50 protein-coding genes, 1 tRNA gene and 1 pseudogene (1 of these 52 running past the window's edge) are annotated in these 57,671 nt (G+C 66.1%); 21 read left to right on the plus strand and 31 right to left on the minus strand.

Annotated features, from left to right (window positions below):
* Positions 1–91: IS3 family transposase (locus tag CAL18_RS16910; protein WP_141217736.1), on the plus strand; the 91-nt coding region annotated here is incomplete at its 5' end.
* 446 nt (positions 92–537) lie between these two features.
* On the opposite strand, the gene CAL18_RS16915 is transcribed toward CAL18_RS16910, so the two are convergent.
* Both CAL18_RS16915 and CAL18_RS16920 read right to left on the minus strand, forming a co-directional pair.
* Complete coding sequence (locus CAL18_RS16915) at positions 538–1,308, minus strand: class II aldolase/adducin family protein (RefSeq protein WP_038852138.1); 771 nt, start codon at positions 1,306–1,308, stop codon at positions 538–540.
* 225 nt (positions 1,309–1,533) lie between these two features.
* Complete coding sequence (locus CAL18_RS16920) at positions 1,534–2,430, minus strand: IclR family transcriptional regulator (RefSeq protein ID WP_081745662.1); 897 nt, start codon at positions 2,428–2,430, stop codon at positions 1,534–1,536.
* 216 nt (positions 2,431–2,646) lie between these two features.
* Here CAL18_RS16920 and CAL18_RS16925 point away from each other — a divergent pair, with 216 nt between their 5' ends.
* Positions 2,647–3,420, plus strand: coding sequence for an SDR family NAD(P)-dependent oxidoreductase (locus CAL18_RS16925; RefSeq protein WP_026638961.1), 774 nt, complete (start codon positions 2,647–2,649; stop codon positions 3,418–3,420).
* Between the two features lie 118 nt (positions 3,421–3,538).
* Here the strand turns inward: CAL18_RS16925 and CAL18_RS16930 are convergent.
* The 3 genes from CAL18_RS16930 to CAL18_RS16940 all read right to left on the minus strand — a co-directional run bounded on the left by CAL18_RS16930 (position 3,539) and on the right by CAL18_RS16940 (position 5,904).
* Positions 3,539–3,615, minus strand: a tRNA-Pro gene (locus tag CAL18_RS16930).
* A 42-nt stretch (positions 3,616–3,657) separates the two neighbouring features.
* On the minus strand, positions 3,658–4,623 hold the full coding sequence (ispB, locus tag CAL18_RS16935) for an octaprenyl diphosphate synthase (protein ID WP_026638962.1): 966 nt from the start codon (positions 4,621–4,623) through the stop codon (positions 3,658–3,660).
* Between the two features lie 126 nt (positions 4,624–4,749).
* Complete coding sequence (locus tag CAL18_RS16940; protein ID WP_094797507.1) at positions 4,750–5,904, minus strand: fumarylacetoacetate hydrolase family protein; 1,155 nt, start codon at positions 5,902–5,904, stop codon at positions 4,750–4,752.
* 114 nt (positions 5,905–6,018) lie between these two features.
* Here CAL18_RS16940 and CAL18_RS16945 point away from each other — a divergent pair, with 114 nt between their 5' ends.
* The 6 genes from CAL18_RS16945 (at position 6,019) to CAL18_RS16975 (ending at position 11,303) form a co-directional block, all read left to right on the plus strand.
* Positions 6,019–6,789, plus strand: a complete 771-nt coding sequence (locus CAL18_RS16945) for an IclR family transcriptional regulator (RefSeq protein ID WP_094818384.1) — start codon at positions 6,019–6,021, stop codon at positions 6,787–6,789.
* 274 nt (positions 6,790–7,063) lie between these two features.
* Complete coding sequence (gene rplU, locus CAL18_RS16950) at positions 7,064–7,375, plus strand: 50S ribosomal protein L21 (RefSeq protein ID WP_012251502.1); 312 nt, start codon at positions 7,064–7,066, stop codon at positions 7,373–7,375.
* Positions 7,376–7,411: 36 nt separating this feature from the next.
* The gene (rpmA, locus tag CAL18_RS16955) at positions 7,412–7,672 is read left to right on the plus strand and encodes a 50S ribosomal protein L27 (protein ID WP_026638965.1); all 261 of its coding nucleotides are present in this window, start codon (positions 7,412–7,414) and stop codon (positions 7,670–7,672) included.
* Between the two features lie 70 nt (positions 7,673–7,742).
* A complete protein-coding gene (gene obgE, locus CAL18_RS16960; protein WP_094797508.1) occupies positions 7,743–8,867 on the plus strand; it encodes a GTPase ObgE in 1,125 nt (374 codons plus the stop codon).
* 69 nt (positions 8,868–8,936) lie between these two features.
* Positions 8,937–10,073 carry a glutamate 5-kinase gene (proB, locus tag CAL18_RS16965; protein ID WP_026638967.1) on the plus strand — a complete coding sequence of 379 codons (1,137 nt, stop codon included), beginning with the start codon at positions 8,937–8,939 and terminating at the stop codon, positions 10,071–10,073.
* Between the two features lie 786 nt (positions 10,074–10,859).
* On the plus strand, positions 10,860–11,303 hold the full coding sequence (locus tag CAL18_RS16975) for a helix-turn-helix domain-containing protein (RefSeq protein WP_094818386.1): 444 nt from the start codon (positions 10,860–10,862) through the stop codon (positions 11,301–11,303).
* 493 nt (positions 11,304–11,796) lie between these two features.
* Here the strand turns inward: CAL18_RS16975 and CAL18_RS16980 are convergent, their stop codons facing one another.
* Positions 11,797–12,378, minus strand: a complete 582-nt coding sequence (locus CAL18_RS16980) for a SecDF P1 head subdomain-containing protein (RefSeq protein ID WP_026638969.1) — start codon at positions 12,376–12,378, stop codon at positions 11,797–11,799.
* 325 nt (positions 12,379–12,703) lie between these two features.
* Between CAL18_RS16980 and thiC the strand changes: the two genes are divergently transcribed.
* Positions 12,704–14,617: a phosphomethylpyrimidine synthase ThiC gene (gene thiC / locus CAL18_RS16985; protein ID WP_094797512.1), complete on the plus strand. Its 1,914-nt coding sequence runs from the start codon at positions 12,704–12,706 to the stop codon at positions 14,615–14,617.
* 455 nt (positions 14,618–15,072) lie between these two features.
* Here thiC and CAL18_RS16990 read toward each other — a convergent pair whose 3' ends face one another.
* The 3 genes from CAL18_RS16990 to CAL18_RS17000 form a co-directional block, all read right to left on the minus strand.
* Positions 15,073–16,503 carry an aldehyde dehydrogenase family protein gene (locus tag CAL18_RS16990; protein ID WP_094818387.1) on the minus strand — a complete coding sequence of 477 codons (1,431 nt, stop codon included), beginning with the start codon at positions 16,501–16,503 and terminating at the stop codon, positions 15,073–15,075.
* A gap of 61 nt (positions 16,504–16,564) precedes the next feature.
* Positions 16,565–17,977, minus strand: coding sequence for an FAD-binding oxidoreductase (locus tag CAL18_RS16995; RefSeq protein ID WP_094797514.1), 1,413 nt, complete (start codon positions 17,975–17,977; stop codon positions 16,565–16,567).
* Complete coding sequence (locus tag CAL18_RS17000; RefSeq protein ID WP_094797515.1) at positions 17,974–18,699, minus strand: FadR/GntR family transcriptional regulator; 726 nt, start codon at positions 18,697–18,699, stop codon at positions 17,974–17,976. Before CAL18_RS17000 ends, CAL18_RS16995 begins: the two co-directional genes overlap by 4 nt.
* Positions 18,700–18,870: 171 nt before the next feature.
* On the opposite strand from CAL18_RS17000, the gene CAL18_RS17005 reads away from it, so the two are divergent.
* From CAL18_RS17005 to CAL18_RS17015, 3 genes are all read left to right on the plus strand, one after another.
* A complete protein-coding gene (locus tag CAL18_RS17005) occupies positions 18,871–19,482 on the plus strand; it encodes a glutathione S-transferase family protein (RefSeq protein WP_026639873.1) in 612 nt (203 codons plus the stop codon).
* Between the two features lie 52 nt (positions 19,483–19,534).
* Positions 19,535–21,610: a pyridoxamine 5'-phosphate oxidase family protein gene (locus CAL18_RS17010; RefSeq protein ID WP_094818388.1), complete on the plus strand. Its 2,076-nt coding sequence runs from the start codon at positions 19,535–19,537 to the stop codon at positions 21,608–21,610.
* 80 nt (positions 21,611–21,690) lie between these two features.
* A complete protein-coding gene (locus CAL18_RS17015; RefSeq protein WP_094818389.1) occupies positions 21,691–22,569 on the plus strand; it encodes a LysR family transcriptional regulator in 879 nt (292 codons plus the stop codon).
* Positions 22,570–22,572: 3 nt separating this feature from the next.
* Here CAL18_RS17015 and CAL18_RS17020 read toward each other — a convergent pair whose 3' ends face one another.
* Genes CAL18_RS17020 through gpmA form a run of 4 tightly spaced genes read right to left on the minus strand, consistent with a single transcriptional unit; the run spans position 22,573 to position 27,154 of the window.
* A complete protein-coding gene (locus CAL18_RS17020; RefSeq protein WP_026639876.1) occupies positions 22,573–23,340 on the minus strand; it encodes a HesA/MoeB/ThiF family protein in 768 nt (255 codons plus the stop codon).
* Positions 23,337–24,779 carry a S41 family peptidase gene (locus tag CAL18_RS17025; RefSeq protein ID WP_094818390.1) on the minus strand — a complete coding sequence of 481 codons (1,443 nt, stop codon included), beginning with the start codon at positions 24,777–24,779 and terminating at the stop codon, positions 23,337–23,339. Before CAL18_RS17025 ends, CAL18_RS17020 begins: the two co-directional genes overlap by 4 nt.
* 26 nt (positions 24,780–24,805) lie before the next feature.
* On the minus strand, positions 24,806–26,398 hold the full coding sequence (locus tag CAL18_RS17030) for a murein hydrolase activator EnvC family protein (RefSeq protein ID WP_094818391.1): 1,593 nt from the start codon (positions 26,396–26,398) through the stop codon (positions 24,806–24,808).
* Positions 26,399–26,401: 3 nt separating this feature from the next.
* Entirely contained in the window at positions 26,402–27,154 is a 753-nt protein-coding gene (gpmA, locus tag CAL18_RS17035) for a 2,3-diphosphoglycerate-dependent phosphoglycerate mutase (RefSeq protein ID WP_094818557.1), read from the minus strand.
* 187 nt (positions 27,155–27,341) lie between these two features.
* Between gpmA and CAL18_RS17040 the strand changes: the two genes are divergently transcribed.
* From CAL18_RS17040 to CAL18_RS17065, 6 genes are all read left to right on the plus strand, one after another.
* Complete coding sequence (locus tag CAL18_RS17040; RefSeq protein ID WP_026639880.1) at positions 27,342–27,764, plus strand: rhodanese-like domain-containing protein; 423 nt, start codon at positions 27,342–27,344, stop codon at positions 27,762–27,764.
* A 13-nt stretch (positions 27,765–27,777) separates the two neighbouring features.
* On the plus strand, positions 27,778–28,035 hold the full coding sequence (grxC, locus tag CAL18_RS17045; RefSeq protein WP_026639881.1) for a glutaredoxin 3: 258 nt from the start codon (positions 27,778–27,780) through the stop codon (positions 28,033–28,035).
* Between the two features lie 60 nt (positions 28,036–28,095).
* Positions 28,096–28,620: a protein-export chaperone SecB gene (gene secB / locus CAL18_RS17050; protein WP_026639882.1), complete on the plus strand. Its 525-nt coding sequence runs from the start codon at positions 28,096–28,098 to the stop codon at positions 28,618–28,620.
* 15 nt (positions 28,621–28,635) lie between these two features.
* On the plus strand, positions 28,636–29,679 hold the full coding sequence (locus CAL18_RS17055; RefSeq protein ID WP_094818392.1) for an NAD(P)H-dependent glycerol-3-phosphate dehydrogenase: 1,044 nt from the start codon (positions 28,636–28,638) through the stop codon (positions 29,677–29,679).
* Positions 29,680–29,702: 23 nt separating this feature from the next.
* Positions 29,703–30,701: a Bug family tripartite tricarboxylate transporter substrate binding protein gene (locus tag CAL18_RS17060; RefSeq protein ID WP_026639884.1), complete on the plus strand. Its 999-nt coding sequence runs from the start codon at positions 29,703–29,705 to the stop codon at positions 30,699–30,701.
* 284 nt (positions 30,702–30,985) lie between these two features.
* On the plus strand, positions 30,986–32,473 hold the full coding sequence (locus CAL18_RS17065) for a M81 family metallopeptidase (RefSeq protein ID WP_094818393.1): 1,488 nt from the start codon (positions 30,986–30,988) through the stop codon (positions 32,471–32,473).
* A 7-nt stretch (positions 32,474–32,480) separates the two neighbouring features.
* On the opposite strand, the gene CAL18_RS17070 is transcribed toward CAL18_RS17065, so the two are convergent.
* Positions 32,481–32,945, minus strand: coding sequence for a tRNA (cytidine(34)-2'-O)-methyltransferase (locus CAL18_RS17070; RefSeq protein WP_094818558.1), 465 nt, complete (start codon positions 32,943–32,945; stop codon positions 32,481–32,483).
* Between the two features lie 229 nt (positions 32,946–33,174).
* Here CAL18_RS17070 and CAL18_RS17075 point away from each other — a divergent pair, with 229 nt between their 5' ends.
* Positions 33,175–34,653: an aldehyde dehydrogenase gene (locus CAL18_RS17075; RefSeq protein WP_026639887.1), complete on the plus strand. Its 1,479-nt coding sequence runs from the start codon at positions 33,175–33,177 to the stop codon at positions 34,651–34,653.
* A 589-nt stretch (positions 34,654–35,242) separates the two neighbouring features.
* On the opposite strand, the gene CAL18_RS17080 is transcribed toward CAL18_RS17075, so the two are convergent.
* Positions 35,243–36,067, minus strand: a complete 825-nt coding sequence (locus tag CAL18_RS17080; protein WP_141217785.1) for a ComF family protein — start codon at positions 36,065–36,067, stop codon at positions 35,243–35,245.
* A 74-nt stretch (positions 36,068–36,141) separates the two neighbouring features.
* On the opposite strand from CAL18_RS17080, the gene CAL18_RS17085 reads away from it, so the two are divergent.
* Entirely contained in the window at positions 36,142–37,074 is a 933-nt protein-coding gene (locus tag CAL18_RS17085; RefSeq protein ID WP_026639898.1) for a methyltransferase domain-containing protein, read from the plus strand.
* Positions 37,075–37,235: 161 nt separating this feature from the next.
* Here the strand turns inward: CAL18_RS17085 and CAL18_RS17090 are convergent, their stop codons facing one another.
* From CAL18_RS17090 to rsmB, 7 genes are all read right to left on the minus strand, one after another.
* Entirely contained in the window at positions 37,236–38,480 is a 1,245-nt protein-coding gene (locus CAL18_RS17090) for a YbdK family carboxylate-amine ligase (protein WP_094797520.1), read from the minus strand.
* 453 nt (positions 38,481–38,933) lie between these two features.
* Positions 38,934–40,403, minus strand: a complete 1,470-nt coding sequence (locus CAL18_RS17095) for a TrkH family potassium uptake protein (protein ID WP_026639896.1) — start codon at positions 40,401–40,403, stop codon at positions 38,934–38,936.
* A gap of 53 nt (positions 40,404–40,456) precedes the next feature.
* Positions 40,457–41,836, minus strand: a complete 1,380-nt coding sequence (gene trkA, locus CAL18_RS17100; protein ID WP_026639895.1) for a Trk system potassium transporter TrkA — start codon at positions 41,834–41,836, stop codon at positions 40,457–40,459.
* Positions 41,833–42,528 (minus strand): response regulator, encoded by a 696-nt coding sequence (locus tag CAL18_RS17105; protein ID WP_026639894.1) that lies wholly within the window; start codon positions 42,526–42,528, stop codon positions 41,833–41,835. The genes trkA and CAL18_RS17105 overlap by 4 nt, the downstream gene beginning before the upstream one ends.
* A gap of 11 nt (positions 42,529–42,539) precedes the next feature.
* Complete coding sequence (locus tag CAL18_RS17110; RefSeq protein WP_094818394.1) at positions 42,540–44,855, minus strand: sensor histidine kinase; 2,316 nt, start codon at positions 44,853–44,855, stop codon at positions 42,540–42,542.
* Positions 44,852–45,439: a DUF4390 domain-containing protein gene (locus CAL18_RS17115; RefSeq protein ID WP_026639892.1), complete on the minus strand. Its 588-nt coding sequence runs from the start codon at positions 45,437–45,439 to the stop codon at positions 44,852–44,854. The genes CAL18_RS17110 and CAL18_RS17115 overlap by 4 nt, the downstream gene beginning before the upstream one ends.
* Before the next feature lie 47 nt (positions 45,440–45,486).
* Positions 45,487–46,857 carry a 16S rRNA (cytosine(967)-C(5))-methyltransferase RsmB gene (gene rsmB, locus CAL18_RS17120; RefSeq protein WP_094818395.1) on the minus strand — a complete coding sequence of 457 codons (1,371 nt, stop codon included), beginning with the start codon at positions 46,855–46,857 and terminating at the stop codon, positions 45,487–45,489.
* Between the two features lie 117 nt (positions 46,858–46,974).
* Between rsmB and CAL18_RS17125 the strand changes: the two are divergent.
* A pseudogene (locus tag CAL18_RS17125) lies at positions 46,975–47,479 on the plus strand (LysE family translocator); the annotation flags it as partial.
* On the opposite strand, the gene CAL18_RS20060 reads toward CAL18_RS17125, so the two are convergent.
* The 9 genes from CAL18_RS20060 to CAL18_RS17170 all read right to left on the minus strand — a co-directional run.
* Positions 47,479–48,240, minus strand: coding sequence for a sensor histidine kinase (locus CAL18_RS20060; RefSeq protein ID WP_141217786.1), 762 nt, complete (start codon positions 48,238–48,240; stop codon positions 47,479–47,481). The pseudogene CAL18_RS17125 and the gene CAL18_RS20060 overlap by 1 nt on opposite strands.
* 130 nt (positions 48,241–48,370) lie before the next feature.
* Entirely contained in the window at positions 48,371–49,492 is a 1,122-nt protein-coding gene (locus CAL18_RS17135; RefSeq protein WP_094818397.1) for a C45 family autoproteolytic acyltransferase/hydolase, read from the minus strand.
* A gap of 32 nt (positions 49,493–49,524) precedes the next feature.
* Positions 49,525–50,559, minus strand: a complete 1,035-nt coding sequence (locus CAL18_RS17140; RefSeq protein WP_094818398.1) for a CapA family protein — start codon at positions 50,557–50,559, stop codon at positions 49,525–49,527.
* 7 nt (positions 50,560–50,566) lie between these two features.
* Complete coding sequence (locus CAL18_RS17145; RefSeq protein ID WP_094818399.1) at positions 50,567–52,114, minus strand: ABC transporter substrate-binding protein; 1,548 nt, start codon at positions 52,112–52,114, stop codon at positions 50,567–50,569.
* Between the two features lie 32 nt (positions 52,115–52,146).
* Positions 52,147–53,286: a C45 family autoproteolytic acyltransferase/hydolase gene (locus CAL18_RS17150; protein WP_094818400.1), complete on the minus strand. Its 1,140-nt coding sequence runs from the start codon at positions 53,284–53,286 to the stop codon at positions 52,147–52,149.
* A 31-nt stretch (positions 53,287–53,317) separates the two neighbouring features.
* Complete coding sequence (locus tag CAL18_RS17155; RefSeq protein WP_094818401.1) at positions 53,318–54,895, minus strand: ABC transporter substrate-binding protein; 1,578 nt, start codon at positions 54,893–54,895, stop codon at positions 53,318–53,320.
* A gap of 108 nt (positions 54,896–55,003) precedes the next feature.
* Positions 55,004–56,689 (minus strand): ABC transporter ATP-binding protein, encoded by a 1,686-nt coding sequence (locus tag CAL18_RS17160; RefSeq protein ID WP_051423768.1) that lies wholly within the window; start codon positions 56,687–56,689, stop codon positions 55,004–55,006.
* Positions 56,690–56,720: 31 nt separating this feature from the next.
* Entirely contained in the window at positions 56,721–57,596 is an 876-nt protein-coding gene (locus CAL18_RS17165) for an ABC transporter permease (RefSeq protein ID WP_094818402.1), read from the minus strand.
* Between the two features lie 2 nt (positions 57,597–57,598).
* Positions 57,599–57,671: the 3' end of an ABC transporter permease gene (locus tag CAL18_RS17170; protein ID WP_026639742.1), read on the minus strand. It continues 872 nt past the right edge of the window; 73 of the gene's 945 nt are visible here — the last part of the coding sequence; the start codon falls outside the window, past its right edge; it ends in the stop codon at positions 57,599–57,601.

Consider the following 57,671-nt stretch of genomic DNA (forward strand, 5'->3'; position numbering starts at 1 on the left):
ATATATCCATTACTACAATCACGAGCGCATCAAGCTTAAACTCAACGGGCTGAGCCCCGTGCAATACAGAACTCAGCTCCTGGCCACATAACGGTCAAAACCGTCCAACTTTGTGGGGTCACTTCACCTTCGGGAGTCAGACACCTACACCAAAAAGCACCAACCTCCGCTCCGGGCCTACCCTGCTAGGTGTCTGACTCCCAACGGGTGTCAGACACCCACGCCAAGAAACACCACCCTCCACTCCTGGCCTACCCCGCCCCGGTGTCTGACTCCCAACGGGTGTCAGACACCCACGCCAAGAAACACCACCCTCCACTCTTGGCCTACCCCGCCCAGGTGTCTGACTCCCAACGGGTGTCAGACACCCACGCCAAGAAACACCACCCTCCGCTCCTGGCCCCCCCCGCCCAGGTGTCTGACTCCCAACGGGTGTCAGACACCCACGCCAAGAAACACCACATCCACTCCTGGCCTACCCCGCCCCGGTGTCTGACTCCCAACGGGTGTCAGACACCTATGCAGCGTACCGATGCATCAGGTGCGATACGACGGATCGCGCCGGTTGAGCATGCGCAGCATGGCGGGCCATTCGAGAATGCCGTGCGGGCGTCGCACCTCGGGCTTGTACAGATGCTCGGTCTTGGCGACGACATCGGGATCGGGGATATTCAGCTCGGTGTTGCATGCCATGGCATCGACCTGCGCGCGGCAGGCCATTTCCAGCCAGTAGATGGTGTTGAACGCCTGCGGGATGTCGGCGCCCGTGACCAGCAGTCCATGGTTGCGCAGGATCATCGAATCGCGGCTGCCCAGGTCGCGCACCAGGCGTTCGCGTTCCTCGGTGTCGATGGCCGGACCTTCAAAGTCATGGTAGGCAATGCTGGCGAAGCGCATGGCGGTTTGTGTCAGGGGCAGCAACCCGCACTTGAGCGCCGATACCGCCATGCCGGCGCGGCTGTGCGTATGGATGACACAGTGCGCGTCGCGCCGCGCGCCGTGCACGGCGCTGTGGATGACGTACCCGGCCGGATTCACGCCGTAGTCCTTGTGCGGATTGAGCAGAACGTCGCCAGCCAGGTTGATGGTGATCAGGCTGGATGCGGTGATCTCTTCGTACAGGTACCCATAGGGGTTGATGAGCAGGCGATCGGCCTCGCCGGGAATGCGCGCCGTAATGTGGTTATAAATCAGGTCGCTCATGCCATACAGCGGCATCAGCCGGTATGCGGCCGCAAGCTCGACGCGGGTTTCCCATTCCTGGGCCGAAACGGCGGACTTCACGTCCATGGTCAGATCTTCATTCATGCGATGTCTCCTTCGCAACGAAAGGCGGGACTGTTCGCGGCGCGACATGCGCTGCTCTCTGACTACCGATGCTAGGGTGACGCGCAACCCGCCACAAGGCCGTCCGAGGCCGGCGCGGCCGCTTTTTTTCACGGCGCGAAATTTATACCGGCCGCGGCCGTGAACGATGCACATCCGACGCCTGGCAAAGCCTTAATGCACGCCGGCCGATCGGCGCCGCCCGGATCAGTATCCGCCCACATGTGCCGGAGGGCGCAACGACTGCCGCGCGTCGGCTTCGATGGCTGCCACGGCGTCGAGCATCTGTTCGTGATGGCCGGCAATGGCATTCTCGTGCAGCGTCGCATTGCTGCCGGTCAGCGTCAGGCCGGCAAACGGGCGGCCATGGGCGTCGCGTATCGCGACCCCCATGGCGGTGATCCCTGGCGCCAGGTCGCTGACGGTATAGCCGAACCCGGCCGCCGCGCTGCGCTCACGCATGCGCGCCAGATCTTTCAGGCGCGAAGATCCGCGTGAGCGAACCTCGCGCTGCGTGTTCTCTTCGATGATGCGCGAGCGCTCGTCGGGCGCCAACAATTGCAAAATGGCCAGGCCCGCCACGGCGGCGAACAACGGACGACGCGATCCCACACGGATAAGCATGCCGGCCAGATCGGCGCGAGAGCGATTCTGTGCAATGCAAACGGTGTCGTTGCCGCTGCGCAGGCTGAGACTGGCAATGCAGCCTGTACTGGCGGCGACCTGCTCCAGGCGGGGCGCAGTCAGCTCGCGAAAATGCGCGTACTCGGGCAAGGCCAGCCCCATTTCGAACAACACCTGCCCCGGGTAGTACTTCACGTCCTGCGGAAATCGCTGGGCGTATCCTTCTTTGACCAGGCAGGTCAGCATGCGATGACAAGTCGCTCTGTCCAACCCCGCCTGTTCGGCAAGATCGGACAGGCGCCAGCCGAACTCGCCGCGCGTGCTCAATGTCTTGAGCAACCAGAGTGTGCGCTCGACACACCGTGTGCCCAGCACCGTACGCGACTTCGGTTCGTGCGCGGGGCCGTCTGACGGCAACGCCGCTGCATCGATCCCCATGGCTGTCGTCGCGATGGCCGCAGGGATATCTCGCCCACCCATGTTCCTCTCCTTTGCCGTTGCGCCGGCGTTTTTCTTGTGGGTGCGGGCGTCTGCCCTGATTCTCGCCGGCCCGGGTCATTCTAGAAGCTGGGCTTCATCGCGCGTGCCGCGCGCGCGGGAAATTTCATGATATGAACTTTTTTAGCCCACCTGGGTAACCGCAGATCGCCGGCTGGGCGATAGTGGCCCGCTACGACAGCTACCCCATTCAATGCCATGCCCGACCCCATCACGCCCGAGGCCTCTTTCGATCTGACCGGCAAAACTGCCCTGGTGACCGGCTCCTGCAGCGGCATCGGCCTGGAAATCGCGCGCGGCCTGCTGCGACACGGCGCCCGGGTGGCGATTCATGGGCGCAATGTCCGGCGGGCGCAAGAGCTCGCCGAGCAACTGGGGCCTCATGCCGTGGGCTGCGCCTTTGATCTTGCGAACGCGGCGCAGCGCGAGCAAGGCCTGGCAACGGTGCGCCAGGCGCTGGGCGAGATCGACATCCTGGTCAACAATGCCGGCGTTCGCAACCGGCAACCCTTATCGGGCCTGTCGCTCGACGACATCCGGCAGGTGTTCGAAGTGAATTTGTTCGGAGCGATCGAGCTCTGCCGCGCCGTATTGCCCGCGATGTGCCGCAACCGATACGGCCGCATTGTGAACGTGTCGTCGTTGAGCGGGCATCTGGCCCGCGACGATGATTTCGCCTATCCCATCAGCAAGCAGGCCCTGGAAGCCATGACGCGGGTGCTGGCGGTGGAACACGGCAAGCATGGCGTCACCTGCAACGCGGTGGCCCCGGCCACCATTGCCACCGACTTCAACCGCACCCTGTTGACCACCGAAGCCAACCTGGCCCGCATCCGGCAACGCAACCCCCAGCAACGCACCGGCGAGCCGTCGGAGGTGGTGGGCGCTGTGCTGTTTTTTGCCTCGCCCGCAGCGTCGTATGTCAACGGGCAGACCTTGCGGGTGGACGGCGGCTATAGCGTGCAGTTCTAGCGCCCGCCAAAACGGCCCGCCATGCCTCGGCCAGGCGGGCGGGCCAAAACCGGCTTGCCAATAGAAAAAGCCAGATCAGCTGAAAACTGATCTGGCCCTGGGAATTCGACCACATAAGTGGTCGGGGCGAGAGGATTCGAACCTCCGACTCCTGCGTCCCGAACGCAGTACTCTACCAGGCTGAGCTACGCCCCGATTTGCCTGCGGCTGTTGGTACTACCAGAGCCGCCGCGCTTTTCAGCGGTCTCGATTTACCGCGAAAGCGCAAAATTCTAGCAGGGATTCTTGATAAACGGAAATCGGGAAGCCGGACAGGGCCTGGCGGGCCGCGTCGGCCTCGGTTTCGGCTGCCAGCCGGGCGTGTTCCAGGGCGTCGGTGGACTGGATGGCCTGGGCCACGGCGGCAAAATCGGCGTCGCCCGTCTTGATGGCGTCGCGGATCAGCTCGCGCTGTTGCGGGGTGCCGGTTTCCATGACGCGGATGAGCGGCAGCGTGGGCTTGCCTTCGCGCAGGTCGTCGCCCACATTCTTGCCCAGCGCGTGGGCATCGCCGCTGTAGTCGAGTACGTCGTCAACCAGCTGGAAAGCCGTGCCGATGTGGCGCCCGTAGGCTGCGGCGGCGGCTTCCTGGTCGGGCGTGGCGCCGGCCAGCACCGCGCCCACCTGTGCAGCGGCCTCGAACAGCTTGGCGGTTTTATAGCGCACCACCTGCAAGTACCGCTCTTGCGAGACGTCCGGGTCATGCACGTTGAGCAACTGCAGCACTTCGCCTTCGGCGATGACGGTGGTGGCCTCGGACAGGATCTGCATGATGCGCATGGAGCCCGCCTCGACCATCATTTCGAATGAGCGCGAGTACAGGTAGTCGCCCACCAGTACGCTGGCGGCGTTGCCGAACATGGCATTGGCGGTTTCGCGGCCGCGGCGCAGGTCGGATTCATCGACCACGTCGTCGTGCAGGAGCGTGGCGGTATGGATGAATTCCACCACGGCGGCCAGCAGCCGATGCTGGTCGCCCTGGTAACCCAGCGCCCGCGCCATCATCAGCACCATGGCGGGCCGCATGCGTTTGCCGCCCGCGCCGACGATGTAGTCGGCGATCGTCCGGATGAGTACAACTTCCGAATCCAGGCGCGCGCGGATAACCGCGTCGACGGCCTTCATGTCATCGGCAATAGGGGCGATCAGCTCAGGGAGATTCAAGACGTATCCGGCACATGACAGGGCGAGCCGACCCGTGGCTCTTTGATTCGCCGGGGCGGCGAACCGCGCCGGAACCGGGGTCTGCCGAATTATACGGGTATGCGTCGCCGTGGCCCGCCGCGCCGATCACAGCCCCCGCTTGCGCAGGCTGGCGTACAGGGCGCGCACGCCGAACGTCCAGGGCGCAATCGCGTTGCACAGGCCCACCTTGTTGACCAGCGCACCCAGCCGGGGCGTCGAAATGCGCACGGTATCGCCCTGCCGGTGCGTAAACCCGCTGCCCTTGCCATCGCGGTCCTGGGTGGGCGAGAACATGGTGCCCAGGAACAGCATGAAACCGTCCGGATACTGGTGATACTCGCTGGCCTGCCGCACCAGGTCGAGCGGGTCGCGGCTGATTTCGCGCATGTGGCTGACGCCGTCCAGCACGAAGCCGTCGTCGCCCTCGATACGCAGCGACACGTCGTCCTGCCGCAGGTCGTCCAGCGTGTAGCGCTCGTCGAACAGGCGCACGAAGGGCCCGATGGCGCACGACCCGTTGTTGTCCTTGGCCTTGGTCAGCAGCAAGGCGCTGCGGCCCTCGATGTCGCGCAGGTTGACATCGTTGCCCAGGGCAGCGCCCACCGCCTGGTTGCGGCTATTGACGGCCAGCACCACCTCGGGCTCGGGATTGTTCCATTCAGACTGGGGCAGCAACCCCACCCATGCGCCGGTGCCCACCGAAGCCATGGGCGGCGCCTTGGAAAACACCTCGGCATCGGGTCCGATGCCCACTTCCAGGTACTGGGACCACTGCCCCCGCGCCTGCAGCTCGGCCTTCAGCGCCATGGCCTGGGGCGAGCCGGGCTGCAGTTGCGACAGGTCCGACCCGATCAGCGCATGGATGCGGGCGCGCACCTGTTCCGCCTGTGCGGGGTCGCCGCCGGCCTGTTCCTCGATCAGGCGTTCGAGCAGGCTGACGGCAAAGGTTACGCCCGCGGCCTTGACGGGCTGCAGGTCGCAGGGCGCCAGCAGCACGGGCCCAGAGCTGTCGCCGGCCAGGGTACGCGTCAGCAACTCGCCCACATTACCCAGGCTTTCGCCTTTGCCCTCGCGGGCGATGGCGACGCAGTCGGGGCTGTCGAGCAGGTCGGCCACCGTGGGCGCAAGCGCGGTCAGGTCCACGACCTGCCCCTGGCGCACCACCACCACGCAAGGGCCATCTATCGGCGCTGGGCGCCACACGCGGCCAACCAGCAAGGCATGGTCGAGGTCGACGGGCAAGTCATTGAGCGGGTTCATGCGTTGTCTCCGGTGTTGGGCTCGGCGCCCTGGTGGGGATGATCGGCAAAGTCTAGAAAGCGCCCGCGGCACTGTCCAATATAATGATTTTTTATCCAATATATTGGACAGCCCGTGTCGGTATCCGATTACGACGTGCCGGCGATACGCCGCACGCACGATCTTCTGCGTACGCTCGCCTGCCAACGCACGCCATTGCGGGCTGCCGACCTGGCCCGCGCCTGCGATATGCCCCGCAGCTCGCTGTACTTGCTGCTGGATACGCTGGTGCGCCGGCGCTGGATCGACCGGGCGGGCGATGGTTATGTCATCGGGCTGGAACTCATGGCCCTGGGCACGGCGTATCTGCGGCACGACGGCCTGCAGGCCGCTTTTCGCGCCGCGGCCAGCGAGTTCGTCGAGCGGCACAACGAAGTCATGCAGCTGGCGGTGCTGGATGGCGCCGAAGTGGTCTACCTGGCCCGCGAAGACGCCCGCCGGCCTGTGCGCCTGGTGTCCGAACTGGGGTCGCGGCTGCCGGCCCATGCCTGCGCGCTGGGCAAAGCCCTGCTGGCCAGCTTGCCCGATGCCCGGTTGCAGCAGCTGCTGCCCCCGGTGCTGGCGCCCGTCACCGAGCGCACCTGCGCCGACCGCGCGACACTGCTCGCCGACCTGGCCCGCGTGCGCACCGAAGGCCTGGCCCAAGAGCACGAAGAGGTGGCGCAGGGGCTGCATTGCTACGCCGCGTACGTGGGCGAAACGGCATTGGGCAAGCGCGTGGCGGTCAGTACGTCCATCCCCGGCGACCGCCTGGAAGACCACCACGCGCAGGCCGTGGCCCTGGGCGTGCAACGGGCGGCGCGTTCCATTGCCGCGCGGGTGGCCCTGGCCCCGGAACCACGCTAAGCGCCCGGCCCGCAACAGGTTTTTGACTTTTCCACAGGCGCACGCTAGAATTTATGGTTCGGCGCGCACCGATTTTGGCGCGTGTTACGTAACGGTGCCAACTTCTGTGCCAACCTCGCTGATTCAACCCGGCAGTGCCAACCCGCATTGCCAGCTTGTGTTGTGGCGGGTGTATGCCGATGCAGTAATTGCCGTGGGCTTGCCGCCCCGGCCAACCCAGGACTCACGTCCTAGCAGTAAATACCCATAGCGGTAAAACCTAAGGAACTATCCCATGTACGCGGTCGTAAAAACCGGTGGCAAGCAGTATCGCGTTGCCGCTGGCGAAAAACTCAAGGTAGAACAGATACCTGCTGACATTGGGCAAGAAATCACCCTGGACCAGGTCCTGTCGGTGGGCGAAGGCGACCAACTGAAAGTTGGCACCCCTCTCGTCGCTGGCGCCGTGGTCAAGGCGACGGTTCTTGCGCATGGCCGGCACGACAAGGTCAAGATCTTCAAGATGCGCCGTCGCAAGCACTATCAGAAGCATCAGGGCCACCGTCAGAACTACACCGAGATCCGCATCGAAGCCATCACGGCTTGATGACTCTCCGGTACTGATTAGCAGGAGCTATTTAACATGGCACAGAAGAAGGGCGGCGGCTCTACGCGGAACGGTCGCGATTCAGAAGCGAAACGATTGGGCGTCAAGGTTTTTGGCGGCCAGCAAATCCCGGCTGGTTCGATCATCGTGCGCCAGCGCGGCACTCGCTTCCATCCCGGCACCAACGTCGGCATCGGCAAGGATCACACCTTGTTCGCGCTGATCGACGGCAAGGTTCAATTCGGCTTCAAGGGCCCGTTGAACAAGCAGGTCGTGTCGGTGGTTGCGGCCGAGTAACGGTCTACCGTTAACTACACGGCAAAAGCCCTGTCGCATGCGGCAGGGCTTTTTTGCTTCAGGAATACATATGAAATTCGTAGACGAAGCCACCATCGAAGTCATCGCCGGTAAAGGCGGCAATGGCGTGGCGAGCTTTCGCCGCGAAAAATTCATCCCCAAGGGCGGGCCCGATGGCGGTGACGGCGGGCGCGGCGGCAGCATCTTTGCCGTGGCCGACCGCAACATCAACACGCTTATCGACTTCCGCTACGCGCGCCTGCATCGGGCCAAGAATGGCGAAAACGGCCGCGGCTCCGACCAATACGGCGCGGCAGCCCCTGACATCACCCTGCGCGTGCCGGTAGGCACCGTGGTGTACGACGCCGACACCGGCGAACAATTGTTCGACCTGAGCCACCACGACCAGAAGGTAACGCTGGCCGCCGGCGGCCAGGGCGGCATGGGCAACCTGCACTTCAAGTCCAGCGTCAACCGCGCGCCGCGCCAGTGGACGCCGGGCAAAGAAGGCGAGCAGCGCCGCCTGCGGCTCGAACTGAAGGTGCTGGCCGACGTAGGCCTGCTCGGCATGCCCAATGCCGGCAAGTCCACGCTGATCAGCCGCATTTCCAATGCGCGCCCCAAAGTGGCCGATTACCCGTTCACCACCCTGCATCCCAACCTGGGCGTCGTGCGCACCTCGCCGTCGCGCAGCTTTGTGGTGGCCGACATTCCCGGCCTGATCGAAGGCGCCTCTGAAGGCGCGGGCCTGGGTCACCTGTTTTTGCGGCACCTGGCGCGCACGCGGGTGCTGCTGCACCTGGTGGATATTTCGTCGGCCGACCCGGACGTCGACCCCATCGAACAGGCTGTGGCCGATGCGCGCGCCATTGTCGAAGAACTGCGCCGCTACGACCCCGAACTGGCCGCCAAGCCGCGCTGGCTGGTGCTGAACAAGCTGGACATGGTGCCCGCCCCCGAAGACGCCCGCAAGCGCTTCATCGAACTGTTCGAATGGCAAGGCCCGGCGTTCGGCATATCGGGGCTGAGCGGCGACGGCACGCAAGAGCTGGTCTGGGCCCTGCAAGACTACCTGGACGAACAACAGCGCAAAGACCACCTGGCTCAGGATCAGGCCGATGGCACCTATGTGGCCGAAGATCCGCGCTTTGATGAAACGCGCAGCGATGCGACGCCGCGCGGCGGTGACGAATAAGCCATAATCGCACTTTCGTCTGTCGCCGCCTGCGCGGCGGCCCACCGATCATCGCAACACCCGGCCATCATGACTGCCGACTCTACCGCCGTCTCTGTTGTCGCCTCTGCCACGCGCATCGTGGCAAAGGTCGGCTCATCCCTGGTTACCAATGAAGGGCGCGGCCTGGACCGCGCCGCGGTGGCACACTGGGCCGCCCAGATCGCGGCGCTGCGCCAGCAGGGCAAGCAGGTAGTGCTGGTTTCCAGCGGGGCCATCGCCGAAGGCATGGCGCGCCTGGGCTGGCGCAAGCGGCCCTCGGTAATGCATGAGCTGCAGGCCGCCGCCGCCGTGGGCCAGATGGGCCTGTGCCAGGCCTACGAGGCGGCCTTCGCCGAATACGGCCTGCGCACGGCGCAGATCCTGCTTACCCACGAAGACCTGGCCGACCGCCACCGCTACCTGAATGCGCGCAGCACCCTCTTTGCCCTGCTGCGCCTGGGCGTCGTGCCCATCGTCAATGAAAACGACACCGTGGTCACCGATGAAATCCGCCTGGGTGACAACGACACGCTCGGCGCGCTGGTCACCAATCTGATCGAGGCGGATACGCTGGTCATTCTGACCGACCAGCGCGGCCTGTACGATTCCGACCCACGCAAGAACCCCGATGCCCGGTTCGTGGCCCATGCGCAGGCCGGCGACCCCGCGCTGGAAGCCATGGCGGGCGGCGCCGGCACAGGCATAGGCACCGGGGGCATGCTGACCAAGATTCTGGCGGCCAAGCGGGCAGCCCACAGCGGCGCGGACACGGTGATTGCGTCCGGCCGCGAGCCCAACGTACTGACGCGGCTGGCCGGCGGCGAATGCATCGGAACCGAGCTTCAGGCCGTGTTGCCGGTGTGGTCGGCGCGCAAGCAATGGCTGGCCGACCATCTGCGCCTGCGCGGTCGGGTGATCCTGGACGACGGCGCCGTACGCGCCCTGCTGCACGAGGGCAAAAGCCTGCTGCCCATCGGCGTGGTGGAGGTGCAGGGCGAGTTCGGCCGCGGCGACGTGGTGGCGTGCGTGGACATGCACGGCAACGAATGCGCGCGCGGCCTGATCAATTATTCGTCGGCCGATACTCGGCGCATTCTGCGCCAACCGTCGTCACAGATTGCCCGCATTCTGGGCAGCATGACCGACCCCGAGCTGATGCATCGCGACAACCTGGTGGTGGTGTAGCCGCGTGAACGTCAGGCGCGGCGCCGCCATCGGCCAGCAGGATATAGCCCCACTGCCTGACCGCCAGCAGCGGCAGCTGCACGCCCAGCCGCTGGGCCTTGGCGCGCAGGCGCGACACCAGCACGTCTACGCTGCGCGACGATTGCCGCCGGGCTGATCGTCGGGGCGGCGCGCAAACCAGTTGTTCCCGCGGCAAGCGGTGTCCGGGCGCCCCCAGCAGGCGCAGGAAGAAAGCGCTTTCGGCGAAAGTCAGGGGCAGGCGTTGGCCGTGCGGCCCGGCCAGAACCCGCCCCCCTTCGGCCAGGCGCCAGGCCGGCGAGTTCGCCTCGGCAGGCGGCGCGACACCGTCGCGCAGGCGCAGCAGCGCGCGCCCCAGGCAGGCCAGTTCGCGTACGTCGATTTCCAGCGGGCAAGCCATGTCGGCGCCCGCCTGCAAGGCCAGGATGCGCGATTCGACTTCGCCATAGGGCGCAAGCACGATCAGAACCGCCTGCGGCGCGCCATTGCGCGCCGCGACGATCAGGTGGCGCAGGGACGCGGCAGGCGCATCCAGCAGGACGACCTGCGCCGGCCCGGTACGGGCCAGCTCGCCCAGGTTGCCGGGCGCACCGTCGCGCACCGACCAGCCCACAGAGGCCAATGACCGCACCAGCTGCGGTCGGCGAGGCGAAATGCCGCCCTGGATCACGATGGCTTCTATCGTCTGCATTGGCCGCCTGGGAGAAAAATTACAAACGTAATAATTTAGATCGCCAATGTAATTCCTTAGCACGGTTCAATCGGCCGGTGAAGACATTTTCGGACCGATTGAAGCACGCCCGGGTGCTGCGCCAACATACCCAGCAGTCGCTGGCGCGTGCTTGCGGGTTGTCGCAAAGCACGATTGCCAGCTATGAAAACGGCGAGCGGCGTTCAAGCCGCTCGTTACGCAAGATTGCCCAGGTATTGCGCGTGGAGTCCGAATGGCTGGAAACCGGCAACGGCCCGATAGACCGGCGCACGGTCTATACCGCCCCGGATACGCCCACACCGGCGGGCAGCAAGGTGATGGAAGGCGACGCGCCAGGCAGCCCGCCGCCCTTGACGCCCTGGCCGTTTCCCAGCGTGGCGCCGTCGCAGGTCAACGCCCTGCCCGCCTCGGCCCGGCGGGAATTGGACAAGTGGTTGCGGATGATGGTGGATGGCTATCTGCAATCGTATGGCGAGGCCAGGCGACGCAAGGGCCGATGAGCCGGGCGACTGTTTCCCGGCGTGCGAGCCCGGAATTTTGTTTCTGTTTATGTAGCGCGCCCACCATTAACCACCGCGTTCTAGCGGGAAGGTGTCTGACACCCTTCGGGAGTCAGACACCGTATGCGATAAGGTCCGGACGTAGCGACGCGGTGTCTGACTCCCGAAGGGTGTCAGACACCATCGTGAGCACCGGCTCGACAGCAGACAAGTCCGGTTTCGGCAGGAACGGTCGGACGCCCGGACTGTGGATGGCCCTGTTCCGTCGCATACGGTGTCTGACTCCCGAAAGGTGTCAGACACCATGGTGAGCACCGGTTTGGCAGCAGACAAGTCCGGTTTCGGCGGGAACAGCCGGACGCCCCGATCGTGCGCATACGGTGTCTGACTCCCGAAGGGTGTCAGACACCATGGTGAGCACCGGCCCGACAGCAGACAAGTCCGGTTTCGGCGGGAACAGCCGTGCGCCCGGACCTTGGATGGCCCTGTTCCGTCAAGGCGCCTTGGAGGCCGGCGCGGTGGGGGCGGCCGGCGAGGGCGGGGTGGCGCTGGCGCCGTTGGCCGGGGCGCCCTGGTCGCCGCGGATCTTGGCGGCGATTTCGGAAGCGGCCTGCGCCGACGACACGCTGAAAGCCAGCACGCCGCGGTTCAGCGGCTCGGCGATGCGGGGCGCGGCGACCAGTTCACGGTCGATGACCAGTGCCAGCATATTGCCGATGTTCTGGCTGCTGACGTCATTGAGCTTGCGCGCGCCTTCTTCGGTAAAGCGCAGGCCCACGAAGTTCTGGCCTTCGCGATCAACCAGGGCGGCCGCTTCGGTCAGGTCGGCGCGGGTCAGCACGGGCTGGCGCTGCATGAACAGCGAGCCGTCGGGCACTTTTACTTCCATCAGGCCGGGACCGCCCTGGGCCTGGGCCACGTAGAACTCCACCACCGATACCGTGGCTTGCTGCGTAGCCTGGGGCTGGGGCTGGGCGGCGGCATCGGCGTCTTTCTTGGACGCCGTCTGGCAGCCCGCGAGCACGAGCGACATCACCGCGAGAGCCGGAGCCAGTTTACGTAGAGACGTTTGCATATCGGTATTCCTTCTTCAATGACTGGGGGCTGGCATGCCAGGCTACGTGCTTCCCGGCGTTACAAAAAAGTGTACAGGTCTGGGGCGTGGTCCGCCTAGCCCCAAGCGTATGCATATGTAAAGCGACAATACGGCCTATACTGCGGATTCGCGCAGGGGTACTCGCTGGCCGGCAACGGTCCGCGTGTTGAGAGAGTCCCTTCGTACCAGTACGGATAATGCCGATGCTGGGAGCGTATTCCGTACCTGGCGCACACGGCCTTTCCGGCCGGTCCAGCTCGGAATCCTTCCCGATTCGGCTCCAAATTCACCATTGGAGCTTTCCATGAACGCCAATCCCAAGTTCCTGGCAGCCACGGCGGAAGTCGATGCCGCTGCCGTCACGCCGCTTCCCCAATCCCGCAAAGTGTACGAAACCGGCACGCGTCCGGATATCCGCGTGCCGTTTCGCGAAATCGCGCAGGACGACACGCCCACCATGTTTGGCGGCGAGAAGAATCCGCCCCTGACGGTGTACGACACGAGCGGCCCCTATACCGATCCGGACGTTCGTATCGACATCCGCCGCGGGCTGCCGGCCCTGCGCAAAGCCTGGATTGAAGAGCGCGGCGACACCGAACTGCTGGACGGACCGTCCAGCGCATACGGCCGCGAGCGCCTGAACGACCCGAAGCTGACCGCCATGCGCTTTGACTTGCAGCGCCCGCCGCGCCGCGCCAAGGCGGGCGCAAATGTCACGCAGATGCACTACGCACGCCGCGGCATCATTACGCCGGAAATGGAGTTCGTGGCCATACGCGAGAATCTGCGCCGCGAACATTACCTGGAGACCCTGCGCGCCAGCGGCCCCGACGGCGAGAAGCTGGCGCGCCGCCTGACGCGCCAGCACCCCGGGCAGTCGTTCGGCGCATCCATTCCCGATGTGATCACGCCGGAATTCGTGCGCTCGGAAGTTGCGCGCGGTCGGGCCATTATTCCGGCCAACATCAACCATCCGGAAATCGAGCCGATGGCCATCGGCCGCAACTTCCTGGTCAAGATCAACGCCAACATCGGCAATTCGGCCGTCAGCTCGGGCATTGCCGAAGAGGTCGAAAAAATGACCTGGGCGATCCGCTGGGGCGGCGACACGGTGATGGACCTTTCCACAGGCAAGCACATTCACGAAACCCGCGAATGGATCGTGCGAAATTCGCCTGTGCCCATCGGCACGGTACCCATCTACCAGGCGCTGGAGAAAGTCGACGGCAAGGCCGAAGAACTGACGTGGGAGATCTTCCGCGACACCCTTATCGAGCAGGCCGAGCAAGGCGTGGACTATTTCACGATACACGCGGGCGTGCGCCTGCCGTTCATCCCCATGACGGCCGATCGCATGACAGGCATCGTGTCGCGCGGCGGCTCGATCATGGCGAAATGGTGTCTGGCCCATCACAAAGAAAGCTTCTTGTACGAGCGCTTCGAAGAAATCTGCGAGATCATGAAGGCGTACGACGTGAGCTTTTCGCTGGGCGACGGGTTGCGTCCGGGCTCGGGCTATGACGCCAACGACGAGGCACAGTTCGCCGAATTGAAGACGCTGGGCGAGCTGACGCAAGTTGCCTGGAAGCACGATGTGCAGGTCATGATCGAAGGCCCGGGCCATGTGCCCATGCACATGATCAAGGAAAACATGGATCTGCAGCTGGAACACTGCCACGAGGCGCCGTTCTATACGCTGGGCCCGCTGACCACCGACATCGCGCCGGGTTACGACCACATCACGTCGGGCATCGGCGCCGCGCTGATCGGCTGGTATGGCACCGCGATGCTGTGCTACGTGACGCCGAAGGAACACCTGGGCCTGCCCAACAAGAAAGACGTGAAAGACGGCATCATCACGTACAAGATCGCCGCCCACGCTGCGGACCTGGCCAAGGGCCATCCGGGCGCGGCGATTCGCGACAATGCACTGTCGAAAGCGCGTTTCGAGTTCCGCTGGCAAGACCAGTTCAACCTCGGGCTGGACCCCGACACCGCCCGCGAGTTCCATGACGAAACCCTGCCGAAGGACTCGATGAAGGTGGCGCACTTCTGCTCGATGTGCGGCCCGCACTTCTGCAGCATGAAGATCACGCAGGACGTACGCGACTACGCAGCAGCGCAAGGTGTTGCCGAGCAAGAGGCCTTGCAGAAGGGTATGCAGGAAAAAGCGGTCGAGTTCGTGAAGAAAGGCGCGGAGATTTACCACCAGACGTGATCGCTCGGGGGGTGTCTGACACCTTCGGAGTCAGACACCTGGGCAACCTGGGTTGCCTTGGAAGCGGACCGTCTGCCGTCGCGAGTGGTGTCTGACACCTTCAGGTGTCAGACACCGGGGGGCCCGGGTTGCCTTGGGAACGGGCCGTTGGCCGTCGCGGGGGGGTGTCTGACACCTTCGGAGTCAGACACCTGGGCAACCTGGGTTGCCTTGGGAACAGACCGTTGGCCGTCGCGGGGGGTGTCTGACACCTTCGGAGTCAGACACCGGGGGAACCCAGGTTGCCTTGGGAACAGGCCGTTGGCCGTCGCGGGGGGTGTCTGACACCTTCAGGTGTCAGACACCGGGGGAACCCGGGTTGCCTTGGGAACGGCCTGTCTGCCGTCACGGGTGGTGTCTGACACCTTCAGGTGTCAGACACCTATGTGTGGCGGGCGGCGCCGGCGATGCCGGATCTAGGCAGCGGTGTAGGCGGTTTTGACGGTGGTATAGAACTCGGCGGCGTAGCGGCCTTGCTCGCGCGGGCCGTAGCTGGAACCCTTGCGGCCGCCGAACGGCACATGGTAATCGACGCCCGCCGTGGGGCAGTTGACCATTACCATGCCCGCCTGCGCGTCGCGCTTGAACTGCGTGGCGTACTTCAGCGACGTGGTGCATATGCCCGCCGACAGGCCGAATTCGGTGTCGTTGGCCAGTTCCAGCGCATGTTCGAAAGAGTCGGCTGGAATGACGGTGGCCACCGGGCCGAAGATCTCTTCGCGGCTGATGCGCAGGCTGTTGTCGCAATCGACGAACAGCGCCGGATTCATGTAGTAGCCATCGGCTGCACGCTTGACGCGCTCGCCGCCATAGGCAAGCCGGGCGCCTTCGTCGCGGCCGATCTGTACGTACTTCAGGTTTTGCTCGAGCTGGCTGTCGTCTACCACCGGGCCGATGTCGGTGCCCGGCAGCAGCGCATCGTCGATCTTGAGGGTTTTCAGGCGTTCCTGCACGGCCTCGACAAAGCGCGGATAGATGCCCTTTTGCACGATCAGACGGCTGGAGGCGGTGCAGCGCTGGCCGGTGGAAAAGAACGCCCCGTTGACGCAGCTTTCTACCGCAACCTTCAAATCGGCGTCGTCGAGCACCACCATGGGGTTCTTGCCGCCCATTTCCAGCTGCACCTTGGCCATGCGCATCATCGCGGCCTGGGCCACGCGGCGGCCGGTCGCGACAGAGCCCGTGAAGCTGATCGCGTCTACACGCTTGTCGTCAAGGATGGTTTGACCCACGATGCCGCCACGGCCCATCACCAGGTTGAACACACCCGGCGGCAGGCCGGCGCGGCTGAGAATTTCGGCCAGCGCCCATGCGCTGCCCGGCACCAGGTCGGCGGGCTTGAACACCACCGTATTGCCATAGGCAAGCGCGGGCGCGATTTTCCAGGCGGGAATCGCGATGGGGAAGTTCCACGGCGCAATGATGCCGACCACGCCCACCGGTTCGCGGGTCACGTCGGCCTCGATGCCCGGTCGCGTCATGGGCAGCTTTTCGCCCTGGATGCGCAACGCTTCGCCGGCGAAGAACTTGAAGATATAGCCCGCGCGCGTGGCCTCGCCGATGCCCTCGGGCAAGGTCTTGCCTTCTTCGCGCGACAGCAGACGGCCCAGTTCTTCTTTGCGCGCCAGAATCTCGGTGCCCACCGCATCCAGAATGTCGGCCCGACGCTGGCCGGTGGCTCGGGCCCATTCGTATGACGCAGCACGGGCCGCGGCGATGGCATCGGCGGTCTGCGCCGCGTCTGCCTGCGCATACTCGCCCACTACGTCGGCCAGGTTGGAAGGGTTGATGTTGCTGCGCGTGTCGATGCCTTCGACCCACGCTCCGTTGATGTAGTTGGCATGCATATGTCTCTTCCTTCAAGTAAATGTGCAAAACGCGTTGCGCCGCCCCGGGCGGGCGCCGGACTTACAGCAGCTTGCCCGGGTTGAGGATGCCCGCAGGGTCGAGCAGGCGCTTGATATCGCGCATCAGGCGCAGTTCAAGGGGGTTCTTGCTATGCAGGAAATGGTCGCGCTTGAGTTGACCGATTCCGTGTTCTGCGCTGATGCTGCCCCCGTAGCGATTGACCTCGTCCAGCACGACATCGGTTACGGCCGCACCGTGTTCGGCCGCCCATTCCCGGGGAGCGCCGGCCGGGCGCGACAGGTTGTAATGCAGGTTGCCGTCGCCGAAATGGCCGAAGATGAAAGGCCGCACATCGCCATGCGACTGGCGCAATCTGGCTTCGGCCGATTCCATGAAATCGGGGATGCGCTCGATGGGCAGCGAGATGTCGTGCTTGAGATGGGGGCCTTCCGCGCGCAGCGATTCGGAGATTTCTTCGCGCAGCTTCCACATGGCCTGCAGTTGCGCAAGCGACGCGGACACGGCGGCGTCCAGGCACAGCTCGCGTTCCAGGGCGTCGCCGACCACGCTCTCCAGCAGCGCATTCAGGGCCGTTTCGTCGGCCGTGTCCGCCAGTTCGATCAGCACATAGCCTGGATAGCGCTGCGCGAAAGGATTCTGCACGCCCTGCGCGTGGGCCAGCACCAGTTCAAGACATTCGCCGGTAAAGAATTCGTATGCCTGCAGCCGCGGCCCGCACTGCTCGTACACCAGCTGCAATAGCTGCAGGGCCTGCCTGGGCGACTGCACCGCCGCCAGCACCACGGAGCGCACGCCGGTACGCGGAAACAGGCGCAGCGCCACGGCCGTGATCACGCCCAGGGTGCCTTCGGCGCCGATCAGCAACTGCTTCAGGTCGTAGCCCGTGTTGTCTTTGCGCAGGGTGCGCAGGCCATGGAAGATTTCGCCGGTGGGCAGCACCGCTTCGATGCCCAGCACCAGCTCGCGCGTCATGCCGTAGCGCACCACATTGACGCCGCCGGCGTTGGTGGAAACGTTGCCGCCGATCTGGCATGAATCTTCGGCAGCCAGGCTGAGCGGCAGCAGGCGGCCGGCCTCGTCGGCGGCGCGGCGCAGGTTGCCCAGTATGCAGCCCGCTTCGGCCACCATGGTGTTGGCGATGGTGTCGATGGAGCGCACCTGGTTCATGCGGTCCAGCGACAACACGACGTTGGCGGCACCCTGGTCGGGCGTGGCGCCGCCGCACATGCCGGTGTTGCCTCCGCGCGGCACCACCGGCACGCCTTCTTGCTGGCACAGCGCCAGGCATTGTGCGACGTCTTCGGTGCGGCGCGGCCGAACCACGGCCTGGGCGTTGCCTCGGTACAGGCCTCGCCAGTCGCTTAGCCAGGGCGCGATATCGTCGGCCGCCGTCAGCACGGTATCGGGACCCAGCGCCTGCACCAGGCGCTGCGGGAATTCAGTGGGATTCATGGTGTAGACCCGGATTGGATAGAAGAGAAATCGAGCCGCAGCCGCTCGGCGGCGCGCTGCAGATGCCGTACGGCAGCCGCCCGTGCGCGCGGCGCGTCGCGGTCGGCAATGGCCTCGTACAGCGCCACGTGTTCGCGATATACGTCGGCGGCAAGGTTGGCCTGATGCTGCTGCGTGTTTTCGCGGGCGATGCGTACGGCGGCGCGCACTTGCAAGTTGAGGTACTGCAGCAACTGCTGGTAGTAGGTGTTGTGCGTGGCCACCGCAATGGCCGCGTGAAAGCCGATGTCCTGCTCCACGCCCTGTTCATCGGCATGGTATGCGGGGCTTTCCAGCGCGGCCAGGCAGGCCGCCATTTTTTCGAGGTCGGCGTCGTTGCGGCGCAGGGCGGCCAAGGCCGCCGCGCCGCCTTCGAGTTCCATGCGCAGTTCATACACGCAGGCCAGTTGGACGCGGTCGAGCGCGACCCGGCCGGGCACCTGGAAGCCCCGACTGGCCGTGCGCGACACCACGGTGCACCCGGCGCCCTGCCGGCTTTGCACCAGCCCCTGGGCGCGCAGCCGCTCGGTGGCCTCGCGGATGACGGCGGCGCTTACGCCATAAAGCTGCGACAGCGCCTTGCCTGCGGGCAACTTGGTGCCCACCGGGTAACGCCCGGCGGCAATGTCGGACGCCAGCTTGCCGGCGACCTGTTCGGTCAGGGTTAGCGACTTGGTCAGCATCCCGGTATTGTACGATGTCTTCAGGTTATCTGAGAACTTTAGTCGCGAAAGCCAGATTATTCCGTTGAAAGCAATTATCAAGTGACAAAACAGCATATTCACGACTTTCATCGAGGTAACTAAGCTCTCGTCATGGCCCGGCACATGCCGGCCTCTCTGACGGAGACCCCGATGAAGCTCTACCACCACCCTCTTTCCGGTCACGCCCACCGCGCCCGCCTGTTCCTTGGACTGCTGGGGTTGCCTCACGAACTGATAGAAATCGATGTGACCCGGCGAGAGCACAAGACGCCGGAATTCCTGGCGCTGAATCCGTTCGGGCAGATTCCCGTGCTGGACGACGATGGCGTGATCGTTGCAGACTCGAACGCCATCCTGGTGTACCTGGCCAAGAAAGCCGGACGGACCGACTGGCTGCCCGAAGATCCGGAAGGCGCCGCCCGGGTGCAGCGCTGGCTGTCCGTCGCGGCCGGCGAAGTCGCGTACGGGCCCGGGGCGGCCCGCCTGGTGGCGCTGTTTGGCGCCCCATTCCATGCCGATGAAGTCATCGGCCGGGCGCATGCGTTGCTGGAAAAACTGGAAAACCACCTGGCCGGGCGGGACTGGCTGGCTGCCGGCCATCCCACGATCGCCGACATCGCGATCTATAGCTACGTTGTGCGCGCACCTGAAGGCCATGTCGACCTGGACGGCTACGCCGCCGTAAACCGCCTGCTGCGCCGGATAGAAGCACTGCCGGGCTTCGTGCCGTTTGCCCACACCCCTGCACAACCGGCGGCCTGAGCGGCGCCGGCACGCCCAGCGCTTTCCGCCTTACGCTTACCGGACGCCAACAATGACAGCCATCCTGCCCAAGCTGCCCGCCTGGCACGCGGGCGAGACCTTTCTTCAAGAAAATCTGGGGGTGGCCGAGCGCATGCGGGAACTCGGACAGCGTGTGATCCGCGATTACATGCCCGACCAGCATCGCGAGTTCTATGCGCAGTTGCCCTTTGTCGTGCTGGGTTTGGTCGATAGCGATGGCGACGCCTGGGCAACGCTGGTATGCGGCAAGCCGGGGTTCATGGCGTCGCCCACGCCGACGACGCTGCACATCGCTGCGCGCGCCGATGAAGGCGACCCTGCCGCGGCCGGCCTGCGCGTCGGCCAGTCTATCGGGCTGCTGGGCATCGAATTGCATACTCGCCGGCGCAACCGCATGAACGGAATCATTGCGGCGCTGGACGATGAGATGCGCGTCGACGTCGACCAGAGTTTCGGCAACTGCCCGCGCTACATCCAGCTGCGCGACTTCGCGTTCACGCGCGACCCTCGCGAGCGCGGGGATGCGCCGCGCGTGCGCCTGGACGGGCTGGACGCTGCGGCGCGGGCGCTGATCGAGGCGTCCGACACATTTTTTGTGGCCTCGTACGCCGACCGCGAAAGCCGCCGCCAGGTAGACGTATCGCACCGCGGCGGCAAGCCCGGCTTCGTGCGCATCGACGAAGACGGGCTGCTTACCATCCCCGACTTCGATGGCAACCTGTTCTTCAACACACTGGGCAATATCGTGCACAACGGCAAGGCGGGCCTGGTGTTCGTGGACTTCAGGACGGGCGACATGTTGCAGATGAGCGGCGATGCGGCAGTGATCCTGGATTCGCCGGAGATTGCGGCGTTCGAGGGGGCGCAGCGCCTGTGGACCTTTCGCCCGCGCCGCGTCGTGCAAAGCGCCGGCGCATTGCCGCTGCGCTGGTCGGTCCGCGAGCAAGGCGGGTCGCCCCATACGCTGATGACGGGCGACTGGCGGCAAGCCGCAACACGGCTGCGCCCCAGCCAACCCTCGACACGCTGGCGGCCTTTTGCGGTGACGCGCATCGTTGACGAAAGCGCATCGATACGATCATTTCACCTGGAGCCGGCGGACGGACAGGGGGCGCCGCCGCACATTGCCGGGCAACACCTGCCCATACGCGTCGGCCTGCCCGGCGGCGCGCGGGCGATACGCACCTACACATTGTCTGTCGCGCCGTCAGACGGAGGTTATCGCATCAGCGTCAAACGCCAGGGAACCGTTTCGCAATACCTGCACGACCGTATCCGCGCGGGCGACGTCATCGAAGCCGGCAGGCCGGCGGGCCAGTTCACCATGTCTGCCGCATCGGACAGGCCCGCCGTGCTGCTGGCGGGCGGCGTGGGCATCACGCCCCTGCTCGCCATGCTGCGCCATAGCATCCATGAAGGCCGGCGCACCGGACACATGCGGCCCGTCGTGCTGTTCTACGCCGCGCGTTCGAAGGCCGAGCGCCCCTTCGATGCCGAACTTTCCGAGCTGGCCGCCGCGTCGCACGGGGCGCTGCGGCTGGTGCGCGTGCTTGGCGACACAACCGGCGCGCAGGAAGGCCGAGATTATGACGCAGCGGGCCGCATCGATATGGCGCTGCTGGCGCGCCGGCTGCCGTTTGACGACTGCGATTGGTTTCTTTGCGGCCCGCCGCCGTTCGTGCAGGCCCTGTACAACGGACTGCGCGGCAACGGCGTGGCCGACTCGCGCATCCATGCCGAAGCGTTCGGCCCGGCGTCGCTCGTGCGCACGCCGGATGCCCCGGGCACGCCCGCGTCCCCTGCCCCGGCGCGGCCCGCGCCTGCTGCCGGGCCCGTGCCGGTGATGTTTCTGGAGTCGGCAACAGAGTCACGATGGACGCCCGGATCGGGTTCGTTGCTCGAACTGGCCGAGGCATGCGGCCTGGATCCGGCTTTCGGCTGCCGCACAGGAAGCTGCGGCAGCTGCAGGACCCGGCTGCTCAAAGGCGCCATCACCTATACGAAGGAACCGACCGCCGCGGTTGCCGCCGATGAAGTGCTGCTCTGCTGCGCGGTGCCGGCGCAACAAGACGCCGACCGAGCCCAGGCGGTGCACCTGGCGCTTTAGCGCGCCGCCCTTCGCGCCATGGCGGCCGGGGCCGGGCCACGTAATATACAAGGCGGATCAACATGCGGGAGAAGCCCCGAATGGACCGCTGGCAGGCAATGCGCATCTTCGTAAAAGTGGCCGAGACGGCAAGTTTCGCGGGGGCGGCCCGTCAACTGCAGATGAGCGCGGCTGCCGTGACACGCGCCATTGCCGCGCTCGAAGACGCCATAGGCGCGCGACTGTTCGTGCGCACGACACGGTCGGTAAAACTCACGGAGCCCGGCGGACGATACCTGGACGATTGCAGGCGCATCCTGGCCAGCATCGAAGAGGCCGAAGCCGCCGCGGCCGGCTTTTATGCCGCCCCTTCCGGAACGCTGTCGGTCACTGCCCCGGTACTGTTCGGACGCATGTACGTGCTGCCGGTCGTGCACGAATATGTGCAGCAGTACCCCAATGTCGACTGCCGCGTGATGTTCGTCGATCGCCAGGTCAACCTGATCGACGAAGGCATAGATGTGGCGGTACGCATCGGACACCTGCAGGACTCAAGCTTCGCCGCGGTACAGGTGGGCACGGTGCGACGCGTGGTGTGTGGCGCGCCCGAGTACTTCGAACAGCATGGGGTTCCGCTGACGCCCGCCGATCTGAAAAAACACCGGATCGCGGCGTCGACGGGGGTATGGGGTTCGCCGGAATGGCGCTTTGCAGGTGACCAGCGCGTCACCATACACAACTGGCTGCAGTTCAACACCAACGATTCGGCCATCGACACGGCGATGGCTGGCCTGGCACTGACGCGGCTGCTGCACTACCAGATCGAGCCGGCCCTGCGCGAAGGGCGCCTGCAGATTGTGCTTGCCGATTATGAAGACCCGCCGCTGCCCATACACGTGGTCTATACCGAAGGCCGGCAGGCCCCGGCTAAAACGCGAGCGTTCGTAGACCTGGCGGTGGCGGCGCTGCGCGGACGCTGACGGCTATGCCGCTGCGGCGGGCGCCCTGTGGCCGCACACCTGGCATTCGGGGTCGCGCTGCACATTGACGCTGCGCCATTGCATCGTACGCACGTCCAGCCACAGCAGCCTGCCTGCCAGGCTTTCGCCGATGCCGGCCAGCAGCTTCAGGGCTTCGGCGGCCTGCGTGGCGCCGATGATGCCCACCAGCGGCGCGAACACGCCCATAGTGGCGCAGTTGGCCTCTTCGACTTCGTCGGCCTCGGGAAACAGGCAGTGATAACACGGGGAGTCGTCGCGCCGCAGGTCGTACACGCTGACCTGGCCGTCAAAGCGGATGGCCGCGCCGGACACCAGCGGCTTGCGATGCTGCACGCAAGCCCGGTTGATGGCGTGCCGGGTGGTGAAGTTGTCGGTGCAATCGAGCACCAGGTCGGCGGCCGCCACGGCGTCGCCCAGGCGTTGGCCGTCCAGGCGTTCGACACGGGCGGTGACACGGGTTTCGGGGTTGTACGCCGCCAGCGTGTCGCGCCCCGATTCGGCCTTGGGCCGGCCCACGCTGGCATTGACGTGCAGGATCTGGCGCTGCAGGTTGCTGAGCTCGACGGTGTCGTCGTCGGCCAGGGTGATATCGCCCACGCCGGCGGTGGCCAGGTACAGCGCGGCGGGCGACCCCAGGCCGCCCGCGCCGATGATCAGGACCTTGCCGGCCAGGAATTTTTCCTGGCCCTCGATACCCAGCTCGTTGAGCAGGATATGCCGCGCATAGCGCAGCAGTTGCTGGTCGTTCATTTGGCCTTGGCGGGCTCGACTCCGGACGGCGTGATGGTCAGGCGCTCGGGGTCGCCGCTGCCCGCCGCGGCCGATGCCTTGGCTTGCGCGCGGAGATTGCCCTTTTGCACCGGCTTGCCGGCCAGCAGATTCAGGGCCTGCTGCAGCTGGAAGTCGTCCTTGCCGCCGAACTCGAACATCTTGGCCGCGGGCGGCGGCGTGTCGAGATCGAGCGTGGATTTGATCTCGTCGCTCTGGTTGTTGGACAGGTGGCGTTGCAGATCGGCTTCGCGCGGCAGGCGGAACAGGTCGCCATCGGCCGTGTCGGCCACTACGTAGTCGGGCTCGATGCCGGTAGCCTGGATGGAGCGGCCGCTGGGCGTGAAATAGCGCGACGTGGTGAGCTTGACGCCGGTGTCCTGGCTGAGCGGCAGGATGATCTGCACCGAACCCTTGCCGAACGTGCGGTTGCCGAGCACTTTGGCGCGCTTGTGGTCTTGCAGCGCGCCGGCCACGATTTCGGAGGCCGAGGCCGAACCCACGTTGACCAGCACCACCATGGGCACCGTCTTGACCCACGCCGGCAGGCCCGCCAGGTAATTGCCTTCGCCGCGCGCATATTCGGCCGGCGTGGCCAGGTACTTGTGGCGTGAATCGGGTGTGCGGCCATCGGTGGACACGACCAGCACATCGGGCGGCAGGAACGCTGCGGACACGCCGATGGCGCTGGTCAGCAGGCCGCCGGGATCATTGCGCAGGTCCAGGATCAGGCCCTTGGGGGCGCCCTTGGCGCCCAGCTCTTTGAGCTGGCGGGCCAGGTCGGAACCGGTTTTCTCCTGGAATTGCGCGATGCGCACGTAGGCGACGCCGCCATCGAGCGTCTTGCTGCGCACGCTGCGCACCTTGATGATGTCGCGCACGATGCGCACCACCACCGGCTGCGGGTTGTCGGCGCGCATGATGGTCAGCGTGATAGGCGTCTTGGGCGCGCCGCGCATGAGCTTGACGGCTTCGCTGAGCGACATGCCCTTGGTGGGCGTGTCGTCGATCTTGATGATGAGGTCGCCCGCCAGGACGCCTGCGCGCGCAGCCGGAGTGTCTTCGATGGGCGAGATGACCTTGACGAAACCGTCTTCGGCGCCGACCTCGATGCCCAGGCCGCCGAATTCGCCCTGGGTGCTGGTCTGCATATCGCGGAACGCGTCGGCATCCAGGTAGGCCGAGTGCGGGTCTAGGCTGGACACCATGCCGGAGATGGCATTGTTGATCAGGGTCTTGTCGTCGACCGCCTCGACGTAGTTGTTCTTGATGGCGGCAAACACATTGCTGAGCTGCCTGAGCTCATCCAGCGGCAGGGGGCTGCCACGCTGCGCGAGCGCAGTGACGCCCAGGCTGAGCAAAATGCCCGCCACCGCGCCGATGGCGACCAGACCGAAACCGCGAAACTTGCGAGTGCCCATGCACACTTCCTGATATTGATACCGGGTTATAGGGCCAGCCACTGGGCCGGGTCCACCGGAGCGCCACGATGGCGAATTTCAAAGTATAGGCCCGATTCCACCTGCCCGCCGGTGGCGCCCACCGTGGCGATGGCGTCGCCGGCACCGACCGGTTCCCCAACCTGTTTCAGCAGGCTCTGGTTATAGGCGTACACGCTCATGTATTGCTTGCCGTGATCGACGATGATCAGATTGCCGAACCCCCGCAGCCAGTCTGCATAGACCACCGTGCCCGGGGCCACCGCCTTGACCGGCGTACCGGCGGCCGTACGCAGCACAATACCGCGCCAGACCCCGCCATCGGGCCGATCGACCCCGAATCGACCCTGTACCGTACCACGCACCGGCGGCGGCAGGCCCCGGCGCAGGCCTTCGCCACCCCCCGGGGGGAGCGCGGCGGTGCGGCGCGCGGCAGCCGGCCGGGCGCTGCCGGCGTCTTCGTCCCGGGCTTCGGGCTCGGCCGCGCTGCCAGGCTGCCGGGCCGGGCGCGGGTCCGGACTGGCCTCGGGCGCAGGCGCGGGGGGCGCGGCCTGTGCCAGCACACGAGTCTGGCCCGATCCGAGCGGCTTCAGCCCCGCGGCATCCGGGTCGGCAACCGCCACGGGGCCGCGCGGACGGTCGGGCTGCGGCTGGCGAGCCGCCGCCTCGACCTGCTCCCGCGCCCGGGCGGCATCGCGGGCCTCGGCGCTGCGGCGCGCCTCTTCGGCCTGACGCGCCGCCTGGGCACGCCGTTCGGCCTCGGCTTTCTGACGCGCCTCTTCGGCCAGGCGGGCTTCCTGGGCGCGCCGGACGGCTTCGGCTCGCAAGCGAGCCTCTTCGGCGCGCCGCGCCGCTTCGGCCTGTTCGACGATGGCTTTTTCGAGCTCGCCTATCAGGTTGGACAGCCGCGTGTCGTCGCGGCCCAGCTTCTGGGCCTCGGCCCGTTGCGCGGCGATCTGCCCCTCCAGGCGGGCCAACAGCGTGGCGCGCTCTTTCTGCTGGGCCACGAGCTCGGCTTTCTGCGATTCGGCCTCTTTGGCCATGGCCTGGATATCGGCGCGGCGGGCGTCGGCCTGCTGCTGCAGCTGCGCCAGGCGATCGATATCGTGACGCAGCGCCTGCACGGCGCGGGCGCGCGCGCGAGAGACGTAGCCCAGATATCCCAGGTTGCGTCCGAGCTCGTGCGGGTCGTCGCCCGAAAGCAGCGCCGCCCAGGGAGACAGGCCGCTGGTGTACTGCGTACGCAGTTGGTCGGCCAGTTCGGTGCGGCGCTGTTGCAGGGCCTGCTGCTGGGCGCCGATCTGGCTTTCGAGCTCGCCCAGTTGCGCTTCGGCGCGGCGATTGTCGTCGGACAGCTCGCGCAGGCGGCGATTGATGCGCGAAATGGCGGTTTCGGAAGCCTTGAGCGCGTCGGCCGCCTCTTTGCGGGCGGACTCGCGCGCGTCGATTTCTTTTTGCAGCGATTCGAGCCGGTCGCGCAGCGCGGCCTGCTGCTGTTCGGCCTGCGATTGGCGCTGGGACAGATCCGCAGACGCCGCGACCGACGGCCATGGCGTTGCCGCCACCGCCGCTACCCACAGCAAACCCGCTGCAAACCGCATGAATCAGTCCTTTTTTGCCTTGCCCTGGGCCGCAACGGCCGCCATCGCGGCTTCGATCTCGGCGGCATCGCCCAGATAATAATGGCGGATCGGGCGCAGCTCGTCATCCAGTTCGTAGACCAGGGGCTGCCCGGTGGGGATATTCAGGCCCACGATGTCGTCGTCCGACATATTGTCCAGGTGCTTGATCAGGGCGCGCAAGCTGTTTCCGTGCGCGGCCACCAGCACGCGGCGGCCGGCCCGGATCGCCGGGGCGATGGAATCGTTCCAGAACGGCAGCACGCGCGCCACGGTGTCTTTCAGGCATTCGGTGGCGGGCAGCTGGTCGGCCGGGATTTTCGCGTAGCGGCTGTCAAAGCGGGGATGGCGCTCGTCGTCGAGCGACAGCGGCTCGGGCGCGATGGCATAGGCGCGGCGCCAGACCAGCACTTGCTCGTCGCCATACTTGGCAGCGGTTTCCGCCTTGTTCAGACCCTGCAGGCTGCCATAGTGACGCTCGTTCAGCCGCCAGCTGATTCCTACCGGGGTGTACATGGCGTCCATGGCGTCCAGCGCAATCCAGAGCGTGCGGATGGCCCGCTTGAGCACGGACGTGAAGGCCAGGTCGAACTCGTAGCCTTCTTTTTTGAGCAGTTCGCCCGCCTTGCGGGCCTGTTCACGGCCGGTGTCGGTAAGATCGACGTCGGTCCAGCCCGTAAAGCGGTTTTCGAGGTTCCACTGGCTTTCGCCGTGACGCATCAGTACGAGTTTATACATGGTTTTCAGCCGCTCGCAGGCGGGTTTGGAGTTGACGAATGCGCTCATTTTATAATTGAGCGATTTTGCCCCTGGTTTTCTCTAGGCAAGCGGCCTGCGCCGCGCGCCAGGGCCGGCCGGGCCACCGTTTATTGGCCGGTTGCGCGCCGTTTGTGCACGCTCGGCTTATTTCAGTTCAGGAACCTCTGTGGATCTTCTGCAATTCTTGGTAGATAAGAACAATATCTTCATCGTGGCGGTTGCCCTGGTGTCCGGCATCATGCTGGCTGTGCCGGCGCTGCGCAAGGGGCGTGCCGGCCAGGGCATCAGTACCTCCGAAGCCATCCAGATGGTCAACCAGCGCCACGCGGTATGGATCGACGTGCGGCCGGCCGAGGCTTTCCGGGCGGGCCATATCCCTCAGGCACGCAACATGCCGGCAGCCGAACTCGAGCAGAAGGCCGGCTCGCTGCCCAAGAACAAGCCGCTGGTGCTGGTGTGCGAAACTGGGCGCGATGCCGGACGCGTGGCCAGCCGCCTGCGTTCCCAGGGTTTCGCGGAAGTGGCGGTCATGGAAGGCGGCATGCGGGGTTGGTCCGCTGCCGGCCTGCCCGTCACCCAGAAACCCTGATCCGGAGCCAGCGATGCCGAAAGTTGTCATGTATTCGAAGGACTATTGCCCCTACTGCGCCAGGGCCCAGAGCCTGCTGCAGCAGCGCGGCGTCACCGACCTTGAAGTCGTCCGCATCGACCAGGACCCGTCCCAGCGCGAAATCATGATCCAGCGCACGGGCCGGCGCACGGTGCCGCAGATTTTCATCGGCGACAAGCACGTCGGCGGCTGCGATGATCTCATGGCGCTGGACCGCGCCGGGGGCCTTGCTCCCCTGCTCGGCGACTAAGCTGACCGCGGGGCCGCCGGCCCCGGTCGTTTTTCTTTGCCCACCCTAACGGAAATATTCATGGCTGATCAGGATCAAAACACCCAGCAAGCAGGCAACGCGCCTTCGTTCAATCTGCAGCGCGTCTACCTGAAAGACCTGTCGCTGGAAATGCCCAACGCGCCTCACGTGTTCCTGGAACAAGAGCAGCCGCAAGTCGAGGTAAGCATCAACGTGGGCGGTCAGCGTCTGGCTGAAACGGTGTTCGAATCCACCGTCACCGCCACGGTCACGACTCGCATCAACGACAAGGTCCTGTACCTGGTCGAAGGCACGCAGGCCGGCATTTTCGAACTGGCCAACATTCCGGAAGAGCAGATGGATCCGCTGCTGGGCATCGTGTGCCCCACCATGCTGTATCCGTATCTGCGCGCTAACGTCGCCGACGCCATTACCCGCACGTCGCTGCCGGCGCTGCACCTGGCCGAAGTGAATTTCCAGGCCCTGTACGAGCAGCGCCTGGCCGAACTGGCCCAACAACAGCAGGGCGGCGACAACGGATCGGATTCCGGCATCATTCTTCCGCCGGGCGCCACCCGCCAGTAAGCCTGCGGCCGCGCCATGACCCAAGCGCCCGCCTCGTTGAGCGTCGCCGTTCTGGGCGCGGGTAGCTGGGGCACTGCCCTGGCCGCCATCGCCGCCCGCCGCCATCGCACGGTACTGTGGGCGCGCGACGCGGCCCAGGCCGGCGCCATGGCCGGCGACCGCACCAATGCGCGTTACCTGCCGGGCGTTGCCCTGCCCGACGCGCTGGCCGTTACCAGCGACCTGCCGGCCGCGCTGGCGCCGCTGGCGGCCGATCCGCAACGCGCGCTGATCATTCTGGGCGTGCCCGTGGCCGGGCTGCACGCCACCTGTCTTGAACTGGCGGCGCGGCTGCCCGCCCTGGGCCTGGCGCAAACGCCCATCGTCTGGACTTGCAAGGGCTTCGAAGCCGATACGGCGCGGCTGCCGCACGAAATCGTGGCCGACGCGCTGTCGGGCATGCCCGAAGCCCGCGCGGGCGTGTTGTCCGGCCCGTCGTTTGCCCGCGAGGTCGCACAGGGCCTGCCCGTGGCGCTGACGATCGCCAGCACGCATGAAACCGTCCGAGACGCAGCCACCCGGGCGCTGCACGGCGGCCCGGTGCGCGTCTATGCCAGCACCGATGTCGCCGGCGTCGAAGTCGGCGGCGCACTGAAAAACGTAATTGCCATCGCCTGCGGCATTGCAGATGGCCTGGCCCTGGGCACCAATGCGCGGGCGGCGCTGATCACTCGCGGCCTGGCCGAGATGAGCCGCTTCGGCGTCGCGCTGGGCGCGCAGGCCGAGACCTTCGCCGGCCTGACCGGCCTGGGCGACCTGGTGCTGACCGCCACCGGCGATCTGTCGCGCAATCGCCGCGTGGGCCTTGAGATCGGCGCCGGCCGCAAGCTCGACGAAGTGCTGGCCAGCGGCGTCACCGCCGAAGGCGTGCGTTGCGCCCGCGCGGCCCTGCAGCGTGCCCAGGCGCTGGGCGTGGAGCTACCCATTACCGAGGCAGTCTGCGCCGTGCTGTTCGAAGGCGTCGCCCCCATGACCGCCGTATCGGCGCTATTGGCTCGCGAAGCGCGGCTGGAAACCTGACTATCACCAAAGGAGCTTGCTTCATGTTTACCGTCCGTACCTTCCGGGCCCGTACGCTGCTGCGCCGACTTGCGGTGGCGCTGACCGCCGCAGCTTTGCTGCCCGCCGCTGCCATGGCGCAATGGCCCGAGCGGCCGATCCACCTGGTGGTGCCTTTTCCGCCGGGTTCGTCGCCAGACCTGCTGGCGCGCACCATATCCGAACCCCTGTCGCAGGCCCTGGGCCAGCCCATCGTGGTCGACAACAAGCCCGGCGCCGGCGGCAATATCGGCACACGCATCGTGGCCAGGGGCACGCCCGACGGCTACACCTTGCTCTACACCATCAACGGGCCCCTGGTTACCGCCCCCCGGCTCTACCAGAAGACGCTGGGCTACGATCCGCTGAAAGACCTGGCGCCCGTTACGCTGGTAGCCACCAGCCCCAACGTGCTGACGGTGCCGGCCAGCCTGCCCGTAGAGAACGTGGCCGATTTCGTGAAGCTGGCGCGCGAGCGCAATGGCGCGCTGAACTATGGGTCGGTGGGGCCGGGCAGCTCGGCTCACCTGGCCATGGAAATGTTCAAGAGCGAGGCCAAGGTCGATCTCGCGCATATTCCTTATTCCGGTTTCCCGCAGGTGATCAGCGCCATCATCGCGGGCGATGTGCAGGCCGGTTTCATGGTGCCCGCCATCGCCATGCCGCAGGTGCGCAGCGGCAAGGTCAAGGCGCTGGCCATCACCAGCCTGGAGCCGAGCGAATCGCTTGAAGGCGTTCCCACCATGGACAAGCAGGGCTACCCTGGCTTCGAAGCCATTTCATGGAACGCCATTCTGGCGCCGGCCGGCACGCCCGCCCCCATCGTCGAGCGCCTGAACCGCGAACTGGCCGCCATCATCAACAGTGAAGCGGTGCGCAAGCAATTGGCCCAGCAGTATTTCACCGCCGCGCCGTCTACCCCGCAGGGCCTGACCGAGCGCATCCAGAAAGACACGGCGCGCTGGGATGCTGTGATCGAGCAACTGGGCCTATCGCTGGATTGAGCAGGCCCCGGCCCCAGGGCATCCCTGGGCGTCGCGCCATCGGTGTCAGGCACCTGCCGGAGCCTGACACCAGCGATACCGCCATTGCCTGCGCTGGCGGCACGGCACGCACGGACTCGAGCCTGTCCCGAAGGATGCCACGGGCCGGTGTCTGACTCCCGAAGGGTGTCAGACACCGACATGCGCCCGCTTTGCCGGCCGTTCTGCCGCAGCCATCCAGACGACCTCGGCAAGCGTGCGTCCATCTGGTACTGTCATGGCCAGTCCCCGCCGTGGAGCCGCGCATGAAAGTCCTGATCGCCCGCCTTAACCACGAAACCAATACGTTTTCCCCCGTGCCCACGCCCCTGGCGGCATTCGGGGAAAACGGGCCCGACTACGACGGCGACGCGTACCGCGCCAACCACGGCCAGCGCACGGCGATGGGGGCATTCATCGACCTGGCCCTGGCGCGCGGCGCCGAGATCGTGACGCCCGTATCGGGCTGGGCATACCCCAGCGGCCCGGTGGCCGCCGACGCCTACGACGCCATGTGCGCCCGCATCGTCGCGGCGGCGCCCGGCTGCGGTGCGGTGCTGCTGGACCTGCACGGCGCCATGGTGGCCGAACACCGCGACGACGGCGAAGGCGACTTGCTGCGTCGCGTGCGCGAAGCCGCGCCGGACGCGCCCATTGGCGTGGCGCTCGACCTGCATGGCAACGTGACGCAGGCCATGGTCGACCACGCCGATGTCATCGTCGGCTTCAAGACTTACCCGCACGTCGATATGTACGAAACCGGCGAACATGCGGGCCGGCTGCTCTTCGGCATGCTGGAAGGCCGGTGCAAGCCGGTCATGGCGTGGCGGCAACTGCCCCTGATGACCCATACCCTGCGATCGGCCACCGACCAGGGGGCCATGCAGGCTGCGGTAAGTGCGGCGCAACGGCTCGAAGCAGACGGGTTGCTTGCGGTGTCGGTGCTGGCGGGCTTCAGCCTGGCCGATATCGAACGTCCGTGCATCAGCGTGATCGCCGTGGCCGATGGCGATGCCGCGGCCGCCGACCGGGCGGCCGACGACATCGCAGCCCAGATCTGGCGCGACCGCGACGGCTTCGTCTATCGCAGCGAACCGCTGCAGGAATCGCTGGCCCGCGCTCGGGAAATGGCGCATGGCCAGACCCGCCCCGTGCTGCTGCTGGACCACGGCGACAACTGCAATTCCGGCGGAACCTGCGATACGACCGCCGTCCTCGAGGCCGCGCTGGCGCAAGGCATGGAAGGCATCCTGGCCGGGCCGCTTTGCGACCCGCAAGCCGTGGCGCAACTGATCCAGGCCGGCGAAGGCGCGCAGGTGTCGGTGGCGGTGGGCAACAAGCGGTCGCTGGCCCATCTGGGCATACACGCACAGCCCCTGGTGCTGCACGGCACGGTGCGCGCCATTACCGATGGCCAATATCGCATCAGCGGCCCCACCTACACCGGCATGCTGTGCCACATGGGGCGCACAGCGGTATTGGATGCGGGCGGAGTGTGCCTGGTGCTGTGCGAACGCCCGCACGAACCCTGGGACCTGGGCGTATTCGAAAGCGTGGGCCAGGACCCACGCCGCGCCCGCTACCTGTTGTTGAAATCGCGCATGTATTGCCGGCCGGTGTTCGTGCCGATCTCGGCCGGGCTGGTAGAGTGCGACAGCCCCGGCGCCACCACCTCGGACTACACCATCTTTCCGTACCGCAAGCGCGCCCGGCCGCTGTATCCGCTTGAGGCGGCCGACTACGGCGCACGCTGATGCCCGCCTAGACCCCGCCGGCGTACCCCTGCTGGCGCCAGGCCTCGAACACCGTCACCGCGACGGCATTGGACAGATTCAGACTGCGCTGGCCCGCGCGCATGGGCAGGCGCAAACACTGGCCGGGCTCGAACAGCGCCATGTGCTCTGCCGACAGGCCGGCGGTTTCGCGGCCGAATACAAACACATCCCCGGGCTGGAACGACACATCGGCCAGACTGCGTTGCGCGCGCGTCGTCATGGCGTAGACCCGCCCCTGCCCGGCCGCGGCCAGTGCCTGTGGCAGGCTGTCGTGCACCTGGACGGGCTGCCATTCGTGGTAGTCGAGGCCCGCGCGGCGCAGGCGCGCGTCGTCCAGTTCGAACCCGAGCGGCCGCACCAGGTGCAACCGGGCCCCGGTGTTGGCGCACAGGCGGATGGCGTTGCCGGTATTGGGAGGAATTTCAGGGCAGACGAGTACGACGTGGAACATGGATTTCATCCTGGCGCGGCCGCATGGGGCGCCGTGCATTGCCGCTATTGTGCCAGGGAGACGGGGCTTGTTGCCGGGCCTCTACTTATGCATGCGCTAAGCCTTCCTTTCAGAAAAGCAAAGCGCCGCACGGCCCCGAATACGCGCAGGCGCGCGCGCTTCGCGCCAAAATAGACGGTTTGGGGCAGGCGGCAGGCCCGGCCATGACAAACATATAACGGAGGCAAGCATGAAGCGTTACCAACTCTACATTGACGGGCAGTATGTCGACCCGGCGTCGGGTGCTTGGTTCGAGTCCGACAACCCGTGCGACGGCAAACCCTGGGCCACCATGCCACGCGGCAATGCAGACGACGTCGATCGCGCCGTGCAGGCCGCCCACCGCGCCGGCACCCAGGGCCCCTGGGCCAGCTACACGCCCACCCAACGCGGCCAGCTGCTGCATCGCGTGGGTGACCTGATCGCCCGCGAGGCCGAGGCGCTGGCGCGTACCGAAGTGCGCGACAACGGCAAGCTGTACGCCGAAATGGCCGGCCAGCTCAAGTATGTGCCCCAATGGTTTTATTACTACGGCGGGCTGGCCGACAAGATCGAGGGCACCGTGCCGCCCATCGACAAGCCCGGGCACTTTGGCTATACGCGACGCGAGCCGCTGGGCGTGGTGGCGGCCATCACCCCCTGGAATTCGCCCCTGCTGCTCACGGCCTGGAAGATCGCGCCCGCGCTGGCCGCAGGCTGCACCGTTGTGCTCAAGCCATCTGAATTCACATCGGCGTCCACGCTGGAATTCGTCAAGCTTTTCGAACTCGCGGGCTTCCCGCCGGGCGTGGTGAACGTCGTGACGGGCTTTGGCGCCGAAGTCGGCACGCCGCTGGTCACGCATCCGCTGGTGCGCAAAATCACCTTCACCGGGTCGGACGCCACGGGCCGCCTGATCAACGAGCAGGCCGCACGCCACTTCAAGCATGTAAGCCTGGAACTGGGCGGCAAGTCGCCCAACATCGTATTCGACGACGCCAACCTGGACGATGCGGTAAACGGCGCCGTGTCGGGTATTTTCGCGGCCACGGGCCAGACATGCATTGCCGGGTCGCGACTGCTGCTGCAAGACAGCATCTACGATACGTTTGTTGAAAAGCTGGTGGCGCTGGCGCGCACGGCCCGCATGGGCGACCCGATGCAGCCGGACACGCAGGTGGGGCCGATTACCACTCCGCCGCAGTACCAGAAGGTGCTGGAATATATCGATATCGCCCGCAACGAAGGCGCGCGCCTGCTGCTGGGCGGCGAAGCGGTGCGCGAGGGCCCCTGGAAAGACGGACGCTTCATCCAGCCCACGATCTTCGGCGACGTAGACAACCAGATGCGCATCGCGCAGGAAGAAGTGTTCGGGCCGGTGTTGTCCATCATCCGCTTCAAAGATGAAGACGAAGCCGTAAAGCTGGGCAACGACGTGCGCTTCGGCCTGGGAGCGGGCGTGTGGACCCGCGACATCGGCCGCGCACTGCGCATGGCCGAGCGCATCCAGTCGGGCACGGTATGGGTGAACACGTACCGCCTGGTCAGCTATCTGATGCCGTTCGGGGGCTACAAAGACTCCGGACTGGGACGCGAAAGCGGCATCGACGCCATGCGCGAATACCAGCAGGTCAAGAGCGTCGTGATCAACGCCGGCTCGCCGGTCGGCAACCCCTTTGTAATGCGCTGAACGCCCAGCAGACCGTGCGCCGTCAGCGGAAGCCGGCGCAAGAAGGTGTCTGACTCCCGCAGGGTGTCTGACACCAGTACGCGATGAGATGCGCGGCACCAGCACGGTGTCTGACTCCCGCAGGGTGTCTGACACCTTCGGAGTCAGGCACCAGTACGCGATGGGATGCCCCACACCAGCACGGTGTCTGACTCCCGCAGGGTGTCTGACACCTTCGGAGTCAGACACCAGAACGCGGTGGGATGCGCGGCACCAGCGCGGTGTCTGACTCCCGCAGGGTGTCTGACACCTTCGGAGTCAGACACCAGAACGCGGTGGGATGCGCGGCACCAGCACGGTGTCTGGCTCCCGCAGGGTGTCTGACACCTTCGGAGTCAGGCACCAGTACGTGATGGGATGCGCTACACCAGCACGGTGTCTGACTCCCGCAGGGTGTCTGACACCTTCGGAGTCAGACACCAGTACGCGATGAGATGCGCGGCACCAGCACGGTGTCTGACTCCCGCAGGGTGTCTGACACCTTCGGAGTCAGACACCAGTACGCGATGGGATGCGCGGCACCAGCACGGTGTCTGACTCCCGCAGGGTGTCAGACACCCCCGCGCATTTCTTTCGCCTTCGGCCAGTTTGCTGCGCCATCGCCCGGCCGCTCGGCTGCGCGGCCGTCACGCCACGGGGTGCGGGCGGCGACCAGTACGATGACCTCGGCTGCTCCGGCCTGCAACAGCGCACGCGCCGCAGCGTCGACGGTGCTGCCCGTTGTCATCACGTCATCCACCAGCCCCACGCACTGTTCGTGCAATGGCCTCGTGCACGCGAACACACCCTGCGCACCCAGGCGGCGCGCCGCGCGATTGCCGCTGGCCTGGCGCGCGCCTTCGCGCACGCGGCGCAATAGGCCACGTCGCAGCGGCCGATGCAGCCTGGCGGACAGCCCTGCGGCCAACTCGGCTGCCGGATTGAAGCCGCGGCGGCGCAGCGACGCCTGGCTGGCCGGAATAGGCGCCAGCACCATATCCGCCGGCAAGGGCAGCGCCTGGCGCGCGGCCTGGTCGGCCAGCAACTGCGCCAGCGCCGTGGCCAGCCCATAGCGCCGCTCGGCCTTGTAGCGTCCGATCAGCGAGTCGAACGGCGGCTCATAGTCGAACGCGGCGATTGTTCGCGCGAAAGCCGGCGGGGCGGCGTGGCAGTCCGGACACGCGCGGCCCGGGCCGGCCAGCCGCAAGGCGCAGCGCGAACAGCGCGCAAGGCCGGCCCGCATCGTCTGTGAAATATCGTCGGCGCAACCGGCGCAAAGCAGCCCGCCGGCCGCCCTTCCTTCGCACAAGGGGCAATCGGAAGGCAGCAGGGCCACCCCCCGCCGCACAACCTGCCGCAAGACCCTTGCACCCGAATGCGCAATAATGAAAGGCATGACGGCCTCCGCAACATCGCCGGCCCCTATCACAGCACGTATCTGCAGCGCCGCCGCCGTGCGGCGCGCCCTTCATGTCACAGCCTGCATCCGCCCCCCTGCCCTCGCTACCCTTGGTGCCCGCCCACGTCGTACGCCAGTTTTCGCGCCGTGGCGATTTGTCTGACGCGCAGTTCCTGTATGCCGAGGTCGCCCGGCGCATGCTCGGGCGGCTGCAATACATCCGGCTGCAACCCGGTGCGCTGCTGGACGCCGGATGCGGCGCGGGTGACAACCTGCCGCTGCTGCGCGAACGGTACCCGGACGCCAGCTACCTTGGCTTGGATGCCAGCGCGGCGGTGCTGGACCACGCTCGTCAGCGCTACGCGCCACGCGGCGTCGCGCGGTTGCTCAACAAGCTGCCCGGGCGGCGCGGCGACGCCCCGCAGTTCGTATGCGCCGACCTGGCCGATACCCGGCTGGCGCCCGAGTCGCTGGACCTGGTGTGGTCGAACCTGGCGATGCATTGGCACCCGGCGCCGCACAGCGTGCTGGCAGAATGGCGCCGCGTATTGAAAGTGGGCGGCCTGGCAATGTTCTCGTGCCTGGGGCCCGCCACGCTGCGCGAGTTGCGCCAGGCACTGGACGACGCCGGCCTGCGCACCGCAACGCCGGCATTTGTGGACATGCACGACTTCGGCGATCTGTTGGTGGAAAACGGCTTCGCCGACCCTGTCATGGACCAGGAAACCCTTACGCTGACCTATCGCTCTCCTGAACGGCTGCTGGAAGACGTGCGCGCACTCGGCGGAAACCCCGCACGCGGTCGGCGCGGCGGGTTAGTGGGACGCTCCTGGCGCGACCGGCTGTGCGCCGCGCTAGAGGCCCAGCGCAATGCACAAGGGGTGATTCCCCTGACCATCGAAGTCGCATACGGGCACGCCTGGCGGGCCGCCGCCCGGCGCAGCGCACCCGGCGAAACGCACCTGTCGGTCAGCGCAATTGGCGGCCGGCGCAACGCGAGCTGACGCCGCCGCAGGCTGAAAGCGCCGGACTGCGCGTCCCGAACAGCGCGTCCCGGACTACGCGTCCCGAACTACGCGTCGCGGACTACGCGTCTCGAACTGCACACTCCCGGGCGAAACCCGGCTGGCGGGCGGCCGTGCGGCCCGCCATCTGGCGGCGAAGGTCAGTGCAGACGGTCGGGGTGCCAGCCGGCGGCGCCCCCTACATCGGGCGTGGCCAGGGCCTGCACCTCGTGCATCGGTTCGGAGTTCGCACGGATGCGGCGGCGCGGCACTTCGGAAGACGGCCCCAGTTCGCGTTCGCCGCGCCACGCGCGTGTCATCGATTCCACCACCAGCGGCAGTTCGCGCACACGATGGAACTGGCTGCGCAGCCAGCGGGAATCGTTGCCGTTGCGGATGGCTTCATCGCGCAACGCGCCGAGCATGTCGGCCGTGCCCAGCTCTTCGGCAATGGGCATCAAGCGCTGGAACAGGCTGCGCAGGTGGTCGATCAGGCGCATCCGCTCGCCGGCGGGGGTCACATAGCTGCCTTGAAGGCCGAAGCGGCAGGCCTGGAAATGGTTGCTGCGGTAAGCCAGCCACGCCGACGACGACGGCTCGGGGTCGCGGGCGGCCAATACCGCCAGGGCCTGGGCGAACGCAGCAAGCTGGCACGCGCGCTCAACTGTCAGCGGGGTGTCGCACACCCGGATTTCAACCGTGCCGAATTCCGGCTTGGGGCGGATGTCCCAATACAAGTCCTTGATACTTTCGGCCAGTCCGCTGGTGCGCAGTTGTGCGATGTGCGCTTCGAAACGGTACCAGTCGGTCACCTCGGCCGGCATGTGGCCAGCCAGCGGGAAGCTGCTGACGGCATTCAGGCGGCAGCACGAGAACAGCGTGTCCACGCCTTCGTAGTAGGGCGATGACGCGGCCAGCGCAATGAAGTGCGGCACGTACGGCGACAAGCCGCGCACCAGGCGCACGGCGGCGTCGCCGGAAGCCACGCCCAGGTGAATATGCTGGCCGAACACCGTGAACTGGCGCGCCAGGTAGCCGTACATTTCTGCCAGGTACTGGAACCGCGGCGAATCGGAAATTGCGCGTTCCTGCCAGCGCATGAACGGGTGGGCCCCGCCCCCGGCCACCGACACGCCCACCGCATCAGCGGCCAGGCACAGCGCGTCGCGCATCTCGCGCATTTCCGCCAGCAGCCCCACGGGGTGTTCATGCACCGAGGAATTCAATTCGATCATGGACCGGGTGATCTCGGGTTTTACCCGGTCGGCAATGGGGTGGTTGGCCATCTGGGCCAGCAATTCATCGGCCGCGGCGGCCAGGTCGAAACTGCGCGGATTGATCAGCTGGAGTTCTAGTTCGATGCCGAGCGTGTTGGGGGCGGACGAATTGAACGGGATTTGTTCCATCTCCGACTCCTTAAGATTTAGTTTGTGGAAGCGCGCCGTTCGACCTTGAAGCCCGGCTGCTTCCCGGGGGGTACTCGACGGCGTCTTATGCGTGCATGATAGCCGCAACTTTATGTCTGGAAGAGTCAAAATCGTGACAAATGTGCGCAACTTCAACACACGATAGGTTTTCTCCTGTGACTACAAAGTAAGTAAGTGCTCGCAGCCTAGGCAGGGCGCGGCTCGTGGGGCAGTACCCCGCCAAAACCCGCATGAAATCGCGCCTTTGCACAGGAGCGGGATAACCCTTGCCCGGGTTATTCCTAGCCTTTGCCGGGCCGTTTCTTAACGCGAAGTGACGGCGCGAACGCCGATTTTGCGGCGGCGCACCAATGAAGTTTGCGCACGCTCGCCATGCGGATCGGTGCGCCCACAGATGAGGGGAAGGACGGCCGGCCGCAGCTGCCGCCGACGCTATTTGCGCCAGAACATGGGGGTGAACAGCACGACGACTGTCAGCAGTTCCAGGCGCCCGATCAACATCGCAAAGGTGCAAACCCAGGTCTGGAAGTCCGACAGCACCGCGAAGGTGCCCATGGGCCCAACGGGCCCCAGGCCGGGGCCGGTGTTGTTGATGCTGGCGAACACGGCCGAGAAGGCGGTAATGGGCTCCAGCCCGGTAACCAGCAGCAGGCTGGTCAGCACGCCGATAGACAGGCCGTACACGAGCATGAATGCCAGTACCGATGCCATGACGCGCTGGTCGACCAACCGGCCGCCCATGCGGATGGGGTTGACGGCATTCGGGTGCAGCATGGTCACCAGCTCGTTGCGCGCCTGCTTTACCAGCAGCAGCGCGCGCACCATCTTGATGCCGCCGCCGGTGGAGCCGGCCGAGGTGACAAAGCCCGAGAGCAGCAACATTGTCAGCGGCGCAATCAGGGGCCACACGGCGTAATCGACGTTGGCAAAGCCGGTAGTGGTAGCCACCGAGATGGTATTGAACATGCCGTAGCGCAGGGCCTGCAGCGGCTCGGTATACACGCCGCGGAAGTACAGGTAGCCCGAAATCACCAGGCCCGCGCCCAGCATGATCACAAGGTATGGGATGGTCTGGGGGCAGAGCACGTAGGCGCGCAGCCGCCGCTGCCGCAGCGCGCTGAAGTGCGTGGCGAAGTTGATGCCGGCCAGGGTCATGAAAACCATGGCCACCATTTCGACCGACACCGAATCGAAATAGGCAAAGCCTTCGTCGCGCGTGGAAAACCCGCCCAGGCCCATGGTCGTGGCCGTGTGGCACCACGCGTCGAACCAGCTCAGCCCCACCGCCCGATACGCCCCCAGGCACAGCAACGACAGCCCGAAGTACACCGCGTACAGCGCCTTGGCCGTGCTGGCGATGCGCGGCGTGAGGCGCTCGTCTTTCATGGGGCCGGGCGTCTCGGCGCGCACGACCTGGTGTCCGCCCACGCCCAGCAACGGCAGGATGGCCACGGCCAGAACCAGGATGCCCAGGCCGCCGATCCACACCAGGGTGGCCCGCCACAGGTTGATAGAGGCAGGCAGCTGGTCCAGATTGGCCAGCACCGTCGCGCCGGTGGTGGTCAGCCCCGACATGGCCTCGAAGTACGCATCGGTGAACGACAGCGCAAGGCCGGCGCGGTCGAAGTAGATCAGAAACGGAATGGCGGCGAGCAGCGGCAGCGCGACCCACACCACCGATACCAGCAGAAAGCCGTCGCGCGCATGCAGTTCGCTGCGCGCGCGACGCGTGGCCAGCCAGACGGTCGTGCCCGCGCCGAACGCCAGCAGGAAGCCGTCGAGAAAGGCCGTAAAGCCGGCGTCATCGCCCAGGTAGGCAACCGCCAGCGGCAACAGCATGGCGAGCGAAAACACCACCATGGTCAGGCCCGCCACGTAGAAGGTTGCCAGCAAGCGGTTCATGCAGATGGCCGTATGGATAAAGCTGGCCGGCGGGGGCAAAGGCGCATGGCTGCTTAGAAGAACGACGCCGAAACCTGGAACAGTTTTTCGACGCGCGGCATCATCTGCCGCGAAGGAGCAAAAACGATGACGTGGTCGCCGCTTTCGATGACCGTGTCATCGTCGGGCATGAGTATTTCGTCGCCACGCGCCAGCGCGCCGATGCTGGCCCCGCGCGGCAGCCGGATATCGCCCACCGCACGGCCCACCACCTTGGACGTGCGGGCATCGCCGTGCGCCACGGCCTCGATGGCCTCGGCCACGCCCTGCCGCAACCGGTGCCCCACCGTGATGTCGCCGCGGCGCACGTGGCGCAGCAGCTCGCTCATGGTGGCGTGCGATGGCGAAACGGCAATATCGATATGGCTGCCCTGCATAAGCTCGCCATATGCCTGGCGATTGATAAGGGCGATGACGCGGCGCGCGCCCAGGCGCTTGGCCAGGAGCGACGACATGATGTTGTCTTCGTCGTCGCTGGTCAGGGCCAGCCAGGTATCCATGTCGCCGATGTTCTCGCGTTCGAGCAATTCTTCGTCGGTGCCGCTGCCGTGCAGCACCAGTACGCTGCTGGGCAGCTCGGCCGCCAGGTATTCGCACCGCTTCAGGTTGCGCTCGATGATGCGCACGCTGTAGTTTTCTTCGGCCAGCTGGCGCGCCAGCCGCAGGCCGATATTGCCGCCCCCGGCGATCATGACGCGATGCACCGACTTTTCGGCCTCGCGCAGCTGCCGCACGGCGCGGCGGGCGTGGCGGGAATCGACCACCAGCACCACTTCGTCGCCCGGGGCGATGACCGTGCCGCGCCCCGCCTGCAGCGGGCGGCCATCGCGCACGACGTCGATCACCCGGGCGGCCACGTCGGGCCATACGTCGCGCAATTGCGCTACCGGGTGATGCGCCATGGGGCTGCCATGCCCCACCCTGACGGTGACCACGCTGATGCGGCCGTCGGCGAATTCCACCACCTGCAGCGCCTCGGGAAACTCGATCAGGCTGTGCAGGTACGTGGTGACGCTTCGTTCGGGGCTGATCAGGGCGTCGATACAGAAGCCGTCTTCGCCCATCAGTTCGGGGTGTTCGGCGAAATCGGGCATGCGGATGCGGGCGATGCGCCGTGGCACATTGAACAGCTGGCGGGCCATCTTGCAGCCCACCATATTGGCGGCATCGGATGCAGAGCAGGCTATGAACAGGTCGGCGTCGGCCGCGCCAGCGCTTTCCAGCACCGACACCTGGGTGCCATCGCCGTGAACCACGCGCAGATCCAGCCGATCTTGCAAATATCGCAACTGATCGACATTGGTGTCGATCACGGTGATGTCGTTCTGTTCCGACACCAGGTTTTCAGCCACGCTGGTGCCAACGCGGCCGGCCCCCATGATGAGGATCTTCATGTGCCCCGCTTGCGTGCCGACTCGATGCCCAGCTGCTTGAGCTTGCGGTACAGGTGCGTGCGCTCGAGGCCGGTGCGCTCGGAAACGCGCGTCATGCTGTGGTTCTCGCGCGCCAGGTGGTACTCGAAATAAATGCGTTCGAACTCGTCGCGCGCTTCGCGCAGGGGTTGGTCAAGGGCGATGGACCCGAGCCGGCCGTTGGACAGCGGCGTCTCGGGGCTGGCGGGCGCCGGGGCCAGCGCGCCGGGCGGATCGAGCTCGTCTTCGGGCAGGGCCAGGGGCGTCACGGCAGCCAGCGGGGCGACGGCCGGCGCGGGATGCGGCGCACGCCCTCGCGCCAGCCCCGCCGAGATGGTCTTGAGCAGGCGCTGCAGCGTGATGGGTTTTTCGAGGAAGTCCATGGCGCCGATGCGCGTGGCTTCGACGGCGGTATCGATGGTGGCGTGGCCGCTCATCATGATGACGGGCATGTCCAGCAGCCCCTGCGAGCCCCATTCCTTGAGCAGGCTGACCCCGTCGGTGTCGGGCATCCAGATGTCGAGCAGCACCAGATCGGGGCGGGTGCGCTGCCGCGCCGCGCGCGCTTGCGCCGCATTTTCGGCCAATTCGACCGTGTGCCCCTCGTCGTAAAGGATTTCGGACAGAAGCTCGCGAATACCGACTTCGTCGTCAACCACCAGAATTCTGGCCATAAACCTTCCACCTATTGCGTAGCCGCATTATCCTTTTCTTGCGCGGGCGCGTCCATAGCAACGGCGCGCGACGCCAGCCGGGTGAGCAGTATCGAGACTCGCGCCCCCCCTTCCTTGCGATTGGCCAGGTCGATCCTGCCGCCATGCTCTTCGACAATTTTGCGCACAATGGCCAATCCTAACCCAGTACCATGGGCCTTGGTCGTGACGTACGGTTCGAAAGCCCTTTGCATGACCTTCTGAGAGAACCCCTGGCCGGTGTCCGCGACGGTGAAACGAACCGCCGGCTGCGCCGCCTCGTCGCCGTCGGAACCCTGCATAAGCTGTGTGGTGACGCGCACCTGGCCCTCGCCGCCCTGGTCGGCCACGGCATCGCGCGCATTCGACAGCAGGTTGTGGATGACCTGCCGCAGCTGGGTGGGGTCGCCTTCGATCAGGGGCAGGCCGGGCTCCAGCTCGACACGCAGGTTCAGCGCTTCGCGGTGGCGCACCGCCCCCCTGTCGCCAGGCTCCCACCCGTACAGCGCCAGCACATCGGCCACCAGCGCGTTGAAATCTATGGACTGCATCACGGCCGGGGGCGTGCGGGCGTACTCGCGGAAATCGTCGACCATCTGCTTGAGCGAGCCCACCTGGTTGACGATGGTATTGGTAGAACGCTCAAGCATCTGGCGGTCGCCCGGCTCCAGGCGATCGGCCAGCTTCATGGCCAGCCGCTCGGCCGACAGCTGGATAGGCGTGAGGGGGTTCTTGATTTCGTGCGCCAGGCGGCGCGCCACCTCGCCCCAGGCCACCGTGCGGTTGGCCGAGATCACCTCGGTGATGTCGTCGAACACCACCAGGTACCCATTGCCCCGGCCATCCACGCGCAGATGCGTGCCGCGGGCCAGCAGGGTGAGCGTCTGCGGCGGTTCGTTCGAGTCGGCGGGCGGCGCCAGCGTGATCTCGAACTGTTGCTGCCAATGCAGGCGTTCCGAGCCCACGGCCTCGTGCTGCGCGAAGGCCTGGCGCACAACCTGGATGAACTCCAGCAAGCCATCAACGGTTTCGAGCGGCCTGCCGATCACCGAGCGCAGGTCGGCCTGCAGGATGGACTGCGCGCCCTGGTTCACCGTGGTGACGCGGAACCCTTCGTCGAACACGAGTACGCCCGACGACAGGTTCGACAGCACGCTTTCCAGGTACACATTGGAACGCTCAAGCTGCCGGCGGTTGCTTTCCACCATGCGGCGCGCCTCGTCGAGCTGGCGCGTCATGGCGTTGAACGAACGGGTCAGCTGGCCTACTTCGTCGCGCTCGGGCGGCTCGGGCAGCGGGCGGTAGTCGCCGACCGCCACGGCCTGCGTGCCGGCGGCCAGGCGCAGCAGCGGGCGCACCAGGCGCTTGGACAGCGACAGCGCCACGGCAATGGCCGCGAACACGGCCAGCAGCAACGCCAACGTCAGCGTAATGCCATACAGCTTGCGCAGCCCCAACCGCGACAGCGCCAGTTCCTGGTAGTCGCGAAACCCCTGCTGCACGCGATTGGCGTTATCGGCGATCTGCTCGGGCACGGGCTGCAGCAGCTGCAGCCAGCGCGGTTCGGGCTGCAGGGCGGTCAGGCTGTCGTAGCGGGCCGGCGCATTCAGGGGGATGACCACGCGCAGCTGCAGGCTGGGCTTGCCCCCCGCGACGCTGTCATCGGCCTCGGCGGCCGAATAGCCGCGCCCCAGGCGCAGCTGGTTCAGCACCGTGGTGGGCGGAATCTCGGGCAGCAGCTGGCCGTACTGGTCCGTCGAAAACGCCACCAACCGGCCGCTGCCGGTGAATACCATCACGTCCTGCACGCCGCTGGATTCGCGCAGCCGCGTCAGGGCCAGCGGAATATCGCGGTCGGCGACATTGTTGAGCTCGGCGGCCATGGCGCGTGCCTTGGCGTCCATATCGGCCAGCAGCGAATCGAGCGCGGCGCGGCCCAGGTTCAGCCCGGATTCGAGCGCGCTGTCGACGCGCACGTTGAACCAGGACTCGATGGACCGCGACATGAACTGCACGGATACGGTGTAGATCAGCGCGCCGGGCACCACGCCGATGAGGGCGAAGGCCAGCGCGAAGCGTGCCGTCAGGCGCGCGCCGAACTGCCGCCGGCGAATCTGCCGCACCAGCCGGGTGGTCAGCGCCACCACCCACACGAACAGCGCCAGCGCGAACACGCCGTTCAACACCAGCAAGGTGTCGTAGTAGCGCGCAAAGCGCGATGCGTTGCCGGTAGACCAGGCCAGCAGGCCCAGCAAGGCCAGTCCGCTGACGGCACCGATGATCAGCGCGATGCGCAGCAGCATTCTCATGACGGATCCTGGGGTTCAGCCAGCGAAAATGAAAAATCGGCCCAGGGGGTGGCCAGCGACCATGAGCTGCTGTTGAGCGCGTTGACCTGGAACGGGCGCGCCAGTTGTGAAGTGTCCAGGCGCAGGCGCAGCTGGCCGCTGTACGGCACCCCGTAGTCGAGGTCGGACACATCGACCACTTGCCAGCCGCGGATGTGGCGCACGATATCCATGGCTTCGTCCAGCGACGACACCGGCAGGCTGAGTTCGCCCGCCCCCGCCCGCCATTGCCGCGTCAGGGCGTTGTACACCACGCGCCAGGTGAGCGACGTATCGACCACCGTTTCGTCGAACCACCACCACCGCGAGCGGCTGACGACGAGGTCGGCGGTGAAATACAGCGGCAGGCCCCGTTCGGCTGCGTCGCGCAGCTGGCTGTTCAGCGTGATGTCGACGTCGGCGTCGACTTCGAGCTTACCGTCGCGTATGACCGGGTCGATGCGCGCCACGCGGGGTTCCGCCGCGAACGCCGGCCCGCCGGCTCCGAGAGGAAGCAGCAGAAATGCCAGCAGTAGCGCGCAACATAGGCGAGAGATCATCGACATTCGTCATCCGGCCGCATCGGCCAGCCTGTGTCCCTATTCTTGGTGATTCATGACTGCTTGGCAAATAGCGCGTAGAAAAAGCCGTCGTGCTGGCCCTGCAGTGTTGCGCCGACCGCAACAGGCAAAAGCTGGCCGGGCGCAGCCAGCCGCAGTGCGTCGGGGTGGCGGCGGGCAAATGCGTCGGCCTGCCTGGCTCCTTCGGCGGGGAACACCGAGCAGGTTACGTAAAGCAATCGGCCGCCGGGCGCGACGGTACGCCACAAAGCATCGACCAGCCGCGCCTGCAGGCGGGCCGTGCGGGCGATGTCGGGCGCGCGCCGCAGCCAGCGGATGTCGGGATGGCGCCGGACGATTCCCGACGCCGTGCAGGGCACGTCGGCCAGCACGGCGTCGAAGGGCTTGCCATCCCACCACGCATCCAGATCGGCGGCATCGGCTGCCGCCACGGCCACCCGGCCGCCGCGCAGCCCCAGGCGGTCAAGGTTCTGCTCGACGCGCGCCAGCCGCCCGGCATCGGCATCCAGGGCCAGCAGATCGAGATCGGCCAGTTCCAGCAGGTGCGCCGTCTTGCCGCCCGGCGCGGCGCAGGCGTCCAGCACCCGCTCGCCGTCACGCGGGGCCAGAAGCGGCGCGGCCAGCTGCGCAGCGGCATCCTGCACCGACCACCAGCCTTGTTCGAACCCCGGAAGCTGCTGCACCGGGCGCGGTTGCGCCAGCACCAGGCCAGACTGGCCGACCGGCACAGAGCCAATGCCGGCATCCTGCAACGCCTGGCTGACCTGGTCCCGCGCGGCCCGGCGCGTATTGACCCGCAGGGTCAGCGGCGCCGGAATGTTGGCCGCGTCCAGGACGGCCTGCCATTGGTCCGGGTAAACCCGGCGGAGCTCGTCCACCCACCAGGCCGGGTGGTTCCAGCGGGCTTCGGGATCATCGCTGATGGCGGCTTCCAGCGCGTCGCGCTCGCGCAGGAAACGGCGCAGGCAGGCGTTGAGCAGCCCCTTGTACGCCGCCAGGGGACGCTGGCCGGCGGCAGCGGTCACTGCCTGGTTGACCACGGTGTGTGGCGCATACACGGGCATGCCCGGCATGCTGGCCGCATGGGCCTGCTGCGTGTCGCCGGGCGCCGCGCGCAACAGCGCCAGCGAAACCCGCAGCAGCGCGTCAAAGAGCGGCCCGGGCGACCGCTGCACCAACTGGTGCCCGATCGCCGCGGCCCAGCCCAGCTGGCGCATGGCGTGGAACGATACCGCCTGTACCGCCGGGCGCAGCGGCGCCGGCACGGCGGCCAGCGCGTCGGTCAGCGACCGCCCCTGGTCGACAGCGCGCACGGCGCTGGCGGTAGCTTGCAGAATGGCGGATAGCGCCGGCCGGGGCGGCGCAGGGGGGGGGGAACCAGGGGTGACGAAGGGCGGGACCATAAGCGATACACAACAATGCAACCCCGGTATGGTAGCCGCTCGCTGGACGAATTCCGCACGTCGGATCAGACTGGCGCCTTGTGCGTGCATTTAGAGCGGCCTTCCCGCCCGCTACCCATGACACTTGCCACATTGCTGCTGTTTGCGATCACCTCGGGCATCACCATCGCCACGCCGGGGCCCACCGTGCTGCTGGCCATGAGCAACGGCTCGCACCATGGCGGGCGCCGTGCTGGCCGACATGGCGCTGGTGGCCATCGTGGCGTCGGGGCTGGGGGTGCTGCTGGCGGCCTCGGAGGCCGCGTTCCAGCTACTGAAGTGGGCCGGTGCCGGCTACCTGGCCTATCTGGGGTGGCGCCTGCTGCGCACCGATGCGGCCGCCGCCCTGCCCGGGCCGGCCGGGGCGCGGCCGCCCGAAGCGCGCGCGTTGTTCCTGCGCAGTTTCCTGGTGGCGGCCACCAACCCGAAGGCCTTGCTGTTCATGTCGGCATTCTTGCCGCAGTTCATACGCCCGGCCGCGCCGCTGCTGCCGCAATACCTGGCGCTGGCTGCCATACTGGCGATACTGAACCTGGCCGCCATGCTGGCCTATGCAACGCTGGGCGCGCGCATGATGCCTGCTCATGAAAACCTCAACAAGAAACAGGTGCCGCGCCGCACCCCTTCTCTTTCGGATTCGACCTGCAGGCGCCAGCCCTGCATGTCGCACACCCGTTTGGCGATAGCGAGCCCCAGTCCGCGCGGAAAGCCGCCGTCATCGTCCGGCGTTGTAGCCGGCGCATCTTTCAGCCGGCCGCTGTAATAGCGCTGGAACACAAACGGCAACTCTTCAGCCAGGATACCCTTGTCCGTATCGCGCAGCTCTAATGAGCCGTCGCCGCCAACGCCGCGACCAGCTTGGCCGGAGCAGCGTGTTCGATGGCGTTGCGCCCGCGCCACGCGGTGCCGGATATCACCCGGCAGCTCCGCGTTGAGCAACATGACTTCGCAGGCGGCCATGATACAAAGCGCGCCCATGCCCAGCACGATCAGGCCAAAGTCGCGCACCCGGGCTTCATGGTCAGTCGCGTCGTACAACACATACAGACGCCCGCGCGAAGTGTCGGCCACCATGACGTGCCAGGTTTCCGCGCCCGGCTCCAACAGATGCAACCGCGGCGGCAAACTGTTCAATTGCGAGGGCATGTTGCCGCCAGCCGCGCCGTCTTGCAGCCAGGCCCGCATCGACACGCCGAGTTCCCGCGCGCCTTGCGCAGGCAAGAACTGCGGATCGGCCGCCACGTGCTGCGCCACCCGGCTCGCCTCGATCGTCAGTATCTGATCGACCAGCCCGTCTTCCATCTGCTCGAAGGCCAGATAGGCCAGCAGGGCCAGCGCGGCCACGAAAACAGCCACCGCGCCCGTCAGCGCTCAGACGACGCGTTGGGTCAGCGTGCCCCCTTCATTGGGCGGCTCCGGACGGCACGAGGCGCCAGCCTGATCCGCTCGGAAGCCTGACACCTGGACGGCTATATCAATCCACCGGCTGCGGCTCGCCCTCGAATGTGTACCGGGTGAAAGACTGGCCGAACGAGGGCATGGCGGCTATATCCATGGTCAGGCCGACAGGATCAATAATGATTGTTGCCACCGTCGCGGTGCGGCCACCGGTCAGGGTGCCGCGCGGCGGGCGGCACACCGAATAAGGCGTGGCCCAATCGTCGGCCAGGGCGCGCCGCACATCCGCCACACTGATGCGCGGGCCGCATGCATCGAGCAGTTCGCGCACGCGCCAGGCGCGATAGTACGTGTCCACTGCATTGCGAAGCCCGGCTTCGCGCACCTTGCCCAATGCCACCTCGCTTATGAAATGGTTGGAATGGGTCAGCAGACCGTTCTGCGGCAACAGCGTAAAGCTCTCGTCCGGCACGCACTCAAAGTCCATCAGCCAGCCATCCTGGCTGACGATCATGTTGCTGGAGCACGCCTTGGGCGTGGCCGCCAGCAGTTGCATCGCGACAGCCACATGGCGCTGCTCGAGCGCGGCGCGGCGGATGCTGCTGAGGGGCACGCCGCTCTGCGTGTAATCGCGGTCGCAGCTGATGTAGTTGCCGGTGAGCGCTAAGCCGGCCGAATTGAGGCCGTGGCGCGCCAGGCCGCCGGCCTCTACCAGCGTGACCACGCTCAAGCCATCTTCGCCCTGCACCCGCAGCACGATAGTGCTATCGCGCGCGTCCGGATCCCAGTCCCAGTTATGGGCATGGATCATGCGGCCGTCGGCGCTGCGCTCGGGCATGACGATCGCGGCCGTGCACTCGCCTTCGGCCGGGTCGATGGCAGCCTGGCGGCCCAGCAAGCGGGCCTTGGCAATGACCTCGGTACGCGCGTTGATCAGGACGACATCATCGAACGACACGCCCGATCCGGCCGCGATGCCGCGCATTTCTTCGCCGTGCTCGGGCCGGAACGCCTCGATCTGCGCGGCGAACTCGGCAATCAGGGCGGCCTGGCCGGCCGGGTCGGTGCCTATCTTGTCGAGCTCGCCGCGATAGTAGCGGGCGCTGTGCGCAATGCGTTCGGGCACAGCGGCTCCGTATTGGCGGCCACGCTCAAACGGCGCGCCGGAGATAGAAACGAAAGGAAAGGGGGTCTGCATGTAAAGTCCGTATGAATAGTGTGGGCGGGAAATCAGCGGCCGGAAGGCGTCAGCACAAGGCTGTCGCCGCGCACCTGCAATGAAGTGCCCAGCGCCAGCGAGCCTTGCAGCAGCAGGTCGCGCTCATGGGGCAGTGCACTTACCGGACGCACCAGGGTCTGGTTGGCGGCATTGCGCTGGGTGAACGACAGCTCGATCTCGCCCACCGTGCCCGCCCCATCAATGGCCACCCGCAACATGCTGCCCACCCATTCGGTATGGGGGTCGTTGTGGTGCGCCATCTGGAACGAAAAATTGCCCCCGCCATAGAAGATCGGCCGGCCGCGGTAGGTCTCGATGGGCAGAATCATGTGCGGGCCATGCCCGAACACAATGTCGGCCCCTGCGTCCACCGCGGCGTGGGCGAATTCTCGCTGGTACTGCAGCACTTCGCGCCGGAAGCCCCAATGCAGCGACGCCACCAACACGTCGGCCCGCTCGCGCAAGTCGGCCACGTCTTGCCGATAGCGTTGCAATGAATCCGGATCGGCCCAGGTAACTACCTGCGGGGGCACGCCCGGACGAGTACGGGCGGCCTGCTGCTCCAGCGCGGGGCGATAAGCCGTATGCCCCTTGATGACCGCCACGCCCGGCTGCCCCGGGCCTGCCTCATGGAATTCCGGCCAGTACACCGCGGTGCGCTGCAGAAAGCCGTAGCGCACCCCGGCCCGCTCGACGACCAGGCCGGCGCGCGCCTGCGTATCGTCCGCCCCCGCCCCCACATGGCCGATACCCAGGCGATCGAGCTCGGCCAGGGACGCCATGACCGCCTCGCGCCCGATGGTCACATTGTTGGCGTTGCCCGCCACTTGAACGCCGGCCTGGGCCAGCGCCGCACCGACCGCTGGCGGCACATAGAAACCGCGCCGCTCCACGGCGTCGCCGGGCAGGTCATACAGGCAGCATTCCAGGTTGGCGAACACCATGTCCGCCCGCCGCAGGGGCTCGCCGACGTGCTCGAACAAGCCGCTGGCGTCATTGACCCCGCGGAAGTTGATATCGCCTAGCAAATAAAGAACTTGTGGCATGGCCGCGTCAATCCTTCTTGCTGACTTCCCAGAGCTGCGGGGTGCCGAAGACCGACGACTCGAAGCCGCTGACGTTCTTGCGGTACGCGCCCGTGGCCAGCGTATTGAAGATCGGGATAAGCGGGACCTGCTCAAGCATGCGGGCATGAAGATCGTCAAACATCTTCTGGCGCTGCGCGGGATCGGTCTCGCGCATGGACTGCGTCAGCAATTCCAGCGACTCGGCATCATCCCAGACTTTGCGCGGTTGCGTGTCTTTCGGGCCCATCACGCCCTCGAAACTGAGAGAGGGGTCCATCCGGCTGGAGTACGAGAACGACATCATCTGGTAATTGCCCTTTTGCCACTTGTCCTGCTGGGCGCCCCACTCCAGTACCTCGATGTCCGCATTGATCCCGGCCTGCTGCAGCATGGCCTGAGCGATGACGGCAGCGTCGTAGTTGGGCTGGTTGCGCCGGTTAGTGGAAATAACGATCTTCTCGCCCTTGTAGCCAGCCTCGGCCAGCAGCTTCCGGACACGCGCCGGGTCATGCTGGAAGCCGCGCGCCTGTGCCTCGCCGAAAAACGGCGACTCGCTGGGCACCAGGGAGTTATTGGGCTCGGCCAGGCCGTAGGTCACGCCATCGACCAATTGCTTGTAATCGAGCGCGGCGGCAATGGCCTGGCGCAGCTTGGTATTGGACAGCAGCTTGTCGCGCGTCTGCAGCGGAAAGGTGGTGGGAGACAATTGCGGCGACACGGTCGTCGCGATATCGGCATGGTTCTGCAGCTCGCTCATCTCTGAATAGGGCACCTTCGACATGAGATCGATCGCGCCGCTTGCGAGCGCCGTCTTGGCAGTGGCCGGATCCGAAATGACCACAAAGCGCACTTCGTCGACCAGCGGGCGCTTGCTGCCCACATAGCCGTCGGGCCCGCCGGGCAGGCTGGCGTAGTCGTCATTGCGCACCAGGCTGATGTATTCGCGCTGGCGCCATTCGCCCAGCTTGAACGGGCCCGTGCCTATCGGCTTGTCCCACGTGCCGTCCGCCTTCAGCGAATCGCGGTGCGTAATAGCCGTCATGCCGCAGTCATTGCGCGCCAGCGAACTCAAAAACAGCGGATCAGGATGGTTAATGCGGAACACCACCGTCTTGGCATCGGGCGCCGTGACTTCCTCTACTTTCAACCGCACCCGTCCGTCGAAATCAGACAGGCAGCGCCACCCCGTCTTGGGGTCCATGAAACGGTTCCAGCTCCACAGCACGTCGTCGGCCGTCAGCGGCTTGCCGTTGTGGAACTTCACCCCCTCGCGCAGGTGAAACGTATACGCCAGGCCATCGTCCGACACCTCGATGCGCTCGGCCAGCAAAGGCTGCGGCTGCCCTTTCGCGTCGTAGCCCACCAGACCTTCCACCATGTGCAGGACCACTCCGTCGGTGTTGCCATCGCGGTTGACGCCGGGATCAGTGCTGCGGATATCGGCGTCCTGGTGGACGCGCAGGGTCGTGGCAGCCACGGTGCTCGTGGCGCACAGCGCGGCTACGGCCGCGGTAAGAAGAAAATGCTTTTGCATTCAGATTGCTCCGTCTAGAAGGCAAAGAAAAATCAAAAACTGGCCTGGCTGCCCCTCGCTATGCCATACGTGGCATAGCGCGGCTCCAGGCAAGGCATGCGGGCCACGGCCATGGTTCCGGCGGCCGGCTCCATAAGCAGCGTGGCAGTAGTACTGGATGGGTAACCCTGACCGCCCATGCGCGGCGGCCGGCACACGGAATATGGGCTGGCGTGGCGGTCGTCAAAGGCCTGCTTGAGGTGGTCGAGGCCGACGAGGGGGCCCGCCGACCGCAAGGCCTGGAGTACGCGCACGTCCCGATACGGGCTCTCGGGCGACGTCGCCATGCCGGTCTCGCGGAGTTGGCCCAGCGCCACGCGCGTACTCCAGTGATTGGCGTGCACCAGCAGCCCGTCTTCCGGATACTGCAAAAAGGTCTCGTCGGGCGCGCATTCCAGGTTCACCGACAGGCCCAGGCTGGTGCCCAGCATGACGTTGCACGAGCAGGCCTTGGGCGTGGCGGCAACAATCTGCAGCGCGACGGCATAGTGCTCTTGCTCGAGCGCCTTGCGACGCACCAGCGGCAGCGGTATGCCGCTCTGGGTGTAATCGCGGCTGCTAGCCAGGCCGTTACCGTTCAGGACGATCCCGGCGGAGTTCATGCCGTAGCGCGCCAGGCCGCCCGCTTCGACAAAGGTGAGCACGTCCGGGCCGTCTTCGCGAAGAACGCGCAAGATAATGACCGTATCGGCGCAGTCCACCCGGTTATCCCAGTTCTGGCCTTGCAGCAGGTTGCCGCTGGCGCTGCGCGCGGGCAGCACGGCCGCGCTGGTGCAGGCATCATCAGCGTCGGGTTGAGGCCCATCGGCGCGAGCCGCTCTGGACAAGCGGGCCTGCGTCACGATTTCGGTACGCGCGTTGATCATCAGCACTTCGTCAAAGCGCACACCGGCACCATCGGCGACGCCTTGCATTTCGTCCAGGTAGGCCGGTTCGAACTCGGCAATCTGGCGGCGGAATTCGCCTATCAGCTGGTCCAGCCGACTGGCCGGAAAGCCGAATTCATTGAGCGCGCGGGCATAAATGTCTGCGCTGCGCCGCACCCGGCGCGCCGCCTGCTCGCCGTGCTGGCGGCCGCGCTCATAGGGGGTGCCATGCACCTCGACCAGCGGAAGAAATATGTTGTCGTCCATGGGTTCTCTTCAAAAGCCGGCTCGTTGGCGCTTAGCCACCGGCCGGGCCTTGTTTGGCGACTTCCCAGAGCCGCGGGCTGCCAAATACCGATGCGCGATAGCCGGTTACGTCGTTACGCGCCACATCGTTGACCAAGGTGTTGAACAGCACGATCAGCGGCACCTGGTCGATAGCATTGCGATGCAACTGGTCGAAGGCGGCCTGGCGGGCAGCGGGGTCGGCCTGGCGCATGGCGTCGGCCAGCAAGGCGAGCGACGCCGGGTCTTCCCATACCTTGCGCGGCTGGGTGGCCTTGGGGCCCATCACCGATTCGTAGCTCAGGGCGGGATCGAGGCGGGCGGAATAGCCGAACGCCATCAGCTGATAATTGCCCTTTTGCCATTTGTCCTGCTGCGCGCCCCACTCCACCACTTCGAGCTCGGCATTGATGCCGGCCTGCTGCAACATGGCCTGGGCGATCAGCGCCATATCAAAATGGTGCGTGTACTGTTTATTGGTGGTGATCAGCAGGCGCTCGCCCCGATAGCCCGCTTCGGCAAGCAGCTGCTTGATGCGGGTGGCGTCGTGTGTAAACGCCTGCTTCTGGACTGCCGTGTGATAGGGCGACGACAACGGCACGACAGACTGGTTGGGCTCGGCCAACCCATAGGTCACGCCGTCAACCAGCTGCTTGTAATCGATCGCGGCGGCGATGGCACGACGCATGGCCAGTTTGCCCAGCAGCGGATCAGTCGTCTGGAACAAAAGCGTATTGGGCGCCCAGATCGACGACGGATAAACGGTAAGACTCGGGTCTTTCTTGAGTTCTGCCGCCTCGGCGTAGGGCAGGCGATGCAGAATGTCGATGTCGCCGCGTTGAAGGGCCGCCTTGGCGGTTGCCGCGTCGGGAATCACCACAAAGCGCACTTCGTCGACCAGCGGGCGCTTGCTGCCCACATAGCCGTCGGGCCCGCCGGGCAGGCTGGCGTAGTCGTCGTTGCGCACCAGGCTGATGTATTCGCGCTGGCGCCATTCGCCCAGCTTGAACGGGCCCGTGCCTATCGGCTTGTCCCACGTGCCGTCCGCCTTCAGCGAATCGCGGTGCGTAATAGCCGTCATGCCGCAGTCATTGCGCGCCAGCGAACTCAAAAACAGCGGATCAGGATGATTGATGCGGAACACCACCGTCCTGGCATCGGGCGCCGTGACCTCTTCTACCTTCAAGCGCACACGGCCGTCGAAGTCAGACAGGCAGCGCCAACCCGTCTTGGGGTCCATAAAGCGGTTCCAGCTCCACAGCACATCGTCGGCCGTCAGCGGCTTGCCGTTGTGGAATTTCACCCCCTCGCGCAAGTGAAATGTATACGCCAGGCCATCATCCGACACCTCGATGCGCTCGGCCAGCAAAGGCTGCGGTTGGCCTTTCGCGTCGTAACCTACCAGGCCTTCCACCATGTGCAGCACCACCGAATCAGTGTTGTTGTCACGGTTGACGCCGGGATCGGTGCTGCGAATGTCTGAATTAGTGTGGATGCGCAGGGTAGTGGCCGTGGCCGGCGCGGCACCCAGAACGCCCGCTGCAAGCAAACTGCCGGCAAGGAAAAAAGCGGGTAAGCGCGGTCGATGCATGGAAGTCTCCCAAGGTGGATAGTCGGCCTTGCGGCCGCTTATGGTTTTGTGTTGCCCGCGCCTGGCGGCTATTGCACACCGGCCTGGCGCGAGCCGCGGGGTGCGCCTCTAACCGGGCTGGGCCGCGGTATCGTCAAACCGCCAGCGCAGCCGCACCCCGCCCGCGTCATTGGCATCCAGCGCGGGAATAGCCGACAGCAGGCGGCGGGTATAGGATTCGCGCGGATGGTCGAAGATGGCATCGCGTGTCCCTTCTTCGACGATGCGCCCGTCCTGCATCACGACGACACGGTCGGCCACCTGTTCGACCACGCTCAGGTCGTGGCTGATGAACAGACACGAGAACCCGTGCTTGCGCTGCAACTGCGCGAACAGCTCCAGCACTTGCGCCCGCACCGTGACATCCAGGGCCGAAACCGGCTCGTCGGCAATCACGAAAGCAGGGCGCCGCACCACCGCGCGCGCAATGGCCACCCGCTGGCGCTGCCCGCCCGACAACTCGTGCGGAAAGCGGCGCGCATAGTTCTCGTCCAGCCCTACCTCGCGCAACACCTCTGCCACCCTGGCCAGGCGGTCCTGCCGGCCCAGCTGCGGCATCTGGCGCAGCCCTTCGCCCACCAGCTCGCCGATGGTCATCCGGGGGTTGAGCGATGAATAAGGGTCCTGGAACACCATCTGGCAGTTCAACCGGTAGTCTTTCCAGCCCGCATCCGACTGCTCGATGGAACGGCCGCGGAACATGATGGTTCCGGAGCTAGGCTGGATCAATCCGGCAATGGCGCGGCCCAGGGTGGTCTTGCCGGAGCCCGAGCCGCCCACCACCGCCACCACTTCGCCGGGCCGGATCTCGATATCGATGCCGTGCAGCGCCCGCTTGGGCGCCGTGCGCCGCAAAAGTCGCTGCCGCCCCGGATACTCCACAACCAGCTTGCTGACAGACACCAGGGGCGCCGCGTCAGGAACCGCGCGCGCTTCGCCACGCCGCGGCATCGCGGCGAGCAGGCGCTGCGTATAGGGATGCTGGGGACGGGCAAGCAGGTCTTGCGTGGTGCCGCGTTCTACCGCTTCGCCGTTGCGCATCACTACCACCCGCTCGGTATAGCGGGCCACCATGGCGAGGTCATGGCTGATCATCAGCACCGCCGTATTGCGGGCCCGGGTCAGCTCCACCATCAGTTCAAGTACGTCGCGCTGCACCACCGCGTCGAGCGCCGTGGTGGGTTCATCCGCCACCAACAGGGCAGGCTCGAGCAGCATCACGGCCGCCAGCATCATGCGCTGGCGCATGCCGCCCGAGAACTCATGCGGCCAGGCCGTCAGTGCGGCCTGAGGGTCGCGGATTCCCACTCGAGTAAGCATGTCGAGAATCAGCGTCCGCCGCCTGCTTGCGTTCAGGTCTTTGCGATGCAGGGCCAGGCCCTCATCTAGCTGACGCCCGATGGTCATAGACGGGTTGAGCGAAGTCATGGGTTCCTGGAACACCATGCCGATGCGCGCGCCACGCAATTGCCGCAATTGCGCCTGGCTGGCGTGCGTCAGGTCCTGCCCCTCGAACAGGATGGCGCCGCCCGCACGTACCAGCGGCGGCGGGGTCAAGCCCAGTATGGCCCGGGCCGCCTGCGTCTTGCCGCTGCCAGACTCTCCGACAATGCCCACCATCTCGCCCGGCGCGACGTCGAATGACACCTGCTTGACGATCTCGCGCCCATGGCGGCCCACCGTAAGTGTCAGGTCGCGCACCTCGACCAGCTTGCCGGCGCCTTTTACGCCGCGCTGCAATTCGCTATTGCCCATATTTACCGATCCGTGACTGGTTGCGGCCATCTCAATGGTCCCCGCCGCGCATGCGCGGATCCAGGCGATCGCGAATTGCATCGCCCAGCAGATTGATCCCCAGCAGCGTTAGCGCAATACACAACCCGGGCAGAACGCTCAAATACGCGGCCTGCGCCATGAATGGCCGCGCCGAGGCCAGCATGTTGCCCCAGGTGGGCGCGGGGGGCGGCACGCCCAGCCCCAGAAATGACAGCGCGCTTTCAGCCAGAATGACCCAGCCGAACATCGAAGTGGCCAGCACCGTCAGCGGCGCTATACAGTTGGGCAGCACGTGGTGCAGCATCGTGTAGTACTCGGAATTTCCCAGCACTCGCGACGATTCGATGAATTCCCGTTCGCGCAGCGACAGCACCGCCCCACGCACGATGCGGGTCACCGAAGGGGCATAGGCCAGCCCCAGGGCCAGGACGATGCCGTATTTGTTGGCGCCCACCACAGCCAGCAAGGCCAGGGCCAGCAACAGGCCCGGAAATGCCAGCAGCGCGTTATTGAAGGCCATGACGATACGGTCAGTCCAGCCGCGCAGGAAACCCGTCAGCACGCCCACCGAGGTGCCGATCACGACCGCGAAACCTACCGTCAGCACGCTGATCCATACGCTGGTGGACGCCCCGGCCATCAGCCGCGAGAGCACGTCCCGCCCGAATTCGTCGGTTCCCAGCCAATACTGGCCTCCCGGGGCCTTCAGGCGTGCCGTGAAATTGATGGCCAGGGGATCATACGGCGTCCATACGGCTCCGAGCAGCGCGGCGACCAACAGAATGCCGATCAGAATGCCGCCGAGAAGCGCGTTGGGAGCCAGCTTGCGCCGCCTGGCCGGCGCGGGGACCGCGCCCGCGGGCTGTGTCGTCGTAAGATTGGGCATAGTCATTCTGCGGTTACCCGCGGGTCGAAGACAGGATAAAGAAGGTCGATCACCAGATTGACCACAACGTACACC

The sequence above is a fragment of the Bordetella genomosp. 7 genome (assembly GCF_002261415.1).
In the GTDB taxonomy this organism is placed as follows: Bacteria; Pseudomonadota; Gammaproteobacteria; order Burkholderiales; family Burkholderiaceae_B; genus Bordetella_A.

Coding starts and splice junctions, on each gene's coding strand:
- CAL18_RS16915 (WP_038852138.1), bottom strand. CDS start 1,308: ATGAATGAAGATCTGACCATGGACGTGAAGTCCGCCGTTTCGGCCCAG.
- CAL18_RS16920 (WP_081745662.1), bottom strand. CDS start 2,430: ATGGGTGGGCGAGATATCCCTGCGGCCATCGCGACGACAGCCATGGGG.
- CAL18_RS16925 (WP_026638961.1), top strand. CDS start 2,647: ATGCCCGACCCCATCACGCCCGAGGCCTCTTTCGATCTGACCGGCAAA.
- CAL18_RS16940 (WP_094797507.1), bottom strand. CDS start 5,904: ATGAACCCGCTCAATGACTTGCCCGTCGACCTCGACCATGCCTTGCTG.
- rplU (WP_012251502.1), top strand. CDS start 7,064: ATGTACGCGGTCGTAAAAACCGGTGGCAAGCAGTATCGCGTTGCCGCT.
- rpmA (WP_026638965.1), top strand. CDS start 7,412: ATGGCACAGAAGAAGGGCGGCGGCTCTACGCGGAACGGTCGCGATTCA.
- obgE (WP_094797508.1), top strand. CDS start 7,743: ATGAAATTCGTAGACGAAGCCACCATCGAAGTCATCGCCGGTAAAGGC.
- proB (WP_026638967.1), top strand. CDS start 8,937: ATGACTGCCGACTCTACCGCCGTCTCTGTTGTCGCCTCTGCCACGCGC.
- CAL18_RS16980 (WP_026638969.1), bottom strand. CDS start 12,378: ATGCAAACGTCTCTACGTAAACTGGCTCCGGCTCTCGCGGTGATGTCG.
- thiC (WP_094797512.1), top strand. CDS start 12,704: ATGAACGCCAATCCCAAGTTCCTGGCAGCCACGGCGGAAGTCGATGCC.
- CAL18_RS16990 (WP_094818387.1), bottom strand. CDS start 16,503: ATGCATGCCAACTACATCAACGGAGCGTGGGTCGAAGGCATCGACACG.
- CAL18_RS16995 (WP_094797514.1), bottom strand. CDS start 17,977: ATGAATCCCACTGAATTCCCGCAGCGCCTGGTGCAGGCGCTGGGTCCC.
- CAL18_RS17000 (WP_094797515.1), bottom strand. CDS start 18,699: ATGCTGACCAAGTCGCTAACCCTGACCGAACAGGTCGCCGGCAAGCTG.
- CAL18_RS17005 (WP_026639873.1), top strand. CDS start 18,871: ATGAAGCTCTACCACCACCCTCTTTCCGGTCACGCCCACCGCGCCCGC.
- CAL18_RS17010 (WP_094818388.1), top strand. CDS start 19,535: ATGACAGCCATCCTGCCCAAGCTGCCCGCCTGGCACGCGGGCGAGACC.
- CAL18_RS17015 (WP_094818389.1), top strand. CDS start 21,691: ATGGACCGCTGGCAGGCAATGCGCATCTTCGTAAAAGTGGCCGAGACG.
- CAL18_RS17020 (WP_026639876.1), bottom strand. CDS start 23,340: ATGAACGACCAGCAACTGCTGCGCTATGCGCGGCATATCCTGCTCAAC.
- CAL18_RS17025 (WP_094818390.1), bottom strand. CDS start 24,779: ATGGGCACTCGCAAGTTTCGCGGTTTCGGTCTGGTCGCCATCGGCGCG.
- CAL18_RS17030 (WP_094818391.1), bottom strand. CDS start 26,398: ATGCGGTTTGCAGCGGGTTTGCTGTGGGTAGCGGCGGTGGCGGCAACG.
- gpmA (WP_094818557.1), bottom strand. CDS start 27,154: ATGTATAAACTCGTACTGATGCGTCACGGCGAAAGCCAGTGGAACCTC.
- grxC (WP_026639881.1), top strand. CDS start 27,778: ATGCCGAAAGTTGTCATGTATTCGAAGGACTATTGCCCCTACTGCGCC.
- secB (WP_026639882.1), top strand. CDS start 28,096: ATGGCTGATCAGGATCAAAACACCCAGCAAGCAGGCAACGCGCCTTCG.
- CAL18_RS17055 (WP_094818392.1), top strand. CDS start 28,636: ATGACCCAAGCGCCCGCCTCGTTGAGCGTCGCCGTTCTGGGCGCGGGT.
- CAL18_RS17060 (WP_026639884.1), top strand. CDS start 29,703: ATGTTTACCGTCCGTACCTTCCGGGCCCGTACGCTGCTGCGCCGACTT.
- CAL18_RS17065 (WP_094818393.1), top strand. CDS start 30,986: ATGAAAGTCCTGATCGCCCGCCTTAACCACGAAACCAATACGTTTTCC.
- CAL18_RS17070 (WP_094818558.1), bottom strand. CDS start 32,945: ATGTTCCACGTCGTACTCGTCTGCCCTGAAATTCCTCCCAATACCGGC.
- CAL18_RS17075 (WP_026639887.1), top strand. CDS start 33,175: ATGAAGCGTTACCAACTCTACATTGACGGGCAGTATGTCGACCCGGCG.
- CAL18_RS17080 (WP_141217785.1), bottom strand. CDS start 36,067: ATGCCTTTCATTATTGCGCATTCGGGTGCAAGGGTCTTGCGGCAGGTT.
- CAL18_RS17085 (WP_026639898.1), top strand. CDS start 36,142: ATGTCACAGCCTGCATCCGCCCCCCTGCCCTCGCTACCCTTGGTGCCC.
- CAL18_RS17090 (WP_094797520.1), bottom strand. CDS start 38,480: ATGGAACAAATCCCGTTCAATTCGTCCGCCCCCAACACGCTCGGCATC.
- CAL18_RS17095 (WP_026639896.1), bottom strand. CDS start 40,403: ATGAACCGCTTGCTGGCAACCTTCTACGTGGCGGGCCTGACCATGGTG.
- trkA (WP_026639895.1), bottom strand. CDS start 41,836: ATGAAGATCCTCATCATGGGGGCCGGCCGCGTTGGCACCAGCGTGGCT.
- CAL18_RS17105 (WP_026639894.1), bottom strand. CDS start 42,528: ATGGCCAGAATTCTGGTGGTTGACGACGAAGTCGGTATTCGCGAGCTT.
- CAL18_RS17110 (WP_094818394.1), bottom strand. CDS start 44,855: ATGAGAATGCTGCTGCGCATCGCGCTGATCATCGGTGCCGTCAGCGGA.
- CAL18_RS17115 (WP_026639892.1), bottom strand. CDS start 45,439: ATGTCGATGATCTCTCGCCTATGTTGCGCGCTACTGCTGGCATTTCTG.
- rsmB (WP_094818395.1), bottom strand. CDS start 46,857: ATGGTCCCGCCCTTCGTCACCCCTGGTTCCCCCCCCCCTGCGCCGCCC.
- CAL18_RS17135 (WP_094818397.1), bottom strand. CDS start 49,492: ATGCAGACCCCCTTTCCTTTCGTTTCTATCTCCGGCGCGCCGTTTGAG.
- CAL18_RS17140 (WP_094818398.1), bottom strand. CDS start 50,559: ATGCCACAAGTTCTTTATTTGCTAGGCGATATCAACTTCCGCGGGGTC.
- CAL18_RS17145 (WP_094818399.1), bottom strand. CDS start 52,114: ATGCAAAAGCATTTTCTTCTTACCGCGGCCGTAGCCGCGCTGTGCGCC.
- CAL18_RS17150 (WP_094818400.1), bottom strand. CDS start 53,286: ATGGACGACAACATATTTCTTCCGCTGGTCGAGGTGCATGGCACCCCC.
- CAL18_RS17155 (WP_094818401.1), bottom strand. CDS start 54,895: ATGCATCGACCGCGCTTACCCGCTTTTTTCCTTGCCGGCAGTTTGCTT.
- CAL18_RS17160 (WP_051423768.1), bottom strand. CDS start 56,689: ATGGGCAATAGCGAATTGCAGCGCGGCGTAAAAGGCGCCGGCAAGCTG.
- CAL18_RS17165 (WP_094818402.1), bottom strand. CDS start 57,596: ATGCCCAATCTTACGACGACACAGCCCGCGGGCGCGGTCCCCGCGCCG.